The organism is Streptomyces sp. NPDC059010, from assembly GCF_042740355.1.
Lineage (GTDB): Bacteria > Actinomycetota > Actinomycetes > Streptomycetales > Streptomycetaceae > Streptomyces.
This window is the reverse complement of the sequence record NZ_JBHYJA010000066.1, coordinates 1,735-44,984: the sequence shown is the minus strand read 5'-3', so window position 1 is coordinate 44,984 and position 43,250 is coordinate 1,735. Positions and strand designations below refer to the sequence as shown.

Genomic DNA, 43,250 nt, shown 5'->3' with positions numbered 1-43,250 from the left:
CAGCGCCCCGCGCCCCCGCCCTCCGCCCCCGCGCCCCCCCGCGGGGCGCGCGGGGGGCCGCCAGGCCGCGCCCATCTAACCGCGCCGCCGGCGCCCCCCCCCCCCCCCGATCCGCGGGAAGACCTGCCACGGACCGCCGTCCTCATGGAGCGGGCGGGCACGGGCGGCGCCCTGTTCCGCAATCTCTACCGGGACTTCCTCGCCGAGTGCGCCCAGCTGATCGACAGCAGCCACCTGCGCACCGGCCACACCCTGTACACCGAGGCCGCCGCCCTCTGGACGCAAGTGGCCGCACTCATCGCGACAGCAGGCGAATCCGGCGACGCCAACCACCTCGTACAGGCCGGCTCCATCCTGCACGACCTCTCGCGCATCGAACACGATGCGATGCAGGCACTCAGCCTGCTCTAGGACCTGTCCGGCGCCCGACTACGCTGCGGCTTCGGGTTCGTTCGCCGCAGACGGGTGCACGTATCTGCCCTCCTTGAAGGGGGTGAACCACGTCTTGAACTCCATGGGCGCGACTCCGAGCGTGACACCCGCGGGAGAGTCGCCGTTCCCGTCCATCGAGTGGTCGTAGAGCCACTCGTGGTCCCGGTCCTGGTACACGTTGCCGGCGAAGGTCTCCAGAGCGGCTGACACGTCGTCATCGAGAAGGTCGTACAGCTCCAGGGTCATGGTCGTCCGGCTCAGGAGGAACCTCAGGGCGAGTTCCTCGGCCACGCAGCTGAGCCGCTGGAAGCTCCCGTCGGTGAAGCGGGTGGTCATGGCGACCACCGTCACCAGGAAGCGGCGGGCGAAGCTGGCGTCGTACTCAAGCGCGTATCGGTCGGGAAGGCGTTCCAAGTGCCACAAGGGACCTTCGCACTCCGCGACGGCGGCGTCCTCCTGCGTCAGGACCTGCACGTCTTCGAACAGCTCGGCCACCAGGATGTCGGTCGCGTAGACCAAGGCGCCGGCGGCGAGTCTGGCGCTTTCCGCCGGTACGGCGGACTTGTCGTCGCCGTCTTCCCGCTCGCCGTCCTCGTCGTCGGACACGCCGAAAGTGACCGGACGGAAGGAGCGCAATTCGTCGGCGAGCCCCAGCATCTGCGTGCGTACGGCCGCCGCCTTCGCCTCGGCGTCGTCGTATCCCTCATCGCTTGCTTCGGGCATCGGGTTCTCGGTATGGCGTGCCTTCCGTGCAGCCGGATCATCGGGTGGGGCATCCGGCCCTTCGGCTGCGTCGAGACTCGCCTTCGCCTGGTCCTGGTGCAGTTCGACCTCGCACCGCTCGATCGTCCAGTCGGCCAACAGCTCGGAGCGTTCCAGCAGTTCGTCCACGAGCGCCCGCACCGATTCCTCGGCGAACAGCAGGCCCGGAGCGTCGACGATGACCTTCAGATGGGCTCCACCAGGGTGGACCGCCACGATGGTGTCGCGAAGCTCGACCTTCACGCCGTCGGGCCCCTCGATGGCCCGGACGCAGTCGAATCCGTCCTCGATGAGTGCCACGGCGCCGGCACGCTGAAGCGGGTCCATCTCCGGAGTGCCCTCCGGGATGCAGGTGTCCACGGTCACTACGTACGTCACGTGTCCGAGCCTGACAGGAAGGAGCCCGTTCGCGCGCGGAATTGCGCGTGTCTGCAAGAACGGGTTGCCGAGGAACCGGTCGCCGCACTCGGCGACGGCGACCTCCTGACGTCACGGACTCGGCATCAGATCGGTCAGCGGAAACGCCCTCACGTCTTCAGCGGGGCGCGACAGATGCAGCATGGTGTGGAAGTAGCCGTCGGTCTCCTTCCCGTGCGGATCCTCGCCGCCTGCGGTCACCGCTTGGATCGCGTATTGCTGTTCATCTGCGTCTGTGAAGCGCCGCTGCGGGAAGGTGATCGCGCCGGCCTTCTCGGTGGCCAGCCCGTGTGAAGCCAGGCATGCGGCGATGGACGTGTACGGGGTCGTGCGCAGCACGAGGGCCGCAACCCACACCGGGGCGCGGACGCCGCCGGCCAGGAGTCGCTGGAAAGTCCGGGGAGACAGGAACGTCGTCCCTCCGGTGATCGTGATCAGCCGGGTGTGCTGCGTGGCGCGGAGCAAATGCGGGGAAGGAAGCTCGGTTTCGAGATTTTCGGCGAAGCCTTCGTCCAGCAGACCGACTGCGCGTGCGTAGGAGACGGCGTTCGCGGCCGGGTCGAGTCCGATCACCCGTGCCACGTCATGGCGTCGACGAGCCGCATAGTAGCTGCGGTCCCACTCGATCAGTTCGGCTGTGGTGAGCTCGGTGGCCTGCGGCGAGGTGTAGTGGGCGTAGAGGTCGTCCAGTGTCACCTCATGGTTGATGAGGGCGGCGTTGATGCCGTACGAGCAGCAGATGTCCAGCACTGTTGCCGGTTCTGCCGTGCGGACTGTCTGCCCGCAGGCCGTAAGCGCCCGCCGGAAGATGTTCTGTCCGTGATGGGGCGTCTGGTAGTCCAGTGGGCCCAACGCCCGGAAATAGGCCCGCGGATCCGGCTGATCGTAGATGTGGTCGAACGGCATCATCCCCTGCGAGGCCCGGACCCCCGACGCCCTCGCGTCATCGGCGGCCGATGCTCCCATGCCCGCGTTCCGCGCACCGCTCATCCGGTTCTCCTCACGCAGCCCAGGTGTGCCGTCCCGTCAGAGTCAGCGACTCCAGCGGGCCATGGGAACAAGGCGGGAGGAAAACCGGCCACGCGCCGCCGCAGGCCAGGTAGAGGCCACCAACAGCAGCCAGTTCCGTGAGCCTCCAAGTCAGGGGCGGGACCTTCGCCGGGGGCACCGGCGTCCAAGGATCCGCAGCCAACGTCACCAAAGCCGCCCTGCCAGGTGCCCTGCCAGGCAAGTGGGTTATTCCAGCAGGGCGGTGAAGCGCCGGGCGAAGAGATAGGCGTCACCGGGCCATCGGGCGGACAGATACCGGCCGTCCTGGACGACGAAGGCGGGGGTGTCGTCGCTCGCCGTACCGCGCCTCCGCAGCTCGATCGGTCCGCGTTCGAACTGCGCGGGGTCGTCGAGCGCGGCGGCCACCTCGTCCTGGACGTACGCCGGATACGTCCGGTAGTAGCGGCCGCGCCGCCACGCGGTGAGGTAATAGGCGCTGCGCTCCATGTACTTCGGCAGGCAGGTGGTGCGCCGGTCGGCGATGACGCTGCGGCCGGAATCCGGGTCGATGGTGCGGGCCAGTAGGAGGACGCCGTGGCAGATGGCGCCGACCGGCCGGCCCGTGGCCCAGAAGCGGGCGACCTTCGTCCGCAGGACGGGCGAGCCGAGGTACTGCCGCATGCCCGGCGCGTGCCCACCGGGCAGCAGCAGCCCGTCGTATGCCTCCGGCTCGACGGCCTCCCAGGCCAGCGGGTCACGGAAGGCGGCGTCGCCGGTGAGCTCGCGGTAGAACTCCTTCGGCTCCGGCTCCGCGCCGAGCTGCCCGAAGAGCACACCGCTGAGCAGCAGTGGATCGGCCCGCGGAGGCAGCCCGCCGTGTTCGGTGGCGAACACCACGTCGTGGCCGGCGTCGCGCAGCAGCCGCCAGGGGACGGCGACCTCCGTGACGTCGAAGTCCCGGTCGGGCAACGGAAGGAGGACACGCATGACTGATACCTATCACGGCGCCGCGTGGACCAGGCACCCACCTGCCAACGGACGGGGACCCGACGATCACAGCGAACTTCACCAAGCCGCTCGGCACCACAGGGCCTTGATCCTTCACCCGAGGGCGTGACGACGTTCCTCATGTGTCCAGACCTCCGCGCTTGACCAGCTGGCTCGCGATGACGTTGCGCTGGATCTCGTTGGTGCCCTCGCCGACGATCATCAGCGGGGCGTCGCGGAAGTAGCGCTCGACGTCGAACTCGGTGGAGTAGCCGTAACCGCCGTGAATGCGGACGGCGTTGAGGGCGATCTGCATGGCCGTCTCGGAGGCGAAGAGTTTCGCCATGCCGGCCTCCATGTCCACGCGGCGGCCCGCGTCCGCCTCCCGGGCGGCGTACAGGGTGAGCTGGCGGGCCGCCGTGAGTGAAGTCGCCATATCCGCCAGGTAGTTGCCGATCGACTGGTGCTTCCAGATCGGCTTGCCGAACGATTCGCGCTCCTGGGCGTAGGCGAGCGCGTCCTCGAAGGCCGCCCGGCCGACGCCAAGGGCACGGGCAGCGACTTGGAGACGGCCGGTCTCCAGGCCCTTCATCATCTGGGCGAAGCCCTTGCCCTCCGCGCCGCCAAGCAGGGCATCCACGGGAGCCCGGTAGTCCTCGAAGGACAACTCGCAGCTCTCCACACCCTTGTAGCCGAGCTTGGGCAGATCACGGGAGACGATCAGGCCCGGCCCGTGCTCGACTAGGAGGATCGAGATGCCCTGGTGAGCGGGCGTGGCGTCGGGATCGGTCTTGCACAGCAGGGCGATCAGGCCGGAGCGGCGGGAGTTGGTGATCCAGGTCTTGGCGCCGTTGACCAGGTAGCCGTCGGTGTCCTTGCGGGCGATCGTGCGCATGGCCTGGAGGTCGGAGCCGCCGCCGGGCTCGGTGAGGGCCATCGTCGCGCGGACCTCGCCGGTGGCCAGGCGTGGCAGGTAGTGGCGCTTCTGCTCCTCTGTGCCGAACCGCAGCAGCAGCTTGGCGACGACCGTGTGGCCGCCCATCGCACCGGCCAGACTCATCCAGCCGCGGGCCAGCTCCTCGGTGATCAGGACGTAGCAAGGGGTGGAGACCGGGGTGCCGCCGTACTCCTCGGGGACTGCGAGGCCGAAGATGCCGAGCCTCTTCATCCGCTCGATCAGGGCTTCGGGGTAGGTGTTCGCGTGTTCCAGTTCCTGGACGACCGGCTTCACCTCCTTGTCGACGAAGTCGCGCACCGTACGGACGACGAACCGCTCGTCCTCGGCGAGGATGTCGAGGGTGCTCATGCGGGAACTCCTTGTGGTTCGGATGACGCTGTCGGCCCTGAGGCGGTCGATGTCGGTGCTGCCGTATCCCATGACAGTGGCTCTACTTCTTGTACTGGGCCCCCACCAGGCCCTCGGCCTCGACATGTGCTGGGCGCGCGGCGTTCTCGACGCCGGTGACTCGGTCACGACGGTCGACGGGCAGATGATCGACCGGCCGGTGCTCGAACGCGCGTGCGGCCTGTTGGCCCGCGCGGGCGGTTGAGGCGCTGGCGCGCCAGACCGCCTGTGAACAGTGGACACCCCACCGATCCGGATGTATTGACGGCAAGCGCGGGTCGGGCACATTTCCTCGCCCGACCCGCCTCGTTGCGTCCGTGGACCCGCGCTTCCGTACGTCAGCAGACAGCGGTCCTGTCGTACTCGCCACCAAGGGTGTGGAAGTACCCACTGTGCTTGTCCTTGACGGTCTGGCAGGAGGTGTCACGCCAGTGATGGACGATGATCCTGATGCGCATCGTCGTGCCGCAGTTGTTGTACGGCCAGGCCTGCATGCCGCCGTCGGCGTTGTTGACATAGCTGCGCTCGATACAGGCGGGTGCGGTGCCACCGGCGGCGGCGTGTACAGGTGTCGCCTGCGCCGGAGCCGTGCCGCCCAGGACGCCTGCCAGCACGAACGTCAGAGATCGTCCACGGCCAGGATCTCGCCATGGCGTTTCGACAGGCCACGTACTTCGATCTCCGGGCCTGGACGAACATGGCCCTTGACTCACATGAAACTCGCCTACTTCACCGTGGCGGCGAAGCCGTAGAACAGGCCCTGGCCCGGCACCGGGAGGCCCGCCGGCAGTCTCTCTCCGGTCAGGGGCGGAAGGGTGAAGGCGTCCCAGTCGAGGGTCTTGGCGGTGTCGTCGAAGTGCTCGGCAAGGTCGATCACACTCGCCTCCTCGCCCCGTACGTATGTGGTGAGAGTGGCGGAGCCGCTCATGCCACATCCATCCACCATCGAGAACCAGCGGTCACAGGCCCACCGCAGCTCGTCCGGGCAGGTCGTGACGATCGTCGCGCAATGGGCGACCGATCCGCTCCAGGCGGTGTCGTCCATGACGTAGCAGTCGTACGCGAGCTCGTCCTCGTCGCCGTCCGTGTCGTCGGGCTCCGCCTCCTCATCGAGCAGTTCGGCCAGCTCTGCCAGGCTCTGAGCGGGGACGGTGTGGGCCGTGTCGGCCGTCCGTATGCGGGACATGAGCTCTTCCACCTCGCCCTGCCACGCTTCCAGTGTGGTCTCGTCCTCGGCCGCGTCCGGGTTGTTCTCCTCGACGTTCAGCCAGTAGTCGATCCGCTGGGCCAGGCGCCCGACGAGCAGGGTCATCGCGGGTACGTCCGAAGGGCGCGTGTCCAGAATCGCACGCAGCCAGTCCTCCTCCGGCCAGCTCTGACCGCCTTCGTACTGCGAATCCGGGTCATCCGGGTCATACGGCACCAGGCTCAGCAACCGGGCCAGGTCGAAGGCGGACCGGGCGTCGCCCGCGGTCGCGGCGGTGCGGAGCCGAGTGAGCGTCCCGTCGGTGATCGTCATGCACAAAAGGTAGACGGTGCACGCCAGTTGGCGGTCGGCGGCACCTGGCCCCGACGTGGCCCCCTTCTCATACTGGGTGGCATGGCCATCTACGACACCATCGGCACGACGTACGGCAGGACACGGCAGCCCGATGCGCGGATCACCGCCCGGATCCACGCCGCGCTCGGAGACGCCGCCGACGTGATCAACGTAGGCGCGGGCACCGGCTCCTACGAGCCGGCGCGGACCGTTCTCGCGGTCGAGCCCAGCCAGGTCATGGTCGCCCAGCGCCCGCCCGGGTCCGCGCCCGCCGTGCGCGCGGTCGCCGAACGTCTTCCGCTGCCCGACAACGCCGCGGACGCCGTGATGGCGCTGCTGACCGTCCATCACTGGAGCGACCTCGCGGCCGGGGTCGAAGAGCTCCTCCGGGTCGCGCGCCGCCGGGTCGTCATCCTGACCTGGGATCAGCGGATCTTCCGCGAGCGGTTCTGGCTCGTGCGGGAGTACCTGCCCGAGGCCGCCGCCTTCGACGACAGGCGTGACGTCCCGACCGACCGCCTGGCCGCTCTGCTCGGCGGGGCCCGTCAGGAGACCGTCCCCATCCCGCACGACTGCACGGACGGGTTCGGCGCCGCGTACTGGCGCCGTCCCCATGCCTACCTCGATCCGCAGGTGCGCTCCGGCATCTCCATGCTGGCGCAGACCGGGGACGACGTGCTCGCTCCCGGCCTGGCGGCACTGGCCGACGACCTCGCGACCGGCCGCTGGCACGACCGGCACGCCGACCTGCTGGCCCTCGACGCCATCGATGTCGGCTATCGACTCCTGGTGCGGGAATCCTGGTGAAGGAATCCTGGTGACGGACTCCTGAGCTGCGAGGCCGCGCGTGTCCCTGGGCTGTGGTGAAGTGGGGATCATGACGACGAGCGATGCGATCGTGGTGCCCGAGCTGTACTCCGGCTATCCCCAGGTGGCCTTCGGCGGCTATGTCGCCGGGGTGTTGGCGGAGAGGTCCGGGGCGCCGACGGTGCGGGTGGACTTCCGTGGGCCGGTGCCGGTCGAGGTGCCCGTGCGGATCGCCGGAACGGCGGACGGGGGCATGGAGTTGGGCGAGTCCGAGCGGCCCCTTGCCGCGGCGCGCCCCGCCGAGTTGCTGATCGACGCGCCGCCCGCGCCGTCCTGGGACCGGGCGGCCGCCGCGGCCGACGAGTTCCGGGCGGCGCCGCCCCCGGGGGTGGTCGACTGCTTCGGCTGCGGCCTGCGCGAGGCCGACCGCGGTCTGCGTGTGTACTGCGGCCCGGTGCCGGAACTCGGCCTCGTGGCCTCCGCCTGGGTCCCGTCCCGTGTCTTCGCCGACCCGGACGGCCTGCTCCCGCGCGAACTGGTCTGGGGCGCCCTGGACTGCCCGGGGCACTGGGCGGGCCGCTTCCTCGGCACCCAGCGCGCGGGGGCGGTCACCGCGGCCCTGACGGGCAGAATCCTGCGGCCGGTCGCGACCGGTGAGCCGTATGTCTCGTACGCGTGGATGCTGTCGGAATCCGGCCGCAAGCACCACATGGGCGTGGCACTCGCCACGGCGGAGGGCGAACTGTGCGCCCTCGCCGAGGCGTTGTGGATCGACCCCAGGCCCTGAAGCCGTCTGCCCGGATCAGACCTGCGTTTCCTCCTGTGTCGCCGGTGGCTCGGTGGGGGTCGACGCCGGCGGGCGGAACAGCACGGCCCGGGCCACCGGTGGGGCGAACAGGACGCTGACGGGAGCGGAGAGGGTCAGTACGGCACGGAAGGCGCGGCCCACGACGGGGTCGCCGTAGTAGCAGTCCTGGACGCGCCGCAGGTACCAGTCGGCGACGCGGTCCGCGGGCCGGCCGTCCACCGCGTTGCCGATGGCGCCCGGCATCTTACGGTCCGCGCCGGCGGAGATGTCCCATGCCTGCCGGGACGCCTCGAAGAGGGCCCGCTGTACGCGCCGTGTCGTGGCGGTACGGCGCGGATCGGCCAGCGCGTCGCGCAGGGCCACGGCGTTCATCGCGGCGACGGCCATGCCCTGTCCGTAGATGGGGTTGAAGGTGCACTGGGCGTCGCCGACGGCGAGGAATCCGGCCGGGCGGCGGCCGGGCAGGTCGTAGCGGCGGCGGACATTGGCGGTGCGTCGGTTGCCGAACGGCGGCGAGAGCGGTTCGGCTTCATCCAGCCAGCTGTGCAGCGGCGGATGCGGCAGCCTCCTGGTGTACGCCACGAACTCGGCCTCTCCGGTGGGCGGTTCGTCGCCGCGCAGCCCCGAGACGATGACCAGATGGCTGCCGTCCTCCAGCGGCAGCGCGCCGCCGGCGTGGACCTGGTCGGGGCTCGGGTAGACGTAGTAGCCGGCGGTCGCGCCGTCGAGGACGCCGCTCTTGCCACGGTAGACGCGGGAGGCGTAGGCGAGCCCTGTGTCGATGGTCTCCTCGTGCGGGGCCTCGGCCCCGATCCCGGTGAGCCACTGCGGTGCCTTGGTGCCGCTGCCGGAGGCGTCGACGACCAGGTCGGCCTCGACGGCCCGCTGCTCCCCGCGGCCGTCGCCGGAGCGGTCCCGCAGCAGCACCCCCCGCACCCGCGAGGCGTCGCCGATGAGCCCGACGGCATCGGTGCCCTCCAGCACGTTGATCACGGGGTTGGCGAGGACCCTCCGCCGCACCAGTTCCTCCAGCTGGGCGCGGGAGCCGGTGTAGATGTGGGTCGTCGCAGGGAACCTGCGGAACCAGCGGTCGCTCTGCCGCAGGACCAGGTCCGACGGCATTCCCACCCGAGGTGCCCCCGCCGCCCGCAGCTCCGCCACGAAGCCCGGCAGCAGCGACTCCAGGGCCGCCTGACCGCCCTCCAGCAGCACATGCGGATGCCGGCCCTGCGGCACACCGGGCCGGGACGCCGTCCCCTCCGGGAACCGGTCACGCTCGACCACGGTCACCCGATCGGCGTGTCCGGCGAGCACGTGCGCCGCGAGCATCCCCGCGAGGCTCCCGCCCACGACGACCGCGTGCCGCCCGCCCCTGCCGCCGTCCATGCCTCGATCGCCCTTCTCCGCACCAGAGTTCACCGAACCATTCCCCCTGCCCTGATCACCACGTCGCGACAAGGCACCAGTATCGGGCTTCACGGGGCAGGTTGACCGAATTCCGGCCGAGTCGAACCACGTCGTCGGCCCGTTCGTCGCACACCCTGGAGTCGGGAAGGAGCGGCTCGATGAAGACTTCCGCAGCGGAGCGGACCGCGGGCCCGGGCTCCGCCCTTTCCAGTGATCACGGGGCTCGCGGACCGCATGGTGTCGGCGGACGTCTTCGCCTCCGCGAAGTCCCTCACAGACTCGTCACGAAGCGCTGGGCGATGCCCAGGGCGGCCGCCATGATGCTGAGCTGGGGATTGACCTCCGGGCAGCCGGGCAGCACGGATCCGTCGGCGATCAGCACACCTCGTACACCCCGCAGGCGTCCCTCCGAGTCGGCCGGTGACTGCTCGGGGTCCGCCCCTGCGGCGGCCGTGCCCGTGGGGTGGAACGCGGACGTGTGCAGGTGCCGTGCCGTCACCGTGTCGAGGAGGGCGTCCAGTTGGTCGGCGCCGCGAGCGCGTGGGGCGTGCGGGACGCCGGTCAGTACCTCTTCGGCGCCGGCGGCGAACAGCAGGCGGCCCATGGCTCGTTGGGCGCGCAGCAGGCGGCGGGCGTCGCGCGGTGCGAGGTCGTAGCGCAGCAGGGTGCGCTCGCGGCCGAGGACGCGTCCCGAGGGCCGGTCGGCGACCATGGCGCCGAGTGTCGCCAGGTGATCCGTCCCCTCGATCTCGCGGCGCAGTTCGTGGCCGACGCCCGGCAGCACGAACGAAGTCATGCCCGGGGGCGCCGCGGTGGCCTCGATCAGGATGCCGTCGGCGTGCAGTTCTTCCACGCCGACGCTCTGCAGTACCCCCTTCCAGCCGGTGACCGGTCGGCTGAAGCGGCCCGCGACGCTGATGGCGGGGTGCACGCTGAGGTTCCGGCCGGTCCGGGGGTGTCGGCCGAGGCCGGAGCGGCGCAGCAGTTGGGGGGTCTGGAGGGCGCCGGCGGCGACCACGACCAGAGGGCTGAGGATCTCCAGTTCGGTGCCGTCGGGGCGGCCTACGACCACTCCGGCGGCGCTTGGGCCGCCGGGCCGGTCGCGGTCGGTGAGGATGCGCAGGACGCGGGCGCCCGTCAGGATCGCGGCGCCGGCCGCGCAGGCCTCGGGGAGCACGGAGAGCTGGACGCTCTGTTTGGCGCCGGTGGGACAGCCGACGACGCACTGGCAGGAGCCCCGGCAGCCGGGGGCGTTGCGGCGCAGGGGTGCCGCGGCCCAGCCGAGTTCCTTCGCGCCGGCCAGGGCGAGCAGGCCGTTGGCGCCGAGGACGTCCAGTGGCTGCCGTGCCACCCGAAGGGTGTGTTCCACCTCGTCCAGGTGGGCGTCGAAGCCCTCGGCGACCTCGAATCCGTACCGGTTCAGCCAGCGGGTGACGACATGGTCCGGTGTGCGGTAGCAGGTACCGGAGTTGACGACGGTGGTGCCGCCGACCGCGCGGCCGACGGGCAGGACCAGCGGAGGGTTGCCGAGGGCGATGGTGGCGCCGCCGTCCCGGTAGAGGTCGGTGAAGCGGTCGAGCGGCGCGCGGCGCGCGAACGACGCGGTGCTGTGGTGCTCGCCCTCCTCGACGATGACGACCCGCAGCCCGGCGCGGGCCAGTGTCCGGGCGGCCATCGCGCCACCCGCGCCCGATCCGACGACCACGGCGTCGGCGGTGGAACGCGTCGGCCAGTCACGGGAGGGCGTGCAGTCGAGCGGCGGATCGTCGGGGGCGGGCGGCGGGGACGCCGGGACCTGTCGCAGCGTCCGTTCGGTGCCCGCGGCCAGCAGCACCGGTACCTTGACGGCGTCCAGGAGGGGCAGCAGGGCCCGGTGGGAGGCGAGGGACGCCATGACGTGCTCGCGTTCCGCGAAGCCGAGTGCCGGCAGCCGGCGCCCCGTACGGGCCACGGCGTAGGCGTTGATCGCCGTGGTGGCGCCGCGTAGCGCGGTGCGTGCCGGGGCGGGCATGGCGTCCAGCAGTGTCTCGACGCGCCGTGGCACGGCCCGGGTCCACTCGGCCGTGCCGTCGTCCGCGAGCAGCGCGGCCGTGAGGGCGGTAAGTGCCGTAGGACCAGGGTGGGTTGAGGGGGTCATCGGTCGCCGACCTCCGCGTGGGCGGTGCCGGAGAGCCGCCAGGTGGCCTCCTCGCGCCAGGTGCCCCACCAGCGCTCCAGGCTGACCAGCGCGTCCGCGGTCTCGCTGTTGTGGCAGACGGCGGGAGAACCGTCGGGGTCGGTGTAGTCGAGCGTCAGCGTCCGGCGCGGCGGCTGGTTCACCGTCACCTTGATGCGGCGCAGGCCCGCGCGGCCGGTCACCCGCCACTCGGGCAGGCCGAGCCGTGCGCGGAACCGGCCGAATCCCGCCCAGCCCACGGCGGTTCGTTCCGCACGCCGGGGCCAGGTCTGTCCGTCGCGCAGCAGCCGCAGGAACACCAGGGGCGGCAGCTTGTCGAGTCCGCGCCGCATGGAGACTGCGGCGACGATCTCCAGTACGTCCCCGCCGCCGAGGTCGGCGTGGAGCCAGGCCCAGCGCCGGGCGTTGCCGTGGCCGTAGATGCGGGCGCTCGCCCCGATCGCCCCGTCGAGCCGCAGTTCGTTGTCCCCGTACCGGACGGTTCCGCTGTAGTGACAGCGGGCGGCGGGCAGCATATGGCTGGCCGGCAGCCAGGGGCGGCGCCAGGACCAGCGGGGGAAGGTGTGCACCGGCCCGCTCCGGGGCGTCTCGGTGAGCGACCAGGTGAACGGCCCTGCGGAGCCGGCGAGTTGACCGGGCCGGGCGCGGATGCCCTCGGCGGCGAAGCCCGCTCCGCGCTCCGTCCACGGTACGGGGCCGAAGCGTGCGTGCTCGACGGGGCCGTCCTCGGGGAAGACGGCGGCCCAGCCGTGGGCGTAGGCGCCGGAGCCGTCGGTGGGGGCCACGAGTTCGTGGTGCAGCCAGACTCCGCTGCCGGTCAACGGATCGGTCAGGGTCGTGTACCAGACCTCCGTCCGGCCCTGGTTGCCGTCCCAGCGGGGGGCCAGATCCCGATCGGCGGCCGGATCGACGGCGCGCGGGAAGCGGAAGCTCGCGAGGAACGGCAGCAGACCGGTGGCGAGCGGGAAGCGCAGCGTGCCCTCGCCGACGCGTTCGCCGTCCTCGTGAAGGGTGTACGGCAGCACCGTCATCGAGGCGAGGGGGCGCGCGGCCGAGAGGGACTTCCAGCCGTCCAGCTCCACTCGCCTGCCCTCCATGACGAAGCTGATCCGGTACCGGATCCTGCGGCGGGCCAGCGGTGAGATCTCCAACTCGCCCACCGCTTCGGCGTCGTCCGCGCGCCCGGCGATGCGCACGCGTCCCGTCACGCGCGCGGGCGTCGTGCGGTGGGGCAGCATCACGACGTCGGCCCGGACCGCGAGGTCCAGTCGCACAGGGCGTTCGCGCTCCTCGTCGCCCAGGCGCACACGGCCCAGCATCGTCTCCCGGAACACCGTTCCACGCGGGCTCACAGGGCACCGTCCCGGCGTTCACGGGAGCGCGCCAGGCCTTCGAGCATGATGCGTTCCGTCGCCGACAGATAGGCGCTCGCGGCGACACGCGCCGCCTCGGGGTCGTGGGCGGTCACGGCCTCGACGACCGGGGCCAGCCGGTCGTGGGCGGCGCGCGCGTCCAGGAAGGGGGCGACCAGCGCGGCACGCACCGGCAGATACGCGTTGAACAGGGTGTTGGTCAGCAGGACGTACACCCGGTTGCCGGTGGCCCGGGCGAGCGCCCGGTGCACCTCGGCGTCAGCCAGCTGCACTTCGTCACCGCCGTCCGCGTCCGCCACGGCCGTCATCAGCAGGCTCAGCTCGGCGATCTGGGCGGGCGTGGCACGGGCGGCGGCGCGTTCCGCGATCAACGCGCCGATGCTGCCGCGCACTTCGAAGATCTCGCCGATCCAGTCGGGGCTGTGCCGCACCAGCATCGGCAGCAGATCGGCCCCGCCCAGACGCAGGAAGTCCCGTACGCGGGTCCCCACACCGTGCCGTGTCTCCAGAAGTCCCACGTGCACCAGCCGGCCGAAGGCATGCTTGAGCGTGGTGCGGTTGACCCCGAACCCGTCGGCGAGTTCACGCTCGGGCGGCAGATAGCTCCCCGCCGGATGACGTCCGGCGAGAATGTCCTCGCGCAGCCGTTTCTCCAGGACGTCGACGACGGTCTCACGCGGCAGTGCTTCCATCCCGGCCCCCAGCCAGCCAGTGGATCAGTGACTGAGCCACTGAACCACCAATGAGACGAAGCGTCAACAAGCCGTGCGCCGGGAGAGGTTGCCGAGGCCGGGACAGCGCGTCTCGGTACCCTCCCGGCCATACAGGGGGCTCAAGTACGGGTCCCGGCAGGCGAGTCGCGGGGAACGAACGGACGTGATCCCGGCGGAACAGCTGGCAGAGCACGGCCAGTCGGCGGCGAGTGGTCAGGAGGCCTCGGCCGAGGGGTCCTCCTGCCGGAGCCGCTGAGCCTCCCTGAAGAGGTGGTTGGTGTGGTGCGCGAGGACGCCACCCAGGAGCAGTTCCGGGGTGTAGAAGGACCGTGCGGAGGCGGCCACCTGCCGTGCGGACAGGTCGATCTGGCCGATGTCGGTGCGACGGATCTCGTCGATCGAGCTCGCCCACACGACGCGCCGCAGATCGGCCCATGCCATCGCGCTCATGCACATCGAGCAAGGTTCACCGGTCGTGTAAAGGGTGGTGTCGGCCCAGCCCTGGTTGCCGTGGCGCCGCACATAGTCGTTCATGGCGACCACCTCGCCGTGCAGCAAGGGGCTGTCCGACCCGGTGTTGACCCCGCGCGCCAGGATCTCGCCGGTCCGGGAGTGCACGATCACCGCTCCGAACGGCCACTTGGGGTTCAACCGGGCCTGCTCGATGGCCGACCACATGTACCGCTCGTGGTGAGTGCCGGGATCAGCGGTCGCCTGTGCCACGTCGGGCCGTAACGCCAACGGCGCCGCGACGCCCGTGAGCACGACTCCGCACCTGCCGAGGAACTGACGCCTGCCTGCGTCCATACGCTTCTCCTCACCCGTGGTCGATTCCTGACAGATCGTGTCCAGCGCGGCGGCGCCTCATGCACCGTCCCGCAGCGCCCGGTACGACGCCCACGCCACCGCCACCAGCGGTACGGCCACCACCGCACCGATCACCCCGGCCGCGACCGCCCCGCCGACGACCGCCAGCGCCACCACCACCGGGTGCAGCCGGACCGCCCAGCTCATCACGATGGGATGCAGGAGGTGGCCCTCGATCTGTCCGATGACCACGATCAGGACCACGACCACCAGGGCGATCAACGGCCCCTTCGTGGCCAGCGCGACGACGGCCGCGACAGCCAGCGCGATCGGTGAGCCGATCAGCGGGATGAAGGCGGCGAGGAACTCCAGCAGCGCCAGCGGCACGGCGAGCGGCACTCCGAGGGCGGACAGGGCGATGCCGACGAGGACCGCGTTGGTGGCCGCCACCAGCAGGATGCCGTGCGTGTAGCCCGTGAAGGTCCGCCAGGCGGCCCGGCCCGCCACCGTGAATCGCTCGCGCGCCCCCTCGGGGAGCTCGTCGCACAGCCACTGCCACTGGCGGTCGCCGGAGTGGGTGAAGAAGACCGCGCAGAACAGCGCCAGGGCGATCACGGTCAGCACCTCGACCAGCCGGCTCGCCCCGCTGAGCGCCTCGCTGATGAGGGTGGAGCGATGGCTCGACAGGAGCTTGCCGATCCGGGACTGGAGATCGTTGAACGTGTCCGGGGGAAGCCGGAAGGGCGGGTCCTCCAGTTGGCGCTCGATCCGGTCGATGCCCGCCACGAACTCCTTCTGCAGCCCAGTGCTCTGATCCGCGACGATCTCGCCGACCAGGGCCAGCGCGCCGAGGACGACGGCGACGCCGCCGATGAGGGCGGTGGCGACCGCGAGCGGCCGGGGCAGGTACCGGGCGAGGAGACCGGCCGTGGGGCGGAGCACGGTGGTGATGACGAGGCCGAGGAAGACGGCGACGGCGATCCGGTGGAACTGCCCCAGCACGGAGAAGACGGCCCGCACCACGACGCCGATGACGATGATCCGCCATGCGTACGCGGCCGCGGTCCGCAGCGCGTCCGGCACACGGGACTCGCCGCCGCTCAGACGTCCGAGCGGCGAAGCGGGCGGATCGGGCGGCGGGGGCACCTCTTGCCCGTACCACCCGCCGCCGGTCAGACCGCGGGGGCACCGCGGAATTCCCCCGAAGGCCGGTACCGGTACCGGCGCCGACCGCGGCTCGTGCCGCCCGGGCGATGCCCTCTCAGGTTCCGCTGAGGATCTCGCGCGGAACACTCACGCGTCGGCATGCAGGCCATGCGGCCGCAGGAGTGCGATGTCCTCCGACGCCAACGAGACCGCCCTTGAGTATCTGGCCCGAAGCCTGGACGAGTGGGCCGCGGTCCACCCGCCCGAACGCGTCGCCCTGGTCCGGCTGACCCGGGTCGGCGCAGGGACGCCCCCGGTGTCGCGTGCAGCGGAGAGTAAACGCCCACCGGCTAGACCTTCTGGGCGAGCTTCTGCTCCTTGAGGAACTCGCGTACGACCGGCGTTCGGCGATGCTCGTTGAGTTTGGTCAGTACGCGCTGGAAATAGATCTTCACCGGGTACGACTGGGATTTGTTCAGCGCGGGCGGAATTTTCCTCGCCCATTCGATCGCCATGTCCATTTCCCCGGAGGCGGCATACGCCAAGGCGATGTGTGTATTGCCGAACTCGATGTCACGCTGTGTGATCGCGGGGTTGGTGAGGGTGGCCGGGGTACTGCCGAAGAGGGGGAGCAGGTATTCCATTGCCTTGGTCCGGTCGCCGAGATAGACGTAGGCATTGCCGGCCTGGATGAGTATCGATTCGGGCGTCACCCAGTCGACACAGCTCGGATCGTCGTCGTGCGGGGAGGCCGAATGGAGGGTGCGGGCTGCGTCGATATGACGCTCGACGGCCTCCCTGTCGCCCTGCAGTGCGCTGGTGAGGGCTCGTGTGATCGCGAAATGGGCTGACAGGCGGGGACTGGGGCGCGAGTGTGCGCACAGCCGCTCGGCGGCGTCGATGAGGGCGTGCGTTCCGACGACATCGTGCAGATCGATCTTCTGCCTGGCCAGCAGAGTCATTCCATACGCCCCGAGTTGGGGGTCCCCGGCGGCGGCCGCTGCTCGCAGGCTGGCGAGATAGGCGGCCTGGGCGCGCATGTTGTCTCCCAGTTCGAACGCGCGCAGTCCGGCGAAGCTCGTGGCGTCTGCCGCCAGTGCCAGCAGACGAGCACTGGTGGCCCGGTCACAGGAGGCGCTGCGGACAAGATCGGAGATCGTCCGCTGTTCCGCGTCCGCGAGCGGCCGGACCGCGAGGGATCCCAGAGTCGCCACGAGCGCATGCAGCTGCAGCTGGCGCTGCTCCAGAAGGTCTACGGTCGAGCCGTCGATGCGCTGGTGGCCCTCGGCAGGCTGCCATCGGGGGGTGGCAGCCACCGCATCCAGCCAGGACGCGGCCAGGTCGGCGATGCCCTCTTCACAGGACAGCGCCTGGTAGCCCCGGTCCACCGACCTGGACGTCGCCTTCCCGGTGCGGTCCAGGGCCTGGAGCGCGGTGTCCCAGGTCCAGGGCGCGGTGAGCAGCTCGGAATGGCCGGTGGCCGCGTAGAGCCAGTCGGGCCAGCCGAGCCGCAGCACCTCGGAACGCGGCACACCGTGCACATGGGCCATGGCGAGCTGTGCCTTGGCTTCCGGGATCACCTTGCCGGATTCCCAGCGGGCGACTTTCTCCCGACGGGCTGCCATGTTTCCGAATCCGAGTGCGGCATGGGTTTCGGCGACGAGTTGGGCGTATGCGCCATGCGTCAGGCCGGTTCCGTCACGGAGCAGTGCAAGGGGGTGGCGGACGGTTCGGTAGGCGTCCATATGCGGTGCCTCGTGCTGTGCGGGCACGCTCGGCCGTGCACCCGCTTCCTGCCTGCGGGAAGGGCCGGCGTGCGAAATGGACGTGGTAGCGGGTCGTTCACGGAAACGGGGCCTCGTGGTGCAGGCCCAGGACAATGGAAGAAATGGCGTGAAGCGGTGTCAATGGCGGGAGAATTCTTCTCGTGGCCCGCGGGCGTCGTGCTGTTACGTTGTCCGCACCGCCGCATGTACATCGGCACTGTCGCTGGTCAGGGAGTGTTCGGTGTGTGTGAAATTCACGCGAGCGCCGCCGGGAGCGCAGACGTGGTCGGGGCTGTCACAGCATCAGCGTGGGCCGGTAGATGTCGAGCCAGGTGTGCAGATCGAGGAATTTCTCCAGCGCCGCTCGGTGACCATGGGGGTTCGGGTGGCCCGCGGGGTCTGCGGACGCCGTTTTCATCGCCGCGGCTTTGTCGAACATTGCGAAAACGTCGTGGCCGGGGTGATGGGCCAGAACTTGGCGGACCTGGTCCTGGAGGGAGCGGACATAGCCCAGGTCCCGGGTCATCGGATAAGGGCTCTTGAGCCGTCTGAACACGCTGTCGGGAATGACCCGGCGCGCGGCCGCCCTGAGGACGCTCTTCTCGCGGCCGTCCGCGACGTGGAAGGCCCATGGGATGTTGAACGCGTACTCGGCGATGCGGTGGTCGCAGAACGGCACGCGCACCTCCAGTCCTACGGCCATGCTGAGCCGGTCCTTTCGTTCCAGCATTCCCGCGAGGCTGCGCGTCAGGTGCAGATGGAGGAGTTCGCGCGAGCGGCGTTGTGCCGCGCTTTCGCCGTCGAGTGACGGGGTCTCGGCGACCGCCTCGTGATAGCGCCGGGTGGCGTATCCGGGCAGGTCCAGTGCTGTCGACAAGTCCTGGGGAAGGAAGGCACGTTCCTGTCGTATGCGGCCGAGCGCCGCGATCAGCCAGGGGAATCCGGGGGCCTCGCGGAGTGCGGCATCGTGGAACCACCAGTAGCCGCCGAACATCTCGTCGGCGCCTTCTCCGGACAGGGCGACGGTGCTGTGCTCGCGGATCGCGGTGAACAGCCGGAGCAAGGAGTGGTCCATGTCGCCGCGCCCGACGGGCAGATCGCGGGCGCGGACGGCGGTGTGGCGCAGACCCGGTTCGGAGAGGCCGGCGCCGTCCAGCACCAGATCGGTGTGGTCGGCGCCGAGGAACGCGGCGACCGTACGTACATAGGGTGCGTCGGGGCCGACGTTGTGGGCGTCGGGAGTGAACTGGTCGGTGTGTCCGAGGAAGTCCACGGAGAAGGTGCGCAGACGCTCTCCGTGCATGTCGAGTTCGTCGGCGGCGAATCCGGCGATCGCGCTGGAGTCGAGCCCGCCGGACAGCAGCAGACATCGCGGGACGTCCGCGACGAGCTGTTCGCGGACCGAGCCGCTGAGGAGGTGCCGTGTGTGGGCGTGGGTGGTGGCGAGATCGTCCATGTGCGGCCGGGCGGTCAGCCGCCAGTACGGGGCTTCCCGCACCCCGCTGCGGTCGACGGTCACCAGGGATCCCGGGTGCACCTCCCGCATCCCCCGCCAGATCGCGGCTCCGGGGGTCTTGACGCCCAGCATGATCTCCCGCAGTCCGTCGTGGTCGACCGCGGCCTCGACCTGGGGATGGGCGAGGATGGCCTTGGGTTCGGAGCCGAACAGGACGCCGTCCGCGGTGGGGTAGTAGTAGAGCGGTTTGACCCCCAGCCTGTCGCGGACCATCAGCAGTCGGTCGCGGCGGCCGTCCCAGACGGCGAAGGCGTACATCCCCACCAGGTGGTCGACGAGCCGGTCGCCCCACTCCAGGTAGGCACGGAGGACGACCTCGGTGTCACTGGAGGTGCCGAAGCGGTGCCCACGCCCGCGCAGGTGCTCGCGCAGAGCGAGGAAGTTGTACGCCTCGCCGCTGTAGGTCAGGGCGACAGGGCCGTCCGCCGTCTCCACGGTCATGGGCTGGGCGCCGCCGTCGAGGTCGATGACGGCCAGGCGCCGGTGTCCGAGGGCGGCGTGCCGACCGATCCAGACTCCCGATGCGTCCGGGCCCCGGGAGGCCATGGACCGGGTCATGGCGTCCACGGTCTCCGGATGACCTGTGAGGTCGGTGTCGAAGGAGATCCAGCCTGTGATGCCACACATGCGTACTCCGTAGGATGCTGGGCCGGGTTCAGTCGACGTGGACGTGGTCGCCGCGTTCGGTGCTGCCGTCGGATGTGCTCTCGGCGGGGTCGGATCCCAGGGCGACGATCTTGTTGCCGCCGTCCACATGAACGACCTTGGGGACGAGCCCGGACGCGTCGGAGTCCCAGATGTGGGCGTAGGAGATGACGATGACGATGTCGCCGGGGTTGATCAGCCGGGCTGCGGCGCCGTTGATCCCTACGACCCCGGTGGAGCGGGGGCCTTCGATGATGTACGTGGACAGGCGGTTGCCGTTGTTGATGTCGACGATGTCGACCTTCTCCCCCGGCAGCAGCCCGGCGGCATCCATCAGGTCGGCGTCCAGGGTGAGCGATCCGACGTAGTGCAGGTCGGCCTGGGTCACGGTGGCGCGGTGGATCTTGGACTTGAACATCGTGCGGTAGTACATGGGATCACCCTCCATTGGTGCTTGTGGGGATTCGAGGAGTCGGGGATTGGGGGTCAGGCCTGGATGGCCTTGGTCTCCAGGAACTCCTCCAGGCCTTCCTGGCCGCCCTCGCGGCCGTTGCCCGACTGCTTGTATCCGCCGAACGGCGCGTTGGGGTCGAACTGCGCACCGTTGATCTGGACCTGTCCGGCCTGGAGCCTCCGGGCCACCGTCAGTGCCCGGTCCTCGTCCGCCGACCACACCGCGGCGGCCAGACCGTAGGCGGTGTCGTTGGCGATGTGGACGGCTTCGTCCTCACTGTCGTAGGCCTCGATGGCCAGGACCGGGCCGAACACCTCGTCGTGGTGAAGGGACATCTCGCCGGTGACGTGGGAGAGCACGGTGGGGCGGACGAAGTACCCCCGGCCGGGTTCCCGCGGTGCGGCCGCACCGCCGGTGACGAGCTTCGCTCCGCTCGCCAGGGCGTCGCCGATGTGGCGTCGCACCCGGTCGCGCTGGGCGGCGGAGACCAGCGGCCCCAGTCGGGTGTGTTCGCCGGCGGGGTCCGCGGGTGCCCAGGCCGGGGCGGCGTCGCGGGCCAGTTCCTCGGTTTCACGGAGCCTGGCGCGCGGCACGATCAGGCGGGTGAGGGCGGAGCAGGTCTGTCCGTTGTTGAGGAACGCGGCCGCCATCACCGCTGGGACGACCAGGGTGGGGTCGGCGTCTGTGAGCATCACCGCGGGGCTCTTGCCGCCGAGTTCCAGGGTGACCTTCTTGACGCTGTCGGCGGCGAGGGCGGCGACCCTGCGGCCGGCCGTTGTGGAGCCCGTGAAGGAGACCACGTCGACTCCCGGGTGGGCGGCGAGCGCCTCCCCGACGGTGGGGCCGGTTCCGCTGACGAGGTTGAACACTCCCGGCGGCAGTCCGACGGAGTCGATGATGTCGGTCAGTTCCCAGACGCTGAGCGGCGCGATTTCGCTGGGCTTGAGAACGACGGTGTTGCCTGCGGCCAGCGCGTAGGCGACCTTGGCAGCCACCTGGTGCACGGGGTAGTTCCACGGCGTGATCGCCGCGACCACACCGTAGGGCTCCCGCACGATCAGTGACGGGCCGCGGCGCTGTTCGAAGTCGTACGCCATGGCTGTCCGTGCTGCCTGCAGAAAGCTGTTGACGGGCAGCGTGACCTGTACGGCGCGGGAGAACGCCAGTGGGGTTCCGACGTCGCGGGTGATCAGCCGGGCCAAGTCGCCTGCACGGCGGCCCAGTTCCGCGGCGATGGCGCGCAGGTGGCCGACGCGCTCGGCGACCGGCGTGCGTGACCAGGCGTGGAAGGCGGTGCGCGCCGCCCGGACGGCGTCGTCGGCGTCCTGCGCCGTGCCGTCCGGTATCTGCGCCAGTGGCTGCTCCGTCGTGGGGTCGAGGACGGTGAGCGTTTGGGTGCTGTGCGACGGCTGCCATGAGCCGTCGATGTAGAGGTGGTCGTAGGCAGACAACTTGGGCTCCTCAGCGTGCTCGGGGCCGCGGTGTGCCGAAGTGGCCGCGCAGCGTGTGGGCGATGTGGTCTCTCGCGTGACGTGCCGCGGTCAGCCCCGGGAGCAGGAAGAAGACGTGCAGCGCGCCGTCGAGGCGGCGGATCGCGGCGGACACGCCATCGGCCTGCAGCCGTCGGCCGTACTCCTCGGCTTCGTCTCTGAGCGGGTCGCACTCGGCGGTGAGGATCAGCGCGGGCGGCAGGAGTGTGTGGTCCGTGGCGAGCAGCGGGGACGCGTACGGGTGGGCCGCTTCGTTCGGTGAGGGAAGGTAGAGGTCCCAGAAGTGGAGCATGGTGGCACGGGTGTTGAGGTAGTCCGAGGCGTACTGGCGGTAGGAGTCGAACGGGGAGTTCTCGGCGGGCGCCAGGCTGGGACAGATGAGGATCTGCAGATCGATGTGCGGGCCACCGCGGTCCCTGGCCATCAGGCATGCGGCGGCGGCCAGATTGCCTCCCGCGCTCTCCCCCGCGACCACCAGCGTCCCGTCATCGGCGCCGAGCTCCTCGGCCCGCCCGGCCAGGGCGCTGATGGCGGCGTAGGCGTCCTCTGCGGGGCCCGGGAACCGGGTCTCGGGGGCCCGCCGGTACTCCACGCTCGCCACGACGGCGCCCGTGGCGTTGGCCAGGCTCCGCAGCGGTCTGTCGACCAGCTCCACGTCCCCGGCGATCCAGCCTCCGCCGTGGAAGAACACCAGCAGCGGGCGCGGCCCGGGGTGTCGGGCGGGCTGGTAGACGCGGACGGGCAGCAGGCCGGCCGGGCCGGGAACGTAGGTCTCGGTGATCGATTGCACCGGTTCGGCGGGGCCCTGGGCCTGCCGCAGACCGCTCATCAGCTCGCGGGCGGTGGGGACGCCCACCTGGTGAAAGGGCGGCATGCGCTGTTCTGCCAGGCGGTCGAGGAAGGCGGCGGCTTCCGGGTGCAATGACACGGCAACTCCTTTGGTACAGCGGGGTTTTCGGGGCTGGCGCACCCCTTGGGGGCGGGCGGTCGTGTCACGGTGAGGCGTCCGGGGTGTGCGCGTGGCCGTCCGGCTGGTAGTGGGCCAGATTCAGCCGCCTGGTCCGGCGCCGGTATTCGGCGGTCTGGCCGGGCCAGTTGGTGGTGACGTACCGGTTCGCTCCCCGGTACCAGTTGCGGCACGTCGACCAGACGGTGCCCCGGACCCGTCGGCGCATCTCCGCGGTGAACGTCTCCTCGGCGTACGGCCGTACGTCGAGGAACCGCCGCCTTCCGCGGGCGAGGATCCGCAGGGCGTCGAGGACGTAGCGGATCTGGCTCTCGACCATGTAGATGACCGATCCGGCGCCGACGTTGGTGTGCGGTCCGTAGAGCAGAAACATGTTGGGGAAGCCGGGGACGGTCATTCCGAGGTAGGCGTGTGCCCCGTCGCGCCAGGTGTCGGCCAGCTCTCGGCCGCCGCGTCCGGTGATGGGGAGGGAGGCGAGGAAGTCGGTGGCGGTGAAGCCGGTGGCGTAGACGAGGGTGTCGACGCGGTGTTCGGTGCCGTCTTCGGTGCGGATCCCGTCCTCCGTGATCTCGGTGATGGGATCGGTGACGAGCTCGACATGGGGTTCGTTGAAGACCGGGTAGTAGTCGCTGGAGATGCCGATCCGCTTGCACCCCACTTCGTCCCGGGGTGTGAGGCGTGCGCGGACGGCGGGGTCCTGGACCTGTCGGTCCAGCTGTGCGGCGCATCCGTAGGACGTCAGGCGGGTGATCGGCCAGCGGCGGGTCAGGCCGGGGACGGTCAGCTCGTTGAAGAGCCACCACCCGAGGCGTGCCCCCTTGTGGGCGAGCCGTCCGAAGACACCTCTGCGCCGGGGGTACGCACGGTCCCAGCGGGGCACGATCCAGGGCGCCGAACGCTGAAAGACCGTCAAGTATGCTGCCTTCTGGGCCACTTGGGGCACGATCTGGATGGCGCTGGCTCCCGTTCCGACCACCGCGACCCTGCGGTCGCTCAGGTCGTGGGCGTGGTGCCAGCGCGAGGAGTGAAAGGCCTGCCCCTTGAAGCGGTCGGCGCCGGGTATCGAGGGGAAGGACGGACGGCTCAGCTGGCCACACGCCGGCACCAGGACGTCCGCCTCCAGTGTTTCCCCCGACTGTGTGTGCAATCGCCAGCGTTCGGTGGGCTCGTCGAAGTGGACGGAGCGGATTTCGGTACGCAGTCGCAGATGGCCGTGCAGCTGGTATCGGTCCGTACAGCGGCGCAGGTAGTCGAGGATCTCCTGCTGTCCGGCGTAGCGCTGTGACCAGTCGTGCGGTGCGAACGAGTACGAGTACAAGGGGGCGGGAATGTCGCATGCCGCGCCGGGATAGGTGTTGTCCCGCCACACACCGCCGATGTCGTCGCCCTTTTCCACGATCGTGAACTCGTGGTGGCCGGAACGCTTGAGGGCCATGGCCAGGCCCAGACCGCTCACCCCGGCGCCGATGATCACCACGTGGGGGACCCGCCGGGACCGCCGTGCGGACGCCGGGTGGTTCATGACCCGGGCTCGCGGGCCGCCGGGGAAATGTTGTGGTTGAACCGCAGCACGTTCTCCGGGTCGTACTCGGCCTTCACCTCGGCGAGGCGCGCCAGCCGGTGTTCGTTCCAGAAGGCGCGGACGCGGTCGGTCTCGTCGTCTTCGGACGTGGTGTTCAGGTAGGTGTTTCCACTGCCGAATCTCTTGAGGATTTTGCCGGTCTGCTTCACCCAGTCGCGGCACCGCTCGGAATCGGCTTCGTCCTTCCACTGGCAGATCACATGGATCAGCCAGCTGTCCTCACGATGGGCGAACGCGGTCGCGTCGGGCGGGACTTCGGTGGCCGCAGTGTCGAAGGGGTGGACGTTGATGGTGGTGAGCGACGAGGGGAGATCGCTGCCTATGGCGGCGACGGCGGCGATCTGCTCGGGCCCCAGGCTGGGCACGAACTCGCTGGTCCAGTAGTGGAGATTGCCGGCCGGTGTGAACGTGTCGAGCATCGACTGCACCGCCACCAGCGGCATCGGTCCCACGCTGTCGTACAGCGGGGTGCCGAATTCGCGCAGCGGCTGTACGGCTTCCCAGGCCTGTTCCATCGGCCCGAAGTAGCGTACGAAGAGCGTCACCAGCGGCATTCCCCAGAACTCCTTCGGCACGAAATCCGCCTCCGGAGCGTGGATGAACAGGGCGTCCGCACTCAGGTGCGCCGGGCTGGTGGCGCTGAAGTCCCGCAGGAACTCCAGTACCTGAGGGGCTTCTTCGACCGGATGTGCCAGGAACCCGGCGAGCATCATCGGCCCCACGGGGTGTGCGCGGAATTCGAAAGAGGTGACCACGCCGAAATTGCCGCCGCCTCCGCGCAGCGCCCAGAAGAGTTCCGGACGGCGGTCGGCGCTCGCCGTGACCAGTTCGCCGTCCACCGTGACCATGTCGGCGGACAGGAGATTGTCACAGGTCAGCCCGTGCTTGTGGAGCATCATGCCCACACCGCCGTTCAGGGTGAGCCCTGCGATGCCGGTCTCGGACATCTGGCCGGTCGGAATCGCCAGGCCGTGCAGCTGCGTCTCGCGGTCCACATCGCCCAGCAGGGCGCCGCCCTGCACCCGGACCGTGCGGTTCGCCGGGTCGACGTGTACGCCCCTCATCAAGGAGAGGTCGATGACCATGCCGTCGTCGCACATGGCGTGGCCGGCGACGCTGTGGCCGCCGCCGCGGACGGCGATCAGCAGTCCTTCTTCGCGGGCGAAGCGGACCGCCTGGACGACGTCCGCGGTTCCCAGGCATCTGGCGATGACCGCGGGCCGCTTGTCGATCATGGCGTTGTAGACCCGGCGAGCAGCGTCGTATCCGGCGTCCTGCGGCCCCAGCACCTCGCCGAGGAGCTTCCCGCGCAGGCGGTCGAGCGCATCATTCTTCATGAAAGGCTCCAGATGTTCGAGTCGGCCGGAGACAGTGTCCGGCCCGTTCTCCACAGATGTTCACGCGCTTTTTCGACGCTCTTCGAGAAACTGCACGAAGGCCTGGTGCATGTCGTCCGGGATTTTGGTCAGGACACCACGCTCGACATCGACGAACGCATGGACCGTACGGGCCTCGGCAATGAACTGGCCGCCGTTCTTCCGGTAGATCTCGTAGTAGTAGGTGAGTGTTCCCGGAGCAGCTGCCCAGGTCCGGATCACCAGGTCGTCCAGGTACTTGGCGGCGCCGTGGAAGCGGACCTGGAGATCGGTGGTGGCGATCTGGTACTTCCGGTAGTCGGCGCCCACGTCGAGCGCGAATTTCTCCCGCCCGAGGTCGAACCAGGGAATGTAGCTGGCGTAGTAGGCGTGCCCCTGTACATCGCACTCCCCCCAGCGGACACGGGCCGTGGCCACTACGCTTACGTCGCGCATGATGTTTGTCGCGGACTGCACGAAACGCGGCATGGTGCGTTGATCCTCTCGCGATGATCTGAGGGATTTACCGGCAGGAAGTCCGGCGCATTTCGTGCACCACGTCGACTGCCGATGTTCCGGGAACACTAGGAATTGACCGAGGACGAGTCAATCCGGGACGCCGAATGTTTCCCGGTCCTTACAGATCTTTCGCGCTGCCCGCGAAGTATTTCAGGTGCGCCGCGCGGCCTGACATGCATCTTACTCGGATGTTGACGCGACACGGACGCACCTTTAGGTTCATGCCATCCGAAGGGGATTTCCCGGAAACGTGAGGGCGATATTACCGAGCCGAACGGATTCCACCCCATTCACCATTCTCTTTTACTCGCCTTCTCGGTGAAGAGGCGGAGAGCAGACCATGCAGATTCCCCATGCCGTCGGGCACATTCCGGCGCACATTCATACGGCCGGTGTGGACCTGGTGGACCTGTGCCGCTGGCAGCGTGCCGTGCAGCGCTGCGGAGACGCGCTGGCGCAGCGGTACTTCACCGCACACGAACGCCGGACCGCGCAGGAGCGGGCGACGGACGACCGCTCGTTCGCCGAGGTGCTCGGCCATCTCTTCGGTGTGAAGGAGAGCGTCGTCAAAGCGGTGGGCGGGCTTCCCCCCACCGCCCGGCTGGCGGACATCTCCGTGGGGATCCCGTACGACGAAGGGGACCGGGAACCGTGGCCGGTGCGGCTGAGCGGCCCGCTCGCCCGCTGGGCCGAGGCCGAGCAGGTGGAGGTCGTCGGCTCCTCCGTCCGGATCGAGGACGGTCTGGTGCTCTCCTGGGCGGCGGCGCGCACCCCGGGGGCGCCGTCATGACCACGACGACGGCCTTCGTCTTCCCCGGGCAGGGCAGCCAATTCCCCGGCATGGGGCACGAGTTGCACCGACTGGGCCCGCATGCCCGCACGCTCGCCCGCCGTGCCGAGGAGATCACGGGCCTGCCGGTGACCGAGCTGATGACGCGCGCCGACGCCGCGACTCTCGCCGATCCGGAGATCGCCCAAGTGCTCGTTCTGGTCTGGTCGCTGGCCGCACTGAAACGGCTCCGGGAGGCGGGCCTGCGGCCGTGCGCGGTGGCCGGCCACAGCCTGGGCGAGTACACCGCGCTGGTGGCCTGCGGCAGCCTCGACCAGGACACCGCACTGTCCCTGGTCTCCTGCCGGGGCAAGGCGATGGCACAGGCGGCCCGTGCCCGGCGAGGCGGCATGGCGGCCGTCGTCGGTCTCCCGGCGCCGACGGTGCAGGCCCTGTGCCGGCGGGCCTGCGCCGACGGCGAAGTCGCGGTCGTCGCCAACTGGAACTCTCCGCGCCAGCTGGTGGTGGCCGGCACCGTGAACGCGATCGAGCAGGTCGTCGACGCCGCGATCGGCGCCGGGGCGTTGCGCGCCCGGAGGCTGACCGTCGGCGGCGCCTACCACTCGCCGCTGATGAACGAGGCCAACGACAGTCTGCGCGGGCCCCTGTCCGCCGCCCCGCTCGGCGCCCCGCGCATCCCGTTCGTCTCCAGCACGACCGGCAGCCACGTCACCGACATCGCGGCCTACCGCACCGACCTGTTGTCCCAGGTGATCTCGCCGGTGCGGTGGAGCGACACCGTGCCCGCCCTTGCCGCGCTGGGCGCCGACACGTACGTCGAGGCGGGCCCCGGCCGGGTGCTGGGCGGTCTGGGCAGGGAGATGGCCCGTACGGCCAGGCACCTGACGACCTGGGAGGCGCTGCGTCAGTGCCCGCCTCCCGCCCGCCCCGGCACGCATGACGTGATGCATCCGGTCACCCGACCGACCTCGACCAAGGGAGGATGACGTGAGCGATCTTCAAGGGCGCATCGCCCTGGTCACCGGCGCCACCAAGGGCATCGGCCTGGCAGTGGCGCAGGAACTGGCTCGCGGCGGTGCCACCGTGCTGATGAATCACCGCGGCAAGCCGGAGCAGGCCAGGACAGCCCTGGACCGAGTGCGGGAGATCCGTGCCGATGCCCAGCTGATCCAGGCGGACATCGCCGACGCGGCCGATGTGGAGCGCATGTTCCGGACGGTCAGGGATGACCACGGGCGGCTCGACGCCTTCGTCAACAACGCGGGCATCACCCACGACGGCTACGCGCTCATGATGGGCGAGGCCAATTGGCGCAGGGTCATCGACACCAACCTCACCGGTGCGTTCCTGTGCACCCGTGCCGCCGCCCGGCTCATGGTCCGTCGACGCACCGGCGCGATCGTCACCGTGAGCTCGACCAGTGCGCTCAGTCCCCCGGCCGGCCAGGCCAACTACGCGGCCGCGAAGGCGGGCGGGGTGGCGCTCACGAAGGTGCTCGCCAAGGAACTGGGCGCCTACGGGGTCCGCGTGAACTGCGTGGTCCCCGGCTTCGTCGACACCTCGATGACCCGTCAGATGCCCGCCGACCGCTTGGCGGAGAACCTGCGGCATGTGCCGCTGGGCCGCATCGGGCAGCCCGAAGAGGTCGCCTCCGTCGTGCGGTTCCTGCTCGGCGACGCCGCGGCCTACGTCACCGGCACCTCGGTCGTCGTCGACGGCGGCCTCATCTGCTGACCCCGAAAACCCACGCACCATCCCGACACTGACAGGAGAACCACCATGGTGATGACACTCGACGAGGCGACCCGTCGGGCGACGGCACGACAGGAGCTCTGCTCGCAGGTCAAGAACCTGCTGGTCGACCGCCTCTCGCTGGACGTCGACCCCGGCTCCATCGGGGACGACCAGCCGTTGTTCGGCCGCGGCCTGGAGCTCGACTCCATTGACACCCTGGAGCTGGCGATGGCCGTGGAGGACACCTTCGGGGTCACGGTCACCGACGACGACACCCACAGCCTGCTGTCGCTGAACCGGCTGGTCGACCACATCGAAGGTGCCGGAGCATGAAGGGACTGCCGCCCTCGACGGCGCGTGCGGTGCTGAGCGCCGACGACATCGCCCGACTGCTGCCACACCGTCACCCGTTCTTCCTGCTGGACCGTGTCACGGCGCTCGAACCCGGCACCAGCGCGGAGGCCATCAAGAACGTCACCGCTTCCGACGGCGTCCTGGCCGGTCACTTCCCCGGCCGGATGCTCTACCCCGGCGTCCTGCTCGTCGAATGCGTCGCGCAGCTCGCCGCGGTCATCTACGGGAGTGCCGCGGCGCAGTCGGCCACCGGTGAGCTGGTGGCGGATGTCGCCGACCGCGTCGGCTATCTGGCCGAGATCCGCCAGGCCAAGTTCCTCAAACCCGTCCTCCCCGGGGACCAGGTCGTCTTCCGCGCCCAGAGCGGCCCTCGGCTGGGCGGACTGATCTCGGTCACCGGCCAGGCATCGGTCGGCAGCGAGCCGGTCATGACGGCCCGTCTCGCCGTCACCGAACTCGACCGGTCGTAGAACCGGCAGCCGCCACACCCCACCGCCCTGCCCCTGACCGCCCCCGCGCCCCCGCGCCCCCGCACGTCCCTGCCCACCGCATCGCGCTGAACCCCCTACGGAGGAACGATGAAGTCCAGCTGCACCACCACCGACGAGGAGTACGCGGCCCTGCGCCATGACGTCGGCCTGATCCACTACGACGGCGCGGGCCTGCTCCGAGTGACAGGGCCCGACGCCACCGCCTACCTCGGCCGGGTCGGCACGCGCAGTGTCGACTTCCTCCTCGAAGGACAGAGCACCTCTTCCCTGCTGTTGCGTGAGGACGGCAGCATCGTCGCCGAGACGCTCATCCACTGCCGCGGCGCCGACTACCTCGTGGAGATCTGGCCGGCCCAGGCCTCCGAGGCCGTACCGCATCTGCTCGCGGCAGCCGGCGGATTCCCCGACGTCACCGCGGAGGACATCAGCGCCCGGCACACGGTGCTCGCGGTGGAAGGCCCGTCCTCCTTCAGGATCGCTCAGAAGTACCTCGACTTCCCCATCGCCTCCCTCGCCTACCGCAGTTGTGCCGCCGTCGAATGGGGCGGTGGCACGATGACGCTGTCGCGCACCGGCCTCACCGGCGAGTACGGCTACAAGTTCATCGTCCCGTCCGGTGCCGCGGACCGGCTGCGCGCGGAGCTCCTGGCGGCCGGAGCCGTCGAATGCGGCAAGGACGCGCTCGACATCTGCCGGATGGAAGTCCGTTTCGCCAGCCTGGAGCACGAGCACGCCGGCGGACCGGTCACCCCCTTCGACGTGGGTCTGCAGTGGATGCTCGACGCGCGCCAGGACTTCGTCGGCCGGGATGCCCTCGAAGAGCGCCGGCAGCAGGAGCACCGGTCCCCGGTGTGCTGGGTCGCCGACGCCTCCTTGGAGAGCGCGCCGGCCCACGGGGCCGTCATGGCGGTCAGCGACGCCGAGGTGGGATCGGTGACGCACTGCGTCTGGTCCCCGTCCCTGTCCCGGTTCATCGGCACCGCCGTCGTCGAACACGGTGTGGCGGCGTCCGGCCAGGACTTCCAGCTCGCCGGCACGGGCACGGTCGTACGCACGATCTCCGCCCCCTTCCTGACGGCCACCAGCCTCGACGTAGCCCTCGACTGAGGAGAACACCATGAGTCCCAGCAAGCGGCGGGAAGAGAGCGTCACCGTCACCGGAATCGGCATCAGCTGCGCTCTGGGCAACGGCGTGCAGCAGGTATGGCGTGCCGTGTGCGAGGGCGCCAGCGGAATCGACAGGACCCGGCGACTCGACGTCTCCACACTCAGCTGCAAGTACTCCGGCGAGGTCGGCTCCCTGCCCGGCACCGTGCGGCGGACGGGGAGCCATCCGGACCGGGCGACCCGGCTGGCCCTGGCCGCGGTGGAAGAGGCCGTCGACAGCGCGCGGCTGCCGCTGGCCGAGTACGACCCCTACCGGCTGGGGTTGGCCGTGGGCACCTCGGTCGGGGGCCTGGACCAGGGCGAACGCTTCCACTGGGACGTACTGAGCGGGGGCCCCACGGCCGGCCGGCGCGGTCTGCTGACGAGCTATCCGCTGTACACCTCGGCGGACGCGATCAGCGTGGCCTTCCAGCTCCGAGGGCCCAAAGTGGTGATCTCCAACGCCTGCGCGGCCGGGTCCAACTCCATCGGATACGCGGTGGACGCCATCCGCGAGGGACGGGCCGACGTCATGATCGCCGGCGGAGTGGATGTGCTCGACATCCTCTCGCTCGCCGGATTCGACAGCCTCAACGCCCTCGACTCCGAGCCCTGTGCCCCCTATTCGCGCAGCACCGGTCTCAACCTCGGTGAAGGAGCGGCATTCCTGGTTCTCGAAGCGGAGTCCGTGGCCCGCCGCCGTCAGGCTCCGGTCCTCGGCTACGTCCTCGGGTACGCGCTGACCAGCGACGCCTACCATGCCACCGCTCCCGACCCGGCGGGCAGCGGCGCCTCAAGGGCGATGCGCCGCGGGCTCGCGCAGGCGTCGCTCACCCCCGACCGGGTCGACTACGTCAACGGCCACGGGACGGGTACGCCCACCAACGACAAGGCCGAGACCAAGGCGGTGGCCGACCTCTTCGCCGACTCCCCCTCCACCCCGATGAGCAGCACGAAGTCCCAGGTGGGTCACATGCTGGGGGCGGCCGGGGCCATGGAGGCGGCCGTCTGTGTGCTGGCGCTGCGGGACGGCATGATCCCGCCGACCATCAACGTCGACGAGTCGGCCGGTACCCCGCGGGACATCGTGGCCAACCGGGCCCGGCCGCAGGCCCTCGACGTCATCGTCTCCAACTCCTTCGCATTCGGCGGCAACAACTGCTCGCTGATACTGGGCCGCCACCCGATCCCGCCGGCCGCCGTGCCCGACCACCGCGTGGTCATCACCGGCGCCGGGCCCGTCACGGCGCTCGGGAGCGGGCGGCAGGAACTGGTGGACGCGCTCAGAGCGCGGACCACCGCGATCGGCCCGGCCCGGCTGGCCGACCTCTCCCTGTCCCGGACCCGGCAGGCGGCAGAGATCGACGGCGCCGACTGCCGCCGCCACGTCGACCCCGCCTATGCACGCCGGCTCGACCAGATCGGACTGCTCACCCTCGCCGCCAGCCGTATCGCGCTGCGCGACGCCGGCCTGCGCATCACCCGGGCCAACTCGGAACGCGTGGGCATGATCTTCGGCACCTTCAGCGGGCCGATGCAGACCGTGGCGCAGCTCAGCGAGACCATCGGAACCCTGGGGCCCCATCGGGTCAACCCGCGGCTGTTCCCCAACTCGGTGATGAACGCCGCGGCCGGCCACGCCTGCCTCGCGCTGCAGATCCGCGGCCCGCTGTCCACGCTGGCCACCGGAGGCGCCTCAGGGCTCACCGGTCTGGCGTACGCCGCGGACCTGGTGCGGCGTGGCGAGGCCGATGTCATGCTCGCGGTCAGCGCGGATGAGTTGACGCCCCTGCTGCACTGCGGTTTCGACCGCCTGGGCCTGCTCTCCGACGACACCATCCGCCCCTACGACGCGACGTCGGGCGGCACGGTCCTGGGTGCGGGCAGCACCGCGCTGGTGGTGGAGTCACTCGATCACGCCCTGCGCCGCGGGGCCCCGATCCTGGCCGAGATCAAGGGCCATGCGGTCACTTCGGACGCCTACCGCGTCGCCGGCAACGACCCCTCCGGGCAGGCCTGGGCCGAGAGCTTCCGCCGTGCCCTGGACGACGCCGGGATGACGGCGGGCGACATCGGCACCGTCTACGGCGATGCACGCGGCACCGCGGCCATCGACATCGCCGAGGTCCGCGCGGTCGCCCAGGTCTGGGAGCCCGGCGGGGTCCGGCTGAGCAACCTCAGCCCGTACGTCGGACATGTGCACAGCACCACCGCACTGATGTCCGCGGTCTGCGCCACCGAGACCGTGCGCAGTGGGTGGAGCCCCGAGACACCCATGCCCGCCGACCCTCGCGAGACGGTCACCGACTACCTGGGTCCTGCCCCCGCGACGGGCACACCGTGCCTGATCACGGCGGCCAACTGGGGCGGCACCTATGCCTCCCTGGTCCTCGCGCCCTGGGACGACGCGAGTCCCTCGGCAGCCGCGAAGGAGACAGCGTGATGGACACACCGCTTCCGCTCCCGGTGACGCTACCGGCGGCCCCCGCCGTGGAACGACGGTGGACCGACTGGCCCACCGTCACCGAACTCATCGCCGCCGTCCTGGCGTCGTTCCCGCCCTGGCCGCGTCGGACCGATACGCACAAGGACCTGCGATGAACTCGCCGACGCGGGCGTTGGCGCTCACCTCTCCCCCACACGTCCCCGCTCCCGGCGATCCGCGCTGGAGCGACTGGCTCACCCGCGAAGAGCTCGCTTTCAGCTACGGCCTTCAGCGCGCTCATGAGCACCTGTCCGCGCGCAAGGCCGCGAAGGAGGCGGTCGCCCAGCTCCTGGGACTGCCGCTGGGCCCTGGCACATGGCATGCGATGGAGGTACGCCGCAGGCCCGGCGCCGCCCCCACGATGGAGTTCCACGGCGTGTTGGCGGACCACCTGCGAAGCCTTCAACTTCCCTTCCCGGCAGTGTCCTTGACCCATGCCAAGGGCCATGCGGCGGCTCTTGCGTGGCTTCCGGTCCGGAGAGCCGAGCCATGACGGACACGGGCCATCAGGTGGCCGTCGTCACGGGTGCGCTCGGCGGCATCGGTCGTGCGATCGCGGGGCACTTCCTCAACCGGGGCATGGGGGTCCTGCTGACGGACCTGGACGCCGAGGCCTGCCGGCGGGCCGCCGACGAGTTCAATCGCAGCGGACGGGCCGGCCGCGCGCTGGGCTGCGCGCTGGACGTCACCGACCCTGAGGCATGGGACCGCGTGACACGCCTGGCCCGCCGCCGGTTCGGACGCCTGACGGTGCTGGTCAACAACGCCGGGGTACTGGGACACAACCCTCTGGAGAACGTCGGCGAGCAGGAGTGGACCCGCGTCGTCGCGGTCTGCCAGAGCGGCACGTTCCTCGGCATGAAGGCGGCGGCCCCGTGCCTGCGCTCCGCGGGCGGCGGCGTCATCATCAACGTGGCCTCGATATACGGACTCGTCGGCTCGGGTACGTCCTTCGCCTACCACGCGGCAAAGGGAGCCGTACGCACGATGACGACCGCCGCGGCCGTCGAGCTGGCCCCCCACGGCATCCGCGTCAACGCCGTCTACCCCGGCATGGTCGACACCGCCATGACCGCGCAGGCACCGACGCCGTTCATCGAGCGGGTCATCGAGGCCACTCCCCTGCACCGCTGCGCCCGGCCCGACGAGGTCGCCGCGGCAGTGGGTTTCCTGGCATCCCCGGCTGCCTCGTACATCACCGGCGCCGAACTCGTCGTGGACGGCGGCTACACCGCCCGTTAGCCGAAGCCGTCAACCGCAGTGGAAGGGAGGTGAATCGGATGTCCGGCACTCATCCGGAGCGCTGTCGGCCGTGGCTCGTCCTGACCGTGCTCTGTACCGGATTCTTCATGATCATCCTGGATACGACGATGGTCAACGCCGCCGTCCCGGTCATGAGCCGCGACCTCGGCAGCGGGCTGCGGGAGGCACTGTGGGTGGTGAACTCCTACGTCCTGGCCTATGCCGCCTTCCTGATCACGGCCGGCCGGCTCGGCGACCGCTTCGGCCCCAAGCGCATGTACCTGGCGGGGCTGCTGGTCTTCACCGTCGCCTCCGGCCTGTGCGGAACCGCCGAAACAGCCGGTGAGTTGATCGCCCTGCGTGTGCTCCAGGGCCTGGGGGCCGCCCTGCTGACGCCGCAGACCAGTTCCTTCATCGTCGTCCTCTTCCCTGCCGACCGGCGTGGCACGGCATTCGGCGTCTGGAGCGGGGTGATCGGGCTGTCCGCCGTGGCCGGACCCCTCGCCGGCGGTGTACTGGTCGCCACGGCGGGCTGGGAATGGATCTTCCTGCTCAATGTGCCGGTCGGCGTCGTCGCACTCGTCTGGGCGGCCCTCGTCGTACCCGATCACCGCCCACGGCTCCACCACCGCTGGGACCTCACAGGCACCGTGCTGGCGACCTCCGGCCTGGCGGCTCTCTCCTACGGCCTGCTGGAGTACCGCCAGTCGGCGACCGCAGGGGCCGCCGCACCCTTGGCCGCACTCGTCGCCGCAGTGGTCCTGCTGATCACCTTGGTGGCACAACAACGAACCAATCACCGCGAGCCACTGGTGCCGCACGCCCTCTACGGACAGCGGGACTTCATACGGGCCACGGTCGTGGGCGGCGGCGTCCACTTCGCGGTGGTCGGCACCGCGCTGCCGCTGCTGTTCTTCCTCCAGTCCGTCCTGGGCAACACACCGCTCGCCGCCGCGCAGGTCACCGCGCCGTCCGCGCTGGCGGTCGGACTCGTCGCGCTGGTCGTGGGCCGGTTGAGCAACGGTGCTCGTGCCAAACCGCTGCTGGTCACCGGCCTGCTCGCCTACGCCGCCGGACTCGCCTCGACCGTGGCCTGCGCGGAGCCCGGCATGAACGCCTGGCGGCTGCTGCCCGCCATGGTCCTCGCCGACGCGGGCATCGGATGCACCCTGGCCCCGGTCGCCAAGATCGCACTGGGCGGCATCGCCCCCTCCGTCACCGCCGGTGCCTCCGGAGTGCTCAACACCGCCCGTCAGGTAGGCGGCCTCCTCGGCGGTGTGGCCGTCGGATCCCTGCTGCAGGTGCAGCTGGCCGCCGACCTGCGCGCTCACGCCCACGCCGCCGCAGCCGAACTGCCCCGCTCACTGCGCAGCCCCTTCACCGACGCCCTCTCGCACGCCGCCGGCGACGGCATCACCCACCCTCCGGTGCCCACCGGCCTGAGCCCCGCCGACGCCGAACACTTCCGCGCCCTCGCGGACACCGTGTTCCAGCACGCCTTCGTCGACGCATGGCGCACCACGATGGTCCTGCCCATCGCCGTCATCCTGCTGTGCTGCCTGGTCGGCCGAGGTCTGTCCACCGGCAACGGCACTGCGGCGATTCCCCGCCCCCGGCGCGGACGCCACGCCCGCCGCCGAGGACAGCACGCGGCCGGCCACCGGCACAGCTGCCTGTCCACCACCCCTGGAGGGCCCGCCTCCGGCTGAAACACACAAAACCCCGTCATCCGAGGAGGCAGGCCATGTACTGCTCCGAACCGCCCCACCACCCGCACGTGGTCGACGCCACCCCGACCTGGTACCTGCCCGCCCACGACGCCTCGGCCGCCGTGGCGCGCCGGCGTGTGCGGTCCTTCGTGAGGGAGACACGGTGCACGGCGCTGGCGGACGACTGCGCGCTCATCGCGTCGGAGCTGGTGGCCAACGCGGTCCGGCACGGCGCCGGGCCCGTCCGGCTGACCATGAGTCACGTCCTGCTGGATGACGGCGGCCACGCCCTCCACCTCGTGGTCGGCGACCACGGCCAGGGCGGAAGAGCCGTCCGGCGTCCGATATGGCCGCGCCCCGATGGCGGAATGGGCACATCGGGCCGCGGCCTGAACATCGTGGACGCACTGGCCACCGCCTGGGGATCCACCCGCGTCGCAGGCAGCCACGTCGTGTGGGCCGACCTGCGCAATGAATCACGCCCAGAGGCCGCCTGAGCGCCGTAAGGGCACCGTCACCCGGGCCCGCGCCAGGGACCGCCTGGCCTGCATCTCCTCGCCCGCCGCGCGCACGTGCCGCCCCGGTGCTCGCCACACCGCGCGAAACGCGCCGACGCATCACTGCGTCGGCGCCCTCGCTCTGGCGTACAGCGGTATGCGTCACTCGTAGAGCGCCTCGAAACGCTCACGGAAACGGTCGTGCACGACAGGGCGTGCCACCTTCATGGAGATGGTCAACTCCCCCTCCTCGATGGACAGATCACGCTCCAGCACCGTGAACTTCCGGGCCCGGTAGTACTCCTGGAGCTTCGCGTTGGCGTCCGCCAACACCCGGGTGAGCTCACCGAGCAGTTTCGGGTGCCGCACCAGGCCGGGCAGGTCGGTGGGCAACCCTCTCCCGGCTGCCCACTCGCGTACCCGGGACGCGTCCAGAGTCAGGAGCACGACGAGGTGCGGCTTGCCCTCGCCGTAAGCCACGGCGTTGGAGATCAGAGGACTGGTCCGCAGTTCTCGCTCCAGGGGATTGGGCGTCACCGCCACGCCGTGCGAGAGCTGGATCAGCTCCTTCTTGCGGCCCGTGAGGCGGAGGTAGCCGTCGTCGTCGACGGAGCCCAGGTCTCCGGTGTGCAGCCAACCGTCGCGCACCGCACCGAAATCGTCGTCATGGCAGCCCCAGTAGCCGGGGAAGACGTTGGCTCCGCGGATCAGCACCTCGCCATCGGGTGCGATGTCCACCTCGATACCGGGCAAGGGCTTGCCGACGGTCCCCAGGCGGTAGTCGTCCGGTGAGTTGGTGGTGGCCGCCGCCGCGGTCTCCGTCATCCCGTAACACTCGACGATGGGCACTCCGCAACCGAGGAAGAACCCGAGGATGTCCTGCGACACGGAAGCACCGGACACCGTCACCCGGCGCACCGCGCCGCCGAAGTGTGCGCGTACGTCCGCGAAGAGCGTCCGGTCCGCCGTCGCGAACCAGCTCTCCAGTCGGGAAGGGATCCGCTCGCCCCGGGAACGCCGCTCACGCACCTCCAGGCCGGCCCGTGCCGCTTCGATGAGCAAGGCGGTGTCCTCCTGCGGCCGCGACGCGAGAACCGCGCCGTAGATCTGCTCCAGTGCGAGCGGAACCAGCGGCAGGATCTGCGGCCGCGCCTCGCGCACCTCGTCGGCGAGGAGGTCGGTGCTGCTGCCGCGGCGATAGACCAGGGTGTAGCGGGACCACCACACCAGAACCTGCATGAGCATCGCTATGGTGTGCGGTCCCGTGACGACGAAGACCGTGCCGTTGCTGTGGTCCGCCGCGGCATCCGGCTTGGGCGGGGGCTGAGGATGGGCGCGCAGGACACTGACGTAGTTGCCGTGGGTGAGCGCACAGCCCTTCTTGGGTCCGGTGGTCCCCGAGGTGTAGATGATCGCCAGCAGATCCTCGGCCCGCACCGCATCGGAGCGGCTCCGCAACGCCTCTGGTGAAGTGTCGGTTCGCCCCCGCGCACGCAGTCCGGCGAGGGTCGTCGTCCTTGCGGTGCGAGCGCCGCCGTCCTCCTTCGACCGGTCCGGGGCGAGGTCCGGGGGATCGACCAGCACGGCCTGCCGCAGGTGGGGCAGGCGCGACCAGACCGCTTCCACCTTGGCGAGCTGAGCCGTGTTCTCGCACAGCACCGCCTTCGCGGCGCAGTCACCGAGTACGTGCTCGATCTCTTCCGGCACCGTGGTCGGCAGGAGCGAGACCACCACCAGTCCGGCAGCCGCAGCCCCCATGAGCGTAAAGGTCCATTCGGGGCGCAGGTCGCTCAGCACCGCGACGCGGTCGCCCGGCTCAAGCCCGAGCGCCATCAACCCACGGGCCGTCTCCTCGCTCGCCTGCCAGGCTTCGGCGTACGACCGCCGACACCACACGCCGTCGGCGTCACGCCATCGGACGGCGGTGGTCGCCGGCCACTGTTCGGCGTTGCGGCGGGCCAAGTGGGCCAACGTGTCCAGGTGGACCGGTGCATCGGCGTGCACAGCGTCGCGATTCTTCATGCCATCTCTCCCCTGGTGTCCGAATCGAGCAGATACCCCTTGCGCCACACGGTCTTGATGACCAGTCCCAGCGGCGCCAGTCGGCGGCGGGTCCGCAGAATGCGCACGTCAAGGGCGTTGCGTCGGCCGCTCGCCCCGTCCGGCCACATCTGCGCCGCCAGTTCCTCCCGGCCCACCACCGACCGGTACGAATCGAGAAACACACGGACGAGGTCGGCCTCACCCGCAGCAAGCGGCAGGCGCCGCCCGGCGTAGTGCAGGACACCCTGAGAGTCGATCACCGGGTCGCGCGGGACCGATCTGGCCCGCAAGGTCTCCCACCGGGCCTGGATGTCCTTCTCGTCCACGGGGGCCCGGACCCAGTCTTCGAGCGGGTCGATCGACGCGGGAGGGCGAGCACCCGGCGCCACGACCAGTAGGCGAGGCATCCTGCGGCGGCGGTACGCCTCGACCTCGACCGCCTGCTCGGGCCAGCGCAATATGTGAATGCGATCGGTGCGGAGGCTTCGGTGGTGGTCTTTCGGGCCGGTGGGATTTCCGCGTGTCGTCTGTCCGCGTGTCGTCTGTCCGCGCGGCCCTGCCGATTGGCCGGGCACGATGGGCTGGATGTGCATATGAGTTCCTGAGGTGCCAGGGGGGTGCGAGTCCCCGCAGAATTCGACAGGAGCGGGCATTCCATCTGGTGAGTGCCCGGTCGAGCCGCCGTAGCGGGCGGCAAACCAACTGCGCAGAAGAATCGAACCCCACAGCCCCGTGACATTCCAGAGTTTCCGATGTGCCTTCGGTGTGCCTCTGATGTGCGCCCGGCGCGCCTCTGACTACCTCTGACCTGTATGGATGAAGATTTCATTTCCTTAGAAAATGAAACGACTGCCATACGACAGGCGCTACGGCAAGCAGTCAACTCGTCCCGGAAAAGAGTGACCTCGTGAACGTCTCTCCGACGGGGAGCGGCGACCGGCCCCCCAGCACCTTCGCGGCTACGTCGCGGTCTGACGAGCAGCGCGACCGCAGGCAGCAGATCCAGCAGCGTGTGTTGGACGAAGGCGTCGTGCGGACCGCCGCTCTGGCCGAACAGTTCGAGGTCAGCCTGATGACGATCCACCGGGACCTGGACGTGCTTCAGTCACAGGGCTGGCTCCGCAAGGTGCGTGGCGGTGCGACATCGCTGACCTCATCGGCATTTCACGGTGACGTGAGCGAGCGCATGACCACGATGGCCGACACCAAGCGACGCCTGACGAATGCGGCACTGGAGTTTGTCATCTCCGGACAGACGGTTGCCCTCGATGACAGCACTACGTGTCTGCCGCTGGCCGAACGACTCACCGAGCGCAACCCGCTCACCGTCATCACCAATTTCTTCCCCGTGATGAAACGTCTGGCCGGTGAATCCGGTATCAATTTGCTCTCGCTCGGCGGCACATACTATCCGGCCTACGACGCCTTCCTGGGCCTGGAGACAGCGAGAGCGGCGGCGGCTTACCACGCCGACGTGCTCTTCATGTCGACGACCGCGATCACTCGGGCACGCTGCTATCACCAATCGCAGGAGACCGTGCAGGTCAAGCAGGCTCTGATGGAGTCCGCAACACGGCGCATCCTGATCGTCGACCACACCAAATTCACTCAACAGGGACTGCATGCCCTCGCCCCGCTCACCGCGTTCAACGTCGTGCTGGTGGACAGCGCGCTGCCGACAGAGGAGCAGCGGCGAATCCGCAACCTCGGCGTGGACCTCAGAGTCATCGCCCGCGGCTGAGAGGGGCGTAATCGAAACATTCCTCCCGCCGACAGAATAGCGACGGGAGGAATACACTCAAGGCCTGTCCGGCTACTGGGGCATAACGGCGGCAATACTCTCGGCGACCCATTCACCATCGGATTCATAGGCGATAACCTTCGCCACGGCACCCCTTATCATGGCGCCGCAGTAGTAGCTGCCCTTCAGCAGGCTGAACTTCATCACCGTACCGTTCGTTTCGAGCTCAAGGTAATCGTCCTTGAAGGCAGAGATCGTTCCCGTGAACTCCTCGGTCTGGGCCTGGTCCTGCGCCATCGCGGCACTGACGGCGTTGACCTTCTGCTCTGCTGGCGCCGCCTGCACCGACGAGGACACCGCCACTCCCAGGACGGCCGCCAGCCCGGCAGCGACAACGCCCAGCTTGGTGATGCGACTACGCATGTTCATGATTTTCTCCCTCAAAGCCTGGTCCCACTGGATCCGACAACGGAGAAATTAGCAGCGGAACTCTCACCACAGGGCTCATCTTTCACACCTGTTTCAAAGCAGAATTCTCCAGACAAAAAACTGCCCTGTCGGGTTCGGACCCGACAGGGCAGCGGTACTTCATCACCTCGAAGCGTTTCGGCTTACCAGGTGACAACAACCTTGGCGATGTACTCTCCATCTCCCTCGGATGCCGTGATGTCCGCCCAGGCACCCACCCTCAGAGGACTCACCCAGTACGCCCCTTTGGTGCAGTCGACTTTAACGACCTTGCCGTTCGTTTCCACCTCTATATGCCCGTCATTGACAGCCGTGATCTTCCCCTGGAAGTGCACGGTCGAATACCCACTCGCGCTGATCCCCGCGCTGTACTCCGCAGACTTCGCCTGTGCGGGGGCGGACGCTCCGATGCCGATGACTCCGGCCAGCGCGGTTACAGCCACCATCGGAGCGATGAGGTTCTTGAGCTTGGACATAACTCTCCCTTGTTCCCATCGAGCAGAAATTCCCTGAAGTTGCGCACCGTCGGACATGAGTCCTTGATTCGGCCTCGCGGGAAGAGAGTAATGACAATTTAACTTGCATGGAAATTCCCTTACGCATTCCTTTCAGTAGCTCATCAGCGCCGATCACCGGCATGTCTTGGTGTCAGCAGCAGCACCACCGGTCCTTGCTCCCAGGGCGCAGAGGCGGCGCTCATGTGGCCAGTAAGGTTGGCCGGTGATCACTGAACTCAAACTCCAGCTGACCATCGACTGTGTTGAGCCCGAGCGGCTCGCGGCATTCTGGGCCGCTGCACTGGGTTACAAAGTCGAGCCGCCGCCTGCACCGTTCGCTACCTGGCGCGCGTACTGGCTGGACCAGGGCCTGTCAGAGGAGGAGCTGGGCGCAGGCGACTGCAGTGACTCCGTCATCGATCCGGATGGCGTCGGCCCGCGGGTCTGGTTCCAGCAGGTACCCGAGCCAAAGGGCGTCAAGAACCGGCTCCACCTTGATCTGGGTGTGAGCGGAGGGCGTAGCGTCGCGTTTGCCACTCGCAAGGAGCGAGTGCTTGCCGAGGTGGCGCGGCTGGAGAGCGTGGGCGCGTCCCGGTTGCGCATCGAGGAATCGGATAGCTCGGGTTCATTCTTCGCCGTGATGCAGGACCCGGAGGGCAACGAGTTCTGCGTTCATTGAACAATTGGAGGCGGTAGAGCGTGCGGCCGGCTCGCTGCCTATCCGGTGAGGGCGAGATTGTGCAGCCGGGCGATGCCGAGCATGGCGTGGTGGACGCCGTCGCCCTTATTGATCCGAAACGGTAGATGTTCTGGGTCGTTGATCCCTGCGTGAGTGAACTGGTGGGGGACGCAAGGCAGTTGTCGCCGTCGGCTCAGGAGGCCCTTCGACTGCGAGCGGTGGCCGCGTTGGTGGTGGGCCGGGACCGTGAGGATGTCGCGGCGGTGTTCCGGGTCTCGCTCAAGGCGGTGGACAATTGGTGGGCGAAGTGGCTGGCCGGCGGGCGCGAGGCGCTCGTGGCTCAGCCGCGTGGACGCCGGGTCGGCGAACATCAGGTTCTCGACGCGGTCGAGCAACAAGCGATCCGGCAGGCGGTTCTGGATCACCGCCCCTGTGACCTGGGGCTGGCCGGGCAGCTGTGGACGCGCGCGGGAGTGGGGGGCCTGATCGCGAAGCTGTACCGGGTGCGGCTGACCGAGCAGGGGGTGGGCAAGTACCTGCGCCGCTAGAGCCTGTCGTTCCAGCGCCCGGACAAGCGGGCCGTCGAGCAGGACGCGGAAGCGGTCCGCGTCTGGCGGGAGGAGACCTGGCCGGCGATCCGCGCGAAGGCGAAGGCCGAGGGCGGGGAGGTGCTCTTCGCCGATCAGGTCGGCATCCGTTCCGACCAGGTCACCGGCCGCACCTGGGGTGAGCGGGGCCGCACACCGGTCGTGCACCGCACGGGCAACCGGTTCTCGGTCAACGCGATGTCCGCGATCAGCACGAAGGGCCGCATGCACTTCAGGGTGTTCACCGAGACCTTCGACGCCGACGTCATGTGCCGCTTCCTGGACCGGCTCGTCGGCCACTTCGACCACAAGGTGCACCTCGTCCTGGACGGTCACTCCGCGCACCGATCCCGCAAGGTCCGCGCTTGGCTGGCCGATCATCCGGACCGGATCGAGCTGCACTTCCTGCCGTCGTACTCGCCGGAGCTGAATCCCGACGAGCTGGTCAACGCCGACCTCAAACGGAGTCTGCCCATGCACAGCCGGGCCCGCGACCAGGCCCAACTCGCCGCCGAGACCCGCAGGTTCTTCCACCGCCGCCAACGTCAGCCGCATATCGTCCGCGGCTACTTCGGCGGCCCACACGTCCGCTACATCCTCGAATAGAACCGATTGAGTTTCGGATCAGTACCAGCATCAGGCTCCGTATGCGCTCGTCCTCGCGCAGGTACCGCCGCCCGGAAGCAGAGGCTGGGGGCCCCCGCGGGGCCGGGGGGGGCCCCGCGGGCGGCCCCGACCCCAGACAACAACAGAGGGGCGCGCAGACAGAGAGAGAGGTGGTAG

41 protein-coding genes and 2 pseudogenes are annotated in these 43,250 nt (G+C 69.7%); 19 read left to right on the top strand and 24 right to left on the bottom strand.

Features of this window, described 5'->3' with window-relative positions; genetic code table 11:
- Window positions 1-105: 105 nt before the first annotated feature.
- A pseudogene (locus ACFWYS_RS42975) lies at window positions 106-411 on the top strand (DUF4872 domain-containing protein); the annotation flags it as partial.
- A gap of 18 nt (window positions 412-429) precedes the next feature.
- Here the strand turns inward: ACFWYS_RS42975 and ACFWYS_RS42970 are convergent.
- The 4 genes from ACFWYS_RS42970 to ACFWYS_RS42955 form a co-directional block, all read right to left on the bottom strand.
- Window positions 430-1,572, bottom strand: a complete 1,143-nt coding sequence (locus ACFWYS_RS42970; RefSeq protein WP_384781824.1) for a hypothetical protein — start codon at window positions 1,570-1,572, stop codon at window positions 430-432.
- Between the two features lie 111 nt (window positions 1,573-1,683).
- A complete protein-coding gene (locus ACFWYS_RS42965; RefSeq protein WP_384781822.1) occupies window positions 1,684-2,601 on the bottom strand; it encodes a hypothetical protein in 918 nt (305 codons plus the stop codon).
- A 246-nt stretch (window positions 2,602-2,847) separates the two neighbouring features.
- Window positions 2,848-3,588, bottom strand: coding sequence for a type 1 glutamine amidotransferase domain-containing protein (locus ACFWYS_RS42960; RefSeq protein ID WP_384781820.1), 741 nt, complete (start codon window positions 3,586-3,588; stop codon window positions 2,848-2,850).
- Window positions 3,589-3,727: 139 nt separating this feature from the next.
- Window positions 3,728-4,894 carry an acyl-CoA dehydrogenase family protein gene (locus ACFWYS_RS42955; RefSeq protein ID WP_384781818.1) on the bottom strand — a complete coding sequence of 389 codons (1,167 nt, stop codon included), beginning with the start codon at window positions 4,892-4,894 and terminating at the stop codon, window positions 3,728-3,730.
- Window positions 4,895-4,970: 76 nt separating this feature from the next.
- Between ACFWYS_RS42955 and ACFWYS_RS42950 the strand changes: the two genes are divergently transcribed.
- A complete protein-coding gene (locus ACFWYS_RS42950) occupies window positions 4,971-5,138 on the top strand; it encodes a hypothetical protein (protein ID WP_384781816.1) in 168 nt (55 codons plus the stop codon).
- Window positions 5,139-5,271: 133 nt separating this feature from the next.
- On the opposite strand, the gene ACFWYS_RS42945 is transcribed toward ACFWYS_RS42950, so the two are convergent.
- Window positions 5,272-5,547: a hypothetical protein gene (locus tag ACFWYS_RS42945; RefSeq protein WP_384781814.1), complete on the bottom strand. Its 276-nt coding sequence runs from the start codon at window positions 5,545-5,547 to the stop codon at window positions 5,272-5,274.
- 110 nt (window positions 5,548-5,657) lie between these two features.
- A complete protein-coding gene (locus tag ACFWYS_RS42940; protein WP_384781812.1) occupies window positions 5,658-6,452 on the bottom strand; it encodes a hypothetical protein in 795 nt (264 codons plus the stop codon).
- An 81-nt stretch (window positions 6,453-6,533) separates the two neighbouring features.
- Here ACFWYS_RS42940 and ACFWYS_RS42935 point away from each other — a divergent pair, with 81 nt between their 5' ends.
- Both ACFWYS_RS42935 and ACFWYS_RS42930 read left to right on the top strand, forming a co-directional pair.
- Window positions 6,534-7,280, top strand: coding sequence for a class I SAM-dependent methyltransferase (locus ACFWYS_RS42935; RefSeq protein WP_384781810.1), 747 nt, complete (start codon window positions 6,534-6,536; stop codon window positions 7,278-7,280).
- A 70-nt stretch (window positions 7,281-7,350) separates the two neighbouring features.
- Window positions 7,351-8,067, top strand: coding sequence for a hypothetical protein (locus tag ACFWYS_RS42930; RefSeq protein ID WP_384781808.1), 717 nt, complete (start codon window positions 7,351-7,353; stop codon window positions 8,065-8,067).
- Window positions 8,068-8,082: 15 nt separating this feature from the next.
- On the opposite strand, the gene ACFWYS_RS42925 is transcribed toward ACFWYS_RS42930, so the two are convergent.
- The 14 genes from ACFWYS_RS42925 to ACFWYS_RS42860 all read right to left on the bottom strand — a co-directional run bounded on the left by ACFWYS_RS42925 (window position 8,083) and on the right by ACFWYS_RS42860 (window position 25,974).
- A complete protein-coding gene (locus ACFWYS_RS42925) occupies window positions 8,083-9,474 on the bottom strand; it encodes an FAD-dependent oxidoreductase (protein ID WP_384781830.1) in 1,392 nt (463 codons plus the stop codon).
- A 292-nt stretch (window positions 9,475-9,766) separates the two neighbouring features.
- Entirely contained in the window at window positions 9,767-11,632 is a 1,866-nt protein-coding gene (locus ACFWYS_RS42920) for a GMC family oxidoreductase N-terminal domain-containing protein (RefSeq protein ID WP_384781806.1), read from the bottom strand.
- Complete coding sequence (locus tag ACFWYS_RS42915) at window positions 11,629-13,023, bottom strand: hypothetical protein (protein ID WP_384781804.1); 1,395 nt, start codon at window positions 13,021-13,023, stop codon at window positions 11,629-11,631. The genes ACFWYS_RS42920 and ACFWYS_RS42915 overlap by 4 nt, the downstream gene beginning before the upstream one ends.
- Window positions 13,020-13,736, bottom strand: coding sequence for a FadR/GntR family transcriptional regulator (locus tag ACFWYS_RS42910; RefSeq protein ID WP_384781802.1), 717 nt, complete (start codon window positions 13,734-13,736; stop codon window positions 13,020-13,022). Before ACFWYS_RS42910 ends, ACFWYS_RS42915 begins: the two co-directional genes overlap by 4 nt.
- Window positions 13,737-13,970: 234 nt before the next feature.
- Window positions 13,971-14,564: a nucleoside deaminase gene (locus tag ACFWYS_RS42905; protein WP_384781800.1), complete on the bottom strand. Its 594-nt coding sequence runs from the start codon at window positions 14,562-14,564 to the stop codon at window positions 13,971-13,973.
- A 57-nt stretch (window positions 14,565-14,621) separates the two neighbouring features.
- On the bottom strand, window positions 14,622-15,710 hold the full coding sequence (locus ACFWYS_RS42900; protein ID WP_384781798.1) for an AI-2E family transporter: 1,089 nt from the start codon (window positions 15,708-15,710) through the stop codon (window positions 14,622-14,624).
- Between the two features lie 350 nt (window positions 15,711-16,060).
- Window positions 16,061-17,455, bottom strand: coding sequence for a hypothetical protein (locus ACFWYS_RS42895; protein WP_384781796.1), 1,395 nt, complete (start codon window positions 17,453-17,455; stop codon window positions 16,061-16,063).
- Between the two features lie 316 nt (window positions 17,456-17,771).
- Entirely contained in the window at window positions 17,772-19,619 is a 1,848-nt protein-coding gene (gene asnB, locus ACFWYS_RS42890; RefSeq protein WP_384781794.1) for an asparagine synthase (glutamine-hydrolyzing), read from the bottom strand.
- A gap of 28 nt (window positions 19,620-19,647) precedes the next feature.
- The gene (panD, locus tag ACFWYS_RS42885) at window positions 19,648-20,070 is read right to left on the bottom strand and encodes an aspartate 1-decarboxylase (RefSeq protein ID WP_384781792.1); all 423 of its coding nucleotides are present in this window, start codon (window positions 20,068-20,070) and stop codon (window positions 19,648-19,650) included.
- 53 nt (window positions 20,071-20,123) lie between these two features.
- Window positions 20,124-21,542 carry an aldehyde dehydrogenase family protein gene (locus tag ACFWYS_RS42880; protein ID WP_384781790.1) on the bottom strand — a complete coding sequence of 473 codons (1,419 nt, stop codon included), beginning with the start codon at window positions 21,540-21,542 and terminating at the stop codon, window positions 20,124-20,126.
- A gap of 10 nt (window positions 21,543-21,552) precedes the next feature.
- Complete coding sequence (locus tag ACFWYS_RS42875; protein ID WP_384781788.1) at window positions 21,553-22,509, bottom strand: alpha/beta hydrolase; 957 nt, start codon at window positions 22,507-22,509, stop codon at window positions 21,553-21,555.
- A gap of 64 nt (window positions 22,510-22,573) precedes the next feature.
- The gene (locus ACFWYS_RS42870; RefSeq protein WP_384781786.1) at window positions 22,574-24,070 is read right to left on the bottom strand and encodes a flavin-containing monooxygenase; all 1,497 of its coding nucleotides are present in this window, start codon (window positions 24,068-24,070) and stop codon (window positions 22,574-22,576) included.
- Window positions 24,067-25,467 carry an FAD-binding oxidoreductase gene (locus ACFWYS_RS42865; protein WP_384781784.1) on the bottom strand — a complete coding sequence of 467 codons (1,401 nt, stop codon included), beginning with the start codon at window positions 25,465-25,467 and terminating at the stop codon, window positions 24,067-24,069. The genes ACFWYS_RS42870 and ACFWYS_RS42865 overlap by 4 nt, the downstream gene beginning before the upstream one ends.
- A 60-nt stretch (window positions 25,468-25,527) precedes the next feature.
- Window positions 25,528-25,974 (bottom strand): acyl-CoA thioesterase, encoded by a 447-nt coding sequence (locus ACFWYS_RS42860; RefSeq protein WP_384781782.1) that lies wholly within the window; start codon window positions 25,972-25,974, stop codon window positions 25,528-25,530.
- A gap of 370 nt (window positions 25,975-26,344) precedes the next feature.
- Between ACFWYS_RS42860 and ACFWYS_RS42855 the strand changes: the two genes are divergently transcribed.
- The 12 genes from ACFWYS_RS42855 to ACFWYS_RS42800 all read left to right on the top strand — a co-directional run bounded on the left by ACFWYS_RS42855 (window position 26,345) and on the right by ACFWYS_RS42800 (window position 36,452).
- Window positions 26,345-26,794 carry a holo-ACP synthase gene (locus ACFWYS_RS42855; protein ID WP_384781780.1) on the top strand — a complete coding sequence of 150 codons (450 nt, stop codon included), beginning with the start codon at window positions 26,345-26,347 and terminating at the stop codon, window positions 26,792-26,794.
- Entirely contained in the window at window positions 26,791-27,780 is a 990-nt protein-coding gene (locus tag ACFWYS_RS42850; protein WP_384781779.1) for an ACP S-malonyltransferase, read from the top strand. The genes ACFWYS_RS42855 and ACFWYS_RS42850 overlap by 4 nt, the downstream gene beginning before the upstream one ends.
- A 1-nt stretch (window position 27,781) precedes the next feature.
- Entirely contained in the window at window positions 27,782-28,528 is a 747-nt protein-coding gene (locus tag ACFWYS_RS42845) for a 3-oxoacyl-ACP reductase family protein (protein ID WP_384781777.1), read from the top strand.
- 45 nt (window positions 28,529-28,573) lie between these two features.
- Window positions 28,574-28,861 (top strand): acyl carrier protein, encoded by a 288-nt coding sequence (locus ACFWYS_RS42840; protein WP_384781775.1) that lies wholly within the window; start codon window positions 28,574-28,576, stop codon window positions 28,859-28,861.
- Entirely contained in the window at window positions 28,858-29,352 is a 495-nt protein-coding gene (fabZ, locus tag ACFWYS_RS42835; RefSeq protein ID WP_384781773.1) for a 3-hydroxyacyl-ACP dehydratase FabZ, read from the top strand. The genes ACFWYS_RS42840 and fabZ overlap by 4 nt, the downstream gene beginning before the upstream one ends.
- Window positions 29,353-29,460: 108 nt before the next feature.
- Window positions 29,461-30,480, top strand: a complete 1,020-nt coding sequence (locus ACFWYS_RS42830; protein ID WP_384781771.1) for a glycine cleavage T C-terminal barrel domain-containing protein — start codon at window positions 29,461-29,463, stop codon at window positions 30,478-30,480.
- Between the two features lie 10 nt (window positions 30,481-30,490).
- Window positions 30,491-32,962, top strand: coding sequence for a beta-ketoacyl-[acyl-carrier-protein] synthase family protein (locus ACFWYS_RS42825; protein WP_384781769.1), 2,472 nt, complete (start codon window positions 30,491-30,493; stop codon window positions 32,960-32,962).
- Window positions 32,962-33,120 carry a hypothetical protein gene (locus ACFWYS_RS42820; RefSeq protein WP_384781767.1) on the top strand — a complete coding sequence of 53 codons (159 nt, stop codon included), beginning with the start codon at window positions 32,962-32,964 and terminating at the stop codon, window positions 33,118-33,120. Before ACFWYS_RS42825 ends, ACFWYS_RS42820 begins: the two co-directional genes overlap by 1 nt.
- Entirely contained in the window at window positions 33,117-33,497 is a 381-nt protein-coding gene (locus tag ACFWYS_RS42815) for a holo-ACP synthase (RefSeq protein WP_384781765.1), read from the top strand. Before ACFWYS_RS42820 ends, ACFWYS_RS42815 begins: the two co-directional genes overlap by 4 nt.
- Window positions 33,494-34,246: an SDR family NAD(P)-dependent oxidoreductase gene (locus ACFWYS_RS42810; RefSeq protein WP_384781763.1), complete on the top strand. Its 753-nt coding sequence runs from the start codon at window positions 33,494-33,496 to the stop codon at window positions 34,244-34,246. The genes ACFWYS_RS42815 and ACFWYS_RS42810 overlap by 4 nt, the downstream gene beginning before the upstream one ends.
- A 38-nt stretch (window positions 34,247-34,284) precedes the next feature.
- Window positions 34,285-35,955: a DHA2 family efflux MFS transporter permease subunit gene (locus tag ACFWYS_RS42805; RefSeq protein ID WP_384781761.1), complete on the top strand. Its 1,671-nt coding sequence runs from the start codon at window positions 34,285-34,287 to the stop codon at window positions 35,953-35,955.
- A 35-nt stretch (window positions 35,956-35,990) separates the two neighbouring features.
- The gene (locus ACFWYS_RS42800; RefSeq protein ID WP_384781759.1) at window positions 35,991-36,452 is read left to right on the top strand and encodes an ATP-binding protein; all 462 of its coding nucleotides are present in this window, start codon (window positions 35,991-35,993) and stop codon (window positions 36,450-36,452) included.
- A 162-nt stretch (window positions 36,453-36,614) separates the two neighbouring features.
- On the opposite strand, the gene ACFWYS_RS42795 is transcribed toward ACFWYS_RS42800, so the two are convergent.
- Together ACFWYS_RS42795 and ACFWYS_RS42790 are read right to left on the bottom strand one after the other, a co-directional pair.
- On the bottom strand, window positions 36,615-38,474 hold the full coding sequence (locus tag ACFWYS_RS42795; RefSeq protein ID WP_384781757.1) for an AMP-dependent synthetase/ligase: 1,860 nt from the start codon (window positions 38,472-38,474) through the stop codon (window positions 36,615-36,617).
- A complete protein-coding gene (locus ACFWYS_RS42790) occupies window positions 38,471-38,953 on the bottom strand; it encodes a winged helix-turn-helix domain-containing protein (RefSeq protein ID WP_384781755.1) in 483 nt (160 codons plus the stop codon). Before ACFWYS_RS42790 ends, ACFWYS_RS42795 begins: the two co-directional genes overlap by 4 nt.
- Window positions 38,954-39,402: 449 nt before the next feature.
- On the opposite strand from ACFWYS_RS42790, the gene ACFWYS_RS42785 reads away from it, so the two are divergent.
- Window positions 39,403-40,236, top strand: coding sequence for a DeoR/GlpR family DNA-binding transcription regulator (locus ACFWYS_RS42785; RefSeq protein ID WP_384781753.1), 834 nt, complete (start codon window positions 39,403-39,405; stop codon window positions 40,234-40,236).
- Window positions 40,237-40,308: 72 nt separating this feature from the next.
- On the opposite strand, the gene ACFWYS_RS42780 is transcribed toward ACFWYS_RS42785, so the two are convergent.
- Both ACFWYS_RS42780 and ACFWYS_RS42775 read right to left on the bottom strand, forming a co-directional pair.
- Window positions 40,309-40,665: a hypothetical protein gene (locus ACFWYS_RS42780; RefSeq protein WP_384781751.1), complete on the bottom strand. Its 357-nt coding sequence runs from the start codon at window positions 40,663-40,665 to the stop codon at window positions 40,309-40,311.
- Between the two features lie 182 nt (window positions 40,666-40,847).
- Window positions 40,848-41,180, bottom strand: a complete 333-nt coding sequence (locus ACFWYS_RS42775) for a hypothetical protein (RefSeq protein ID WP_384781749.1) — start codon at window positions 41,178-41,180, stop codon at window positions 40,848-40,850.
- Window positions 41,181-41,427: 247 nt separating this feature from the next.
- Between ACFWYS_RS42775 and ACFWYS_RS42770 the strand changes: the two genes are divergently transcribed.
- Window positions 41,428-41,880, top strand: a complete 453-nt coding sequence (locus ACFWYS_RS42770; RefSeq protein WP_384781828.1) for a VOC family protein — start codon at window positions 41,428-41,430, stop codon at window positions 41,878-41,880.
- A 125-nt stretch (window positions 41,881-42,005) separates the two neighbouring features.
- Window positions 42,006-43,073 (top strand): annotated as a pseudogene (locus ACFWYS_RS42765) (IS630 family transposase).
- The last annotated feature ends 177 nt before the right edge of the window (window positions 43,074-43,250 follow it).

Excerpts from the sequence above, each read along its gene's own strand:
- ACFWYS_RS42805 (WP_384781761.1), top strand. The coding sequence starts at position 34,285 with ATGTCCGGCACTCATCCGGAGCGCTGTCGGCCGTGGCTCGTCCTGACC.
- ACFWYS_RS42820 (WP_384781767.1), top strand. The coding sequence starts at position 32,962 with ATGGACACACCGCTTCCGCTCCCGGTGACGCTACCGGCGGCCCCCGCC.
- panD (WP_384781792.1), bottom strand. The coding sequence starts at position 20,070 with ATGTACTACCGCACGATGTTCAAGTCCAAGATCCACCGCGCCACCGTG.
- ACFWYS_RS42825 (WP_384781769.1), top strand. The coding sequence starts at position 30,491 with ATGAGTCCCAGCAAGCGGCGGGAAGAGAGCGTCACCGTCACCGGAATC.
- ACFWYS_RS42870 (WP_384781786.1), bottom strand. The coding sequence starts at position 24,070 with ATGAACCACCCGGCGTCCGCACGGCGGTCCCGGCGGGTCCCCCACGTG.
- ACFWYS_RS42905 (WP_384781800.1), bottom strand. The coding sequence starts at position 14,564 with ATGGACGCAGGCAGGCGTCAGTTCCTCGGCAGGTGCGGAGTCGTGCTC.
- ACFWYS_RS42855 (WP_384781780.1), top strand. The coding sequence starts at position 26,345 with ATGCAGATTCCCCATGCCGTCGGGCACATTCCGGCGCACATTCATACG.
- ACFWYS_RS42895 (WP_384781796.1), bottom strand. The coding sequence starts at position 17,455 with ATGGACGCCTACCGAACCGTCCGCCACCCCCTTGCACTGCTCCGTGAC.
- ACFWYS_RS42795 (WP_384781757.1), bottom strand. The coding sequence starts at position 38,474 with ATGAAGAATCGCGACGCTGTGCACGCCGATGCACCGGTCCACCTGGAC.
- ACFWYS_RS42830 (WP_384781771.1), top strand. The coding sequence starts at position 29,461 with ATGAAGTCCAGCTGCACCACCACCGACGAGGAGTACGCGGCCCTGCGC.
- ACFWYS_RS42955 (WP_384781818.1), bottom strand. The coding sequence starts at position 4,894 with ATGAGCACCCTCGACATCCTCGCCGAGGACGAGCGGTTCGTCGTCCGT.
- ACFWYS_RS42940 (WP_384781812.1), bottom strand. The coding sequence starts at position 6,452 with ATGACGATCACCGACGGGACGCTCACTCGGCTCCGCACCGCCGCGACC.
- ACFWYS_RS42960 (WP_384781820.1), bottom strand. The coding sequence starts at position 3,588 with ATGCGTGTCCTCCTTCCGTTGCCCGACCGGGACTTCGACGTCACGGAG.
- ACFWYS_RS42775 (WP_384781749.1), bottom strand. The coding sequence starts at position 41,180 with ATGTCCAAGCTCAAGAACCTCATCGCTCCGATGGTGGCTGTAACCGCG.
- asnB (WP_384781794.1), bottom strand. The coding sequence starts at position 19,619 with ATGTGTGGCATCACAGGCTGGATCTCCTTCGACACCGACCTCACAGGT.
- ACFWYS_RS42810 (WP_384781763.1), top strand. The coding sequence starts at position 33,494 with ATGACGGACACGGGCCATCAGGTGGCCGTCGTCACGGGTGCGCTCGGC.
- ACFWYS_RS42965 (WP_384781822.1), bottom strand. The coding sequence starts at position 2,601 with ATGAGCGGTGCGCGGAACGCGGGCATGGGAGCATCGGCCGCCGATGAC.
- ACFWYS_RS42930 (WP_384781808.1), top strand. The coding sequence starts at position 7,351 with ATGACGACGAGCGATGCGATCGTGGTGCCCGAGCTGTACTCCGGCTAT.
- ACFWYS_RS42800 (WP_384781759.1), top strand. The coding sequence starts at position 35,991 with ATGTACTGCTCCGAACCGCCCCACCACCCGCACGTGGTCGACGCCACC.
- ACFWYS_RS42850 (WP_384781779.1), top strand. The coding sequence starts at position 26,791 with ATGACCACGACGACGGCCTTCGTCTTCCCCGGGCAGGGCAGCCAATTC.
- fabZ (WP_384781773.1), top strand. The coding sequence starts at position 28,858 with ATGAAGGGACTGCCGCCCTCGACGGCGCGTGCGGTGCTGAGCGCCGAC.
- ACFWYS_RS42815 (WP_384781765.1), top strand. The coding sequence starts at position 33,117 with ATGAACTCGCCGACGCGGGCGTTGGCGCTCACCTCTCCCCCACACGTC.
- ACFWYS_RS42860 (WP_384781782.1), bottom strand. The coding sequence starts at position 25,974 with ATGCCGCGTTTCGTGCAGTCCGCGACAAACATCATGCGCGACGTAAGC.
- ACFWYS_RS42920 (WP_384781806.1), bottom strand. The coding sequence starts at position 11,632 with ATGACCCCCTCAACCCACCCTGGTCCTACGGCACTTACCGCCCTCACG.
- ACFWYS_RS42865 (WP_384781784.1), bottom strand. The coding sequence starts at position 25,467 with ATGAAGAATGATGCGCTCGACCGCCTGCGCGGGAAGCTCCTCGGCGAG.
- ACFWYS_RS42780 (WP_384781751.1), bottom strand. The coding sequence starts at position 40,665 with ATGAACATGCGTAGTCGCATCACCAAGCTGGGCGTTGTCGCTGCCGGG.
- ACFWYS_RS42935 (WP_384781810.1), top strand. The coding sequence starts at position 6,534 with ATGGCCATCTACGACACCATCGGCACGACGTACGGCAGGACACGGCAG.
- ACFWYS_RS42910 (WP_384781802.1), bottom strand. The coding sequence starts at position 13,736 with ATGGAAGCACTGCCGCGTGAGACCGTCGTCGACGTCCTGGAGAAACGG.
- ACFWYS_RS42840 (WP_384781775.1), top strand. The coding sequence starts at position 28,574 with ATGGTGATGACACTCGACGAGGCGACCCGTCGGGCGACGGCACGACAG.
- ACFWYS_RS42925 (WP_384781830.1), bottom strand. The coding sequence starts at position 9,474 with ATGGACGGCGGCAGGGGCGGGCGGCACGCGGTCGTCGTGGGCGGGAGC.